Annotated in this window: 49 protein-coding genes (1 of these 49 running past the window's edge); 18 read left to right on the plus strand and 31 right to left on the minus strand. The window is 70.2% G+C overall.

Translation table 11 applies throughout. The annotated features are described in order from the left end of the window. Positions 1-646: 646 nt before the first annotated feature. On the minus strand, positions 647-3,469 hold the full coding sequence (locus NRB56_RS35765; RefSeq protein WP_227838622.1) for a helix-turn-helix transcriptional regulator: 2,823 nt from the start codon (positions 3,467-3,469) through the stop codon (positions 647-649). A gap of 311 nt (positions 3,470-3,780) precedes the next feature. Between NRB56_RS35765 and NRB56_RS35770 the strand changes: the two genes are divergently transcribed. The 4 genes from NRB56_RS35770 (at position 3,781) to NRB56_RS35785 (ending at position 8,251) form a co-directional block, all read left to right on the plus strand. After that, a complete protein-coding gene (locus NRB56_RS35770; protein ID WP_227838618.1) occupies positions 3,781-4,353 on the plus strand; it encodes a hypothetical protein in 573 nt (190 codons plus the stop codon). Positions 4,354-4,567: 214 nt separating this feature from the next. Further along, on the plus strand, positions 4,568-5,716 hold the full coding sequence (locus NRB56_RS35775) for a sugar ABC transporter substrate-binding protein (protein ID WP_153348808.1): 1,149 nt from the start codon (positions 4,568-4,570) through the stop codon (positions 5,714-5,716). A gap of 1 nt (position 5,717) precedes the next feature. After that, positions 5,718-7,244, plus strand: coding sequence for a sugar ABC transporter ATP-binding protein (locus NRB56_RS35780; RefSeq protein ID WP_153348809.1), 1,527 nt, complete (start codon positions 5,718-5,720; stop codon positions 7,242-7,244). Continuing rightward, positions 7,241-8,251: an ABC transporter permease gene (locus NRB56_RS35785; RefSeq protein WP_153348810.1), complete on the plus strand. Its 1,011-nt coding sequence runs from the start codon at positions 7,241-7,243 to the stop codon at positions 8,249-8,251. The genes NRB56_RS35780 and NRB56_RS35785 overlap by 4 nt, the downstream gene beginning before the upstream one ends. Positions 8,252-8,333: 82 nt before the next feature. Here NRB56_RS35785 and NRB56_RS35790 read toward each other — a convergent pair whose 3' ends face one another. From NRB56_RS35790 to NRB56_RS35855, 14 genes are all read right to left on the minus strand, one after another. Beyond that, positions 8,334-9,323, minus strand: coding sequence for a phytanoyl-CoA dioxygenase family protein (locus NRB56_RS35790; RefSeq protein ID WP_153348811.1), 990 nt, complete (start codon positions 9,321-9,323; stop codon positions 8,334-8,336). Between the two features lie 48 nt (positions 9,324-9,371). Continuing rightward, on the minus strand, positions 9,372-10,619 hold the full coding sequence (locus NRB56_RS35795; protein WP_319944018.1) for an acyl-CoA dehydrogenase family protein: 1,248 nt from the start codon (positions 10,617-10,619) through the stop codon (positions 9,372-9,374). Further along, complete coding sequence (locus NRB56_RS35800; RefSeq protein WP_153348812.1) at positions 10,616-11,728, minus strand: acyl-CoA dehydrogenase family protein; 1,113 nt, start codon at positions 11,726-11,728, stop codon at positions 10,616-10,618. The genes NRB56_RS35795 and NRB56_RS35800 overlap by 4 nt, the downstream gene beginning before the upstream one ends. Beyond that, positions 11,725-12,642, minus strand: coding sequence for an enoyl-CoA hydratase (locus NRB56_RS35805; RefSeq protein ID WP_153348813.1), 918 nt, complete (start codon positions 12,640-12,642; stop codon positions 11,725-11,727). Before NRB56_RS35805 ends, NRB56_RS35800 begins: the two co-directional genes overlap by 4 nt. Positions 12,643-12,664: 22 nt before the next feature. Continuing rightward, on the minus strand, positions 12,665-13,894 hold the full coding sequence (locus NRB56_RS35810) for a CaiB/BaiF CoA transferase family protein (protein ID WP_153348814.1): 1,230 nt from the start codon (positions 13,892-13,894) through the stop codon (positions 12,665-12,667). Continuing rightward, entirely contained in the window at positions 13,894-15,447 is a 1,554-nt protein-coding gene (locus NRB56_RS35815; protein ID WP_153348815.1) for an AMP-binding protein, read from the minus strand. The genes NRB56_RS35810 and NRB56_RS35815 overlap by 1 nt, the downstream gene beginning before the upstream one ends. Before the next feature lie 39 nt (positions 15,448-15,486). Continuing rightward, positions 15,487-16,680 carry a CaiB/BaiF CoA transferase family protein gene (locus NRB56_RS35820; protein ID WP_153348816.1) on the minus strand — a complete coding sequence of 398 codons (1,194 nt, stop codon included), beginning with the start codon at positions 16,678-16,680 and terminating at the stop codon, positions 15,487-15,489. Further along, the gene (locus tag NRB56_RS35825) at positions 16,677-17,150 is read right to left on the minus strand and encodes a Zn-ribbon domain-containing OB-fold protein (protein ID WP_319944019.1); all 474 of its coding nucleotides are present in this window, start codon (positions 17,148-17,150) and stop codon (positions 16,677-16,679) included. Before NRB56_RS35825 ends, NRB56_RS35820 begins: the two co-directional genes overlap by 4 nt. Further along, positions 17,147-18,355 carry a thiolase C-terminal domain-containing protein gene (locus NRB56_RS35830; protein ID WP_153348817.1) on the minus strand — a complete coding sequence of 403 codons (1,209 nt, stop codon included), beginning with the start codon at positions 18,353-18,355 and terminating at the stop codon, positions 17,147-17,149. Before NRB56_RS35830 ends, NRB56_RS35825 begins: the two co-directional genes overlap by 4 nt. 12 nt (positions 18,356-18,367) lie before the next feature. Further along, positions 18,368-19,552, minus strand: coding sequence for an acyl-CoA dehydrogenase family protein (locus tag NRB56_RS35835; protein ID WP_153348818.1), 1,185 nt, complete (start codon positions 19,550-19,552; stop codon positions 18,368-18,370). Positions 19,553-19,625: 73 nt separating this feature from the next. Next, positions 19,626-20,384, minus strand: coding sequence for an SDR family NAD(P)-dependent oxidoreductase (locus tag NRB56_RS35840; protein ID WP_319944020.1), 759 nt, complete (start codon positions 20,382-20,384; stop codon positions 19,626-19,628). A 28-nt stretch (positions 20,385-20,412) separates the two neighbouring features. After that, the gene (locus tag NRB56_RS35845) at positions 20,413-20,736 is read right to left on the minus strand and encodes a hypothetical protein (protein ID WP_153348819.1); all 324 of its coding nucleotides are present in this window, start codon (positions 20,734-20,736) and stop codon (positions 20,413-20,415) included. Further along, positions 20,733-22,262: a class I adenylate-forming enzyme family protein gene (locus tag NRB56_RS35850; protein ID WP_153348820.1), complete on the minus strand. Its 1,530-nt coding sequence runs from the start codon at positions 22,260-22,262 to the stop codon at positions 20,733-20,735. The genes NRB56_RS35845 and NRB56_RS35850 overlap by 4 nt, the downstream gene beginning before the upstream one ends. Next, on the minus strand, positions 22,259-22,471 hold the full coding sequence (locus NRB56_RS35855; RefSeq protein ID WP_319944021.1) for a ferredoxin: 213 nt from the start codon (positions 22,469-22,471) through the stop codon (positions 22,259-22,261). Before NRB56_RS35855 ends, NRB56_RS35850 begins: the two co-directional genes overlap by 4 nt. Before the next feature lie 230 nt (positions 22,472-22,701). On the opposite strand from NRB56_RS35855, the gene NRB56_RS35860 reads away from it, so the two are divergent. From NRB56_RS35860 to NRB56_RS35870, 3 genes are read left to right on the plus strand one after another with little or no spacing between them, the layout of a single operon-like run. Next, positions 22,702-23,847 (plus strand): alcohol dehydrogenase catalytic domain-containing protein, encoded by a 1,146-nt coding sequence (locus NRB56_RS35860; RefSeq protein WP_319944022.1) that lies wholly within the window; start codon positions 22,702-22,704, stop codon positions 23,845-23,847. Beyond that, the gene (locus tag NRB56_RS35865) at positions 23,844-25,031 is read left to right on the plus strand and encodes a beta/alpha barrel domain-containing protein (protein ID WP_153348821.1); all 1,188 of its coding nucleotides are present in this window, start codon (positions 23,844-23,846) and stop codon (positions 25,029-25,031) included. Before NRB56_RS35860 ends, NRB56_RS35865 begins: the two co-directional genes overlap by 4 nt. A gap of 37 nt (positions 25,032-25,068) precedes the next feature. Further along, on the plus strand, positions 25,069-25,866 hold the full coding sequence (locus tag NRB56_RS35870; RefSeq protein WP_153348822.1) for an enoyl-CoA hydratase/isomerase family protein: 798 nt from the start codon (positions 25,069-25,071) through the stop codon (positions 25,864-25,866). Here NRB56_RS35870 and NRB56_RS35875 read toward each other — a convergent pair. Beyond that, the gene (locus tag NRB56_RS35875) at positions 25,829-28,825 is read right to left on the minus strand and encodes a bacterial transcriptional activator domain-containing protein (protein ID WP_153348823.1); all 2,997 of its coding nucleotides are present in this window, start codon (positions 28,823-28,825) and stop codon (positions 25,829-25,831) included. The two genes, NRB56_RS35870 and NRB56_RS35875, sit on opposite strands and share 38 nt — an antisense overlap. 82 nt (positions 28,826-28,907) lie before the next feature. Here NRB56_RS35875 and NRB56_RS35880 point away from each other — a divergent pair, with 82 nt between their 5' ends. Next, on the plus strand, positions 28,908-29,531 hold the full coding sequence (locus NRB56_RS35880; RefSeq protein ID WP_194291118.1) for a TetR/AcrR family transcriptional regulator: 624 nt from the start codon (positions 28,908-28,910) through the stop codon (positions 29,529-29,531). 8 nt (positions 29,532-29,539) lie between these two features. Here the strand turns inward: NRB56_RS35880 and NRB56_RS35885 are convergent, their stop codons facing one another. Further along, the gene (locus tag NRB56_RS35885; RefSeq protein WP_153348825.1) at positions 29,540-30,040 is read right to left on the minus strand and encodes a flavin reductase family protein; all 501 of its coding nucleotides are present in this window, start codon (positions 30,038-30,040) and stop codon (positions 29,540-29,542) included. Between the two features lie 216 nt (positions 30,041-30,256). Between NRB56_RS35885 and NRB56_RS35890 the strand changes: the two genes are divergently transcribed. The 5 genes from NRB56_RS35890 (at position 30,257) to NRB56_RS35910 (ending at position 36,473) form a co-directional block, all read left to right on the plus strand. Continuing rightward, complete coding sequence (locus tag NRB56_RS35890; RefSeq protein WP_153348826.1) at positions 30,257-31,444, plus strand: cytochrome P450; 1,188 nt, start codon at positions 30,257-30,259, stop codon at positions 31,442-31,444. A gap of 27 nt (positions 31,445-31,471) precedes the next feature. Continuing rightward, the gene (locus NRB56_RS35895; RefSeq protein ID WP_153348827.1) at positions 31,472-32,935 is read left to right on the plus strand and encodes an aldehyde dehydrogenase family protein; all 1,464 of its coding nucleotides are present in this window, start codon (positions 31,472-31,474) and stop codon (positions 32,933-32,935) included. Positions 32,936-33,085: 150 nt separating this feature from the next. Beyond that, positions 33,086-34,531, plus strand: coding sequence for an aldehyde dehydrogenase (locus tag NRB56_RS35900; RefSeq protein ID WP_153348828.1), 1,446 nt, complete (start codon positions 33,086-33,088; stop codon positions 34,529-34,531). Continuing rightward, complete coding sequence (locus NRB56_RS35905) at positions 34,528-35,361, plus strand: mycofactocin-coupled SDR family oxidoreductase (RefSeq protein WP_319944035.1); 834 nt, start codon at positions 34,528-34,530, stop codon at positions 35,359-35,361. The genes NRB56_RS35900 and NRB56_RS35905 overlap by 4 nt, the downstream gene beginning before the upstream one ends. Before the next feature lie 23 nt (positions 35,362-35,384). Continuing rightward, on the plus strand, positions 35,385-36,473 hold the full coding sequence (locus NRB56_RS35910) for a zinc-binding dehydrogenase (RefSeq protein WP_319944023.1): 1,089 nt from the start codon (positions 35,385-35,387) through the stop codon (positions 36,471-36,473). Positions 36,474-36,550: 77 nt separating this feature from the next. On the opposite strand, the gene NRB56_RS35915 is transcribed toward NRB56_RS35910, so the two are convergent. From NRB56_RS35915 to NRB56_RS35965, 11 genes are all read right to left on the minus strand, one after another. Beyond that, on the minus strand, positions 36,551-37,780 hold the full coding sequence (locus NRB56_RS35915) for a hypothetical protein (RefSeq protein ID WP_153348830.1): 1,230 nt from the start codon (positions 37,778-37,780) through the stop codon (positions 36,551-36,553). A gap of 238 nt (positions 37,781-38,018) precedes the next feature. Further along, positions 38,019-39,293, minus strand: a complete 1,275-nt coding sequence (locus NRB56_RS35920; protein ID WP_153348831.1) for a sensor domain-containing diguanylate cyclase — start codon at positions 39,291-39,293, stop codon at positions 38,019-38,021. 69 nt (positions 39,294-39,362) lie between these two features. Next, on the minus strand, positions 39,363-39,998 hold the full coding sequence (locus NRB56_RS35925; RefSeq protein ID WP_153348832.1) for a LysE family translocator: 636 nt from the start codon (positions 39,996-39,998) through the stop codon (positions 39,363-39,365). 124 nt (positions 39,999-40,122) lie between these two features. After that, positions 40,123-41,181, minus strand: coding sequence for a ferrochelatase (locus NRB56_RS35930; RefSeq protein ID WP_153348833.1), 1,059 nt, complete (start codon positions 41,179-41,181; stop codon positions 40,123-40,125). Between the two features lie 113 nt (positions 41,182-41,294). Continuing rightward, positions 41,295-42,134, minus strand: a complete 840-nt coding sequence (inhA, locus tag NRB56_RS35935) for an NADH-dependent enoyl-ACP reductase InhA (RefSeq protein ID WP_153348834.1) — start codon at positions 42,132-42,134, stop codon at positions 41,295-41,297. Between the two features lie 79 nt (positions 42,135-42,213). Further along, positions 42,214-42,936 carry a 3-oxoacyl-ACP reductase FabG1 gene (fabG1, locus tag NRB56_RS35940; protein WP_153348835.1) on the minus strand — a complete coding sequence of 241 codons (723 nt, stop codon included), beginning with the start codon at positions 42,934-42,936 and terminating at the stop codon, positions 42,214-42,216. Positions 42,937-43,011: 75 nt separating this feature from the next. After that, positions 43,012-44,022 carry a VWA domain-containing protein gene (locus tag NRB56_RS35945; protein WP_319944024.1) on the minus strand — a complete coding sequence of 337 codons (1,011 nt, stop codon included), beginning with the start codon at positions 44,020-44,022 and terminating at the stop codon, positions 43,012-43,014. Further along, entirely contained in the window at positions 44,019-44,987 is a 969-nt protein-coding gene (locus NRB56_RS35950; protein WP_319944025.1) for a DUF58 domain-containing protein, read from the minus strand. Before NRB56_RS35950 ends, NRB56_RS35945 begins: the two co-directional genes overlap by 4 nt. A gap of 26 nt (positions 44,988-45,013) precedes the next feature. Continuing rightward, positions 45,014-46,123: an AAA family ATPase gene (locus NRB56_RS35955; RefSeq protein ID WP_406603576.1), complete on the minus strand. Its 1,110-nt coding sequence runs from the start codon at positions 46,121-46,123 to the stop codon at positions 45,014-45,016. A gap of 165 nt (positions 46,124-46,288) precedes the next feature. Then, on the minus strand, positions 46,289-47,713 hold the full coding sequence (locus NRB56_RS35960) for an NlpC/P60 family protein (protein WP_319944026.1): 1,425 nt from the start codon (positions 47,711-47,713) through the stop codon (positions 46,289-46,291). Positions 47,714-48,119: 406 nt separating this feature from the next. Continuing rightward, entirely contained in the window at positions 48,120-48,641 is a 522-nt protein-coding gene (locus tag NRB56_RS35965; RefSeq protein WP_153348836.1) for an Rv1476 family membrane protein, read from the minus strand. 304 nt (positions 48,642-48,945) lie between these two features. Between NRB56_RS35965 and NRB56_RS35970 the strand changes: the two genes are divergently transcribed. The 4 genes from NRB56_RS35970 (at position 48,946) to NRB56_RS35985 (ending at position 54,001) form a co-directional block, all read left to right on the plus strand. Next, positions 48,946-51,759 carry an aconitate hydratase gene (locus NRB56_RS35970; protein ID WP_153348837.1) on the plus strand — a complete coding sequence of 938 codons (2,814 nt, stop codon included), beginning with the start codon at positions 48,946-48,948 and terminating at the stop codon, positions 51,757-51,759. A 67-nt stretch (positions 51,760-51,826) separates the two neighbouring features. Continuing rightward, positions 51,827-52,393 carry a TetR/AcrR family transcriptional regulator gene (locus NRB56_RS35975; RefSeq protein WP_153348838.1) on the plus strand — a complete coding sequence of 189 codons (567 nt, stop codon included), beginning with the start codon at positions 51,827-51,829 and terminating at the stop codon, positions 52,391-52,393. 167 nt (positions 52,394-52,560) lie between these two features. Beyond that, entirely contained in the window at positions 52,561-53,031 is a 471-nt protein-coding gene (locus NRB56_RS35980; RefSeq protein ID WP_227838619.1) for a hypothetical protein, read from the plus strand. Between the two features lie 7 nt (positions 53,032-53,038). After that, positions 53,039-54,001 carry an MvdC/MvdD family ATP grasp protein gene (locus NRB56_RS35985; RefSeq protein ID WP_319944027.1) on the plus strand — a complete coding sequence of 321 codons (963 nt, stop codon included), beginning with the start codon at positions 53,039-53,041 and terminating at the stop codon, positions 53,999-54,001. A gap of 30 nt (positions 54,002-54,031) precedes the next feature. Here NRB56_RS35985 and NRB56_RS39535 read toward each other — a convergent pair whose 3' ends face one another. Both NRB56_RS39535 and NRB56_RS35990 read right to left on the minus strand, forming a co-directional pair. After that, complete coding sequence (locus tag NRB56_RS39535) at positions 54,032-54,271, minus strand: helix-turn-helix domain-containing protein (protein ID WP_026342841.1); 240 nt, start codon at positions 54,269-54,271, stop codon at positions 54,032-54,034. A 128-nt stretch (positions 54,272-54,399) separates the two neighbouring features. Beyond that, positions 54,400-56,031, minus strand: coding sequence for an ABC-F family ATP-binding cassette domain-containing protein (locus NRB56_RS35990; protein ID WP_319944028.1), 1,632 nt, complete (start codon positions 56,029-56,031; stop codon positions 54,400-54,402). A gap of 172 nt (positions 56,032-56,203) precedes the next feature. Here NRB56_RS35990 and NRB56_RS35995 point away from each other — a divergent pair, with 172 nt between their 5' ends. After that, the gene (locus tag NRB56_RS35995) at positions 56,204-56,968 is read left to right on the plus strand and encodes an SDR family oxidoreductase (RefSeq protein ID WP_153348840.1); all 765 of its coding nucleotides are present in this window, start codon (positions 56,204-56,206) and stop codon (positions 56,966-56,968) included. A 7-nt stretch (positions 56,969-56,975) separates the two neighbouring features. On the opposite strand, the gene NRB56_RS36000 is transcribed toward NRB56_RS35995, so the two are convergent. Then, a protein-coding gene (locus tag NRB56_RS36000) for a hypothetical protein (RefSeq protein WP_153348841.1) crosses the window boundary here: on the minus strand, positions 56,976-57,671 show its 3' portion. It continues 237 nt past the right edge of the window; 696 of the gene's 933 nt are visible here — the last part of the coding sequence; its start codon lies off the right edge, out of view; the stop codon is at positions 56,976-56,978.

The raw sequence follows: 57,671 nt of genomic DNA on the forward strand, positions 1-57,671 counted from the left end.
CGAGAAGTTCAATACTGTGAGGCGGCACTCCGCCCTCGGGATGTTCAGTCCGATACGCTACGAACAGTCCCTGACAGTCGCAGCAGAAGCTGCTTGAACCACTGTCCGCCGTTCGGGGTGAACCTCAGCCGTCGTTTACATTGACAAAAAGCACGGCACCCATCGTTGTCTTCCCGTTGTAGTGTGCATGGATTGCATGTGATGCATCCGGGCCTCGGCCCGCCCCCGGCACGTCCAACGCTAGAGAGCGAAGGTCGCGCAGAAATCAGGGGTTTCCCCATGGTCGACCGCTTCCGAAATGGGCGTCGGCGGGGGTGACCCGCTGCGCGGGGGCCCCGGCCCGTCGGCATGTCTGCACGACGACGTCCGCCGATCGGGCGGTGAGGATGCCCAGAGCGAACTCGTCTTCGGGTACGCAGAGCGTCAGGAGCAGCTCTACCGGTGAGCCTTCGGCGGACATCGACGCGGCACATTCCGCCAATTCGACTGTCATCCTGTTGAAAGTCTCGGCGCTGAGGCCGTCTCGGTACCACTCGACGAGGTAGCACGGCAGAGGCGGCGGCGCAGGTGTACCCACCCACTGCACGGTAGGCGGCCCGGGCACCGTACGAATCCGGTGTTTCCCCAATGATCACGCGGTATGGTCCTACAGCCCGGTCGTCGCAACATACTGGGCGAGCTCGACCTTGTTGCGAAGGCCCAATTTCCGGTAGATACGGGTGAGGTTGACCTCCACCGTTTTCGGGCTGATGAACAGTGCCGCGGCGATGTCCTTGTTGGTCATTCCCGAGGCGGCCAGATCGGCGACACGCTGCTCGGAGGCCGTGAGGATGGTGTCGGCGCTGCGGCCGTCCGAAATTCGCGCCAATTCGGCGTTCACCCGATCCACCCAGAGCGGTGTTTTCAATGCCTCGAACGACTCGAGCGCCGCACGCAGCACGGTGGCCGCCCGCTCCTTCTGTCGTGCTCGGCGGTGCAGTTGACCGCGCAGCAATCGGGTGCGTGCCAGTTCGAACGGCATCGGCAACCGGGAATGAAACTCTATCGCCGCGTCGGCCGCGGCGACCGCACCGGAAAGATCACCTCGGGCGGCGGCCAGCATCGCGCGACAACGCGCACCCGTGGCGAGCATCCACGGCCGGTCGAGCCGGGCGCCGTTACTTTCCAATCGGCTGACGATCGATTCGGCCTCCGCGAGGCGACCCAGCTGAATGAGCGCCTCGGCCGCGTCCGGCAAGAACGTGGCGGTCAGGATTTCCGAGCTGCGCGGCTGCATCGCCGACACTGTCAGCAACGGCTCCAGAGTGTCCACGGCCGCTCGGTGGTTCCCGACCGACAATTCGAGAAATCCGAGGGTGGCGATTGCCAACGGAAGCAAGGTGGCCGACCCGGATCGCCGGCCCGCGTCCAGCGCCTCGGCCATATCGCGGCGCGCGTCCTCGACACCACCCGCATAGGCGGCGACCGTCGCGCGGATCGACAGCCCCACGAACAACGAAGTATCTCCGCCGAGCTGTGCGGCCCGCTGCACACCTTCCTCGCCGGCTTTCGCGGCACGCGAATAGTCGCCCGACCAGATATCGATGAGCGCGCTGTAGAACAGGGCAAAGGTGATCTCGTTCTCGTCGCCGCGGTCGATGCACTGTTGCTGGGTGACGGCTATGCGGCCGCGGGCGCCGTCGAGATCGCCGGCACACGCGATCAGCAGGGGGTATTGCAGGGTGGGTCGCAGTGCGATCTGCATCGGGGCATTGCCCTCCAGATCGACCGCGCGCCGCAGGCCTGCCTCGTCGATTCCATCGCCACGGGTGAGCGTGATCAGGGCGCGAATGCCCAGCGCCTGGCTCAGAACCGGCCCGGACCGCGCACTTTCGGCGGTCGCTACGGCTTGCTCGATTCGGTCGGCGGCGCCCTCGAGGTAGCCCAGGCTCAACAGCGTGAAGGCCAGGCTCAGTAGAATCCGCGCGCGCAGCGTCGGGTCCTGCCCCGAATGGTCCAATGCCTGCTCCAACAGCGGTTTCGCTTCGGAGTAGCCCTGGCTCAGGACGGCGGCCATTGCGCGCAGTGCGAGCGCTTCGGCGCGGAACTGTCCCGGGGGCAAACCGGTGATCGCGGTGTCGAGCAGGCGTTCGGCGCGGGTGATGTCACCGGCGTCGAAGTGGTGCCGCGCTGATCGGAGGTGACGCTGCGGGGTGTCACCACCCAGGCCGATCGCGTAGTCCAGGAGTTCCGCGGCGGCGGCGGGCGCGCCGCGTGTGCGGGCCAGCTCCGCGGCGTCATCGAGAGCGGCCAGCGTTTCCGGCGATCCGGTGACCGATGCCAACGCGAGGTGACGAGCCGTGGACTCGGGATTGTCCGCCACCTGAGCGAGACGTCGGTGCATTCGTCGCCGATCCGCCGGTAACGCTCTGTCGTGCACCCCGCGGGCCAGCAGGGGGTGCGTGAAGCGCACAGAGCGTCCGTCGAGTTCGACGATCGATTCCTTCTCGGCCTCTTCGAGCAGCGCGACGACCTCCGGCACATCCGACTCGACCGATCGCGCGACCAACCGAACCGTCGGCGCCGCGGCACAAGCCACGGCCAGCAGCACTGCCTGCACCCTGGCAGACAGCCGGCTGAGACGCGCGTCGACGAGTTCCGCCAGAGTCGACGTGAGCGGGATCCCGCCCGGCGCGCCATCCTGCAAGGCGCGACCGAGCTCGATCGCGTAGAACGGATTTCCCCCGGACACCTCGTGGATCCGAACCATCACCGGCCGCGGAAACGTCCGGTGCAGATGGTCGGACAGTACGGCGTGCAGAGCGCCGAGACTCATCGGTCGCAACGATATTCGCTGGGCCGGCCGACCGGCTCGCTGTAGCCAGGAGAAGAATTCCGGGCCACGGCCGCGCGTTGCACCGAGCACACCCACACGCCCGGTCAACCGGCGAGCAACATAGGAAACCACGCGAAGGCTCGACGCGTCGAGCCAATGCATGTCGTCGATCGCCAGGAGAACAGGCCGCTCATCCGCCAGGCGCTCGATCGCTCCCAGACAGCCGACCGCGACCGCCCTCTCATCGGTGGGCGTGCCGCTGTCGCCGCTCCCCCGCAGAAACATGCGATCCACCGCATGTCGCTGCAATTCCGGTAGCCCATCCCAGATCGCGGAATCGATCGGACGAACCAGATCGACCAATGCCGAATAGGCGTAGTCCAATTCGGCAGTATTGGGTTGCGCGGACAGCACCTGGAAGCCGAGGTCCCGCGCGCGGGCGACAGCCGACTGGATCAGGGCGGTCTTCCCGAGACCCGCCTCGCCCTCCACCAGAACGGCCGCGCCGTCGACACCTGCGGAGGAAAGGAATTCGTCGATCACCGAAGATTTGTCATCAGCAGGCGCACGCACGTTCGGCACCACCGGCCCCCGCCCTAGCTCACCGGCCGCGCCGATGTCCCCCATAACCACACCCCGAGTATCGGCCTTCATCACCCGGACGTCACGACAATCCGGCCCGCAGCCGACATCACATCGAAACCTGTTTCATCACAAGGATTTTCACGGATACGCGCACAACCGGGCAGGACCGGTCGCGCCGGGCGACAGTGTTGCGGCGCAACGCTGTCGATGCCGCAGGTACCGGATCGGCCGCAGCTCGGCAGGTAACTTATCTTATAAGTATTGCAATCATAGCTCCGATGGCGTTGAGTGGGTTCGGACGGGCGGACGATCACCGCCGGCCGCACGACCGGTCCACAGCCGCCGGGACCGTGAAACACTGTGAGCGCAGGAGGGTTTCGATGTCGGTGACCTCGATTGCCGTCGTACGGGCCCGAGCCCGCGAGCATATGCTGCGGTACCGGCTACTGGTGATGACACCGACTGCGGCACAAGCGGTGTGCGAGGCCGGTGGCTGGCTCTTCGATCGGGTCATGGCCGGCTGGGACGTCACGGTCCTGACGGCCACGGCCGCGGACCCCGGCGCGATTCCGATCCGGATCCTGGGCGCGGATGTGATCCGGCTGGCCGACTTCGTCCGGGGACAGCAACCAGGACCCCCGCCGCAGGGCATCGCGGTGATCGGCGATGTGTGCCGGTCCAGCGAGCCCGCGCGGCGGATGGTGGCCGATCGGCTCGATGCCGGAGACTGCGAGATCACCGTCGGCGGCCGAGGCGACGTCTGGCCGGATCGCGTGGCGGACACGATCGATTATCGGCCGAGCGCGGCCGCGCAAGTGTTCAAGCGGCACGCCCTGGCCCAGAGCACGCACATGTGCGAAGCCCCCCTCGATCGGGAGTCGCTGCGCCACACGGGAACCGCCGTTCCGACCGTCCTGCCGCCCCAGCGGATACGGCGCGCGCGGATGCGATGACGATCGTCACCGACCGGGCCCGGACGGCGTAATCCGCGGCCTGCGAGCGCCCGGACACAGGCGCCGATCGACGGGATCCGCCCGCTCATCGATCCCGCCGCCGGACCGACTTCGGCGGTCCCCCGTTCCCAGGACGTAACGCGTTCGATAACGAAGGTCCGCGCAGGATGACGCCCGTCTGCGTGAACCCTGCGCCTACTGGAGAACGAAGAACATGAGATCAAAGACGATCGCCCTGTCCAGAATCCTCGAGACCGTGACCGTCGCCGGCGTGGTGTGCGCCCTGGGCGGGCTCCTCACGGGCTGCGACAGCGGCTCCGGCGGAGGCGGGGCCGCGGCCCCCGACAGCGGGTCATCGAGCACTGTTCCGGCCGAGGTCAGCGGCACGGTCAGCCGGTACAGCGGGCAGGCTCCGCTCGATCTGCCCGCGCTGCAAGCGAAACCGGCCACCGGGAAGCATCTCGTCTACCTCGTCGACACCGCGGCACCGCTGACGGCGACGATCGGCCAGCACGCGGCGGCCGCGGCGAAGGAACTCGGCTGGACCGTCACGACGGAGAACTACGCGGGCGACCCCGCCTCGCTGGCCACCGCGATCGCGCAGGCCGACTCGGAGAAGCCGGACGCCATCCTGCTGTCCGGGGAGGACCAGTCGCATTTCGCGGGCGCGCTGAAGGCGTCCGACGCGGCCGGGATCCCGGTGTTCGTCGGTGGTGTGCCCAACACCCCCACCACCCTCGCCGAGGGCGGGCTCGCGGGCGTCTCGCTCGGTACCGAATTCCTCACCACCGAGGGCCGGATCGCGGCCGACTACATCATCCAAGCGTCCGGCGGCAAGGCGCACATCGCGATCGTCACGGTCCCGGATCAGAAGACACTTGCCACCGAAAATGCCGGATTTACAAAGGAATTGACGGCGCAGTGCCCGGCCTGCAAGGTCACGACGATCAACGCGCAGTTACAGCAGATCGGCAACGGCCTTCCGCAGCAAGTGGTTTCGGCGCTGCAATCCGATCCGAGCGTCAACTACGTCTTCTACCCCTACGGCGACCTGTCCATCGGGGTGCCGGCCGCGCTGAAGGCCGCGGGTATCACCGTGAACAGTGTCGCCGCGACCGCGTCGGCGGGCACCTACGCGGACCTGAAGGCCGGTCGCATGGTCGCGAACCTGGCGACCTCCACCGAGGTGCAGGGCTGGCTGGAGGTCGACCTGGTCGCCCGGTACTTCGACACCGGCAAGCCCGCGCTGGACGACATCGTGCCGGTCCAGATCCTCACCGAGGCCAACGACAGCTCCCCGACGCTGCCGGTCAGCCCGGCCGACTACGCGGCCCGGTTCCGGAAGTTGTGGCAGGTCGGGTGAGATGACCGACTCCACCGACGACGTCGTCCTGTCCCTGCGGGACGTGTCGAAGACCTTCCCCGGGACGGTGGCGCTGGATCGGGTCGACCTCGCCATCCGGCCGGGAGAGGTGCACGCCCTGGTCGGGCAGAACGGCTCGGGCAAGTCGACGCTGATCAAGATCCTCGCGGGCTTCCACGAGCCCGACGCCGGTGGCACGATCCGCGTCGGGGACACGGTCCTCGCGCACGGTGACCCGGCGGCGGCCCACGCCGCCGGTCTCCGGTTCGTCCACCAGGACCTCGGTCTCGTGATGACCGAGTCCGCCGCCGACAATCTGGCGCTCGGCGCCGGATACCCGACCGGGCGCACCGGCGGCATCCGGTGGCGCGAGCAGTACCGCTACGCACGGCAGGTGATGCGCGAACTCGGGCACGACATCGATCTGCGGAGCCCGGTACGGCAACTGTCGGCGGTGGAGCGTACGGCGGTGGCGATCGCCCGCGCCATGCGGCCCGCCGCGGCGCCGATCGCCCTGCTGGTCCTGGACGAGCCGACCGCCACCATGCCCGCCCACGACGTCGAGACCCTGTACGACCTCGTCCGTCGGGTGCGGGCGAACGGCGCTGCGGTGCTGTATGTCTCGCATCATCTGGACGAGGTGTTCGCGCTGGCCGACCGGGTGACCGTGCTGCGCGACGGGCACCTGATCACGACGATCGGCGTCGCGGACACCGGCCCGCGCGAACTCGCCGACCTGATGGCGGGCGGTCACGTCGACATCGGCGAGCGCGCGATCCGGGAACTCGGCGACCCCGCGCTGGAATTGCGCGACGTGTCCGGGCGCGTGTTGCGCGACCTGAATCTGGTTGTGCGGCAAGGCGAGATCGTCGGCCTGGCCGGGATCGACGGATCCGGCCGCGACGAGATCACCATGGTCACCTTCGGCGGCAGCCCGCGCACCGGGACCGTCCGCGTCGGCGGCGCCGAGATCCCGGCGGACCGCCCCGATCTCGCCGCCGCCCACGGCATCGGGTTCGTCCCGGCCGACCGCGCGGCGCACGGGCTGGTCATGGACATGACCGTCCGCGAGAACATGACCCTCACCCGGCTCGGCGACTATCTGTCCGGATTGGCGCTGCGCCATCGGCGGGAACGTTCGGACGTGGTGGAATGGGGCCGCCGCCTCGGGCTCGCCGCCCCCGGCACCGAGGTCGCCATGACCGCCCTGTCCGGCGGTAATCAGCAGAAGGTCGTGCTGGGCAAGTGGCTTCGCACGAATCCGAAGGTCCTGCTGCTCGACGAGCCGACCCAGGGCGTGGACGTCGCCGCCAAGGCGGAGGTCCACCGGCTCGTCGACCGGGCCGCCGACGGGGGAACGGCGGTCCTCGTGGCCTCGTCCGACGAGACCGAACTCGTCCGGCTGTGCACCCGCGTCGTCGTGCTCAGCCGGGGCCGCGTGAGCGCCGAACTCGTCGGCGACGACATAACCCGCGCCGCCATCACCCGGGCCGGCCTCGGAGTGGCCGAGGAAGGAGTATCGGCATGACCGAAACGAAAACACTGTCCGCACAGCCGGATTCGCCGCGGACGCCGCGTCGCCGGCTGCTGCCCGCCGTCGGCCTGGACCGGTTCAGCGGCCTGTACCTGCTGGTGGTCCTGGTGATCGCCTACTCACTGATCGAGCCGAGCACCTTCTTCACGTCGCAGAACTTCCGGCTGGTGCTGTCCAGCCAGGCGATCACCGGCATCATCACCCTCGGGCTGATGGTCTCGCTGATCTGCGGCGTGTTCGACCTGTCGATCGCGGCGAACATGACCTGGGCGGTGCTGTTCGTCGGCTACCTCCAGGAACACGGATACCCTTGGGGCGCAGCCGTCGTCCTCGCCGTGCTGAGCGGGGCGGTCATCGGCGTCCTCAACGCGATCGTGGTGACCAGGCTGCACGTCGACTCGGTCATCGGGACGCTGGGCATGTCCTCGATCCTCGCCGCCGTGTCCTACCGGCTCACCGGCGGCCAGGCCGTCACGACCGGAATCCGGCCGGGGTTCAGCGATTTCGGCAACGCCGAGTTCGCCTCGATCCCGCTGCCGGTCTACTTCTTCGCCGTCATCGCCGTCGCGTTGTGGTACTTCCTCAACTACCGGCCCTCCGGCCGGTACCTGTACGCGGTGGGCTCGAACCTCGCCGCGGCGCGCCTGGCCGGCCTGAAGGTGCTGCGCCTGCAGTGGACCGGCCTGATCGTCTCGGCCACGGTCGCCAGTTTCGCCGGGGTGGTCTTCGCCGCCCAGCTCGGCAACTCGCCCTACAACGCGGGGACGTCCTATCTGCTGCCCGCCTTCTCGGCCGCCTTCCTGGGCGCCACCCAGGTCCGGCCGGGCCGATTCAACGTGTGGGGCACCGTGATCGCGATCTACCTGCTGGCGGTCGGCGTCAAGGGACTGAAGCTGAAATGGCCCTCCGAGGCCTGGATCAGCGACCTGTTCGAGGGCGTGGTGCTGATCGTCGCCGTGGCCCTGGCCGTCCGGTCGTCGCGCCGCACCCGAACGGCCTGACGACCGGATGTGACGCTCCGGCACACGACGAGAAAGCCGGCCCGGAATTCCGGGCCGGCTTTCTCGTGTTCGTCGGCCGCGGTCAGCCCTTCTGCGGGCGGACGACCAGGGCGCGGTCGCCGTTGCGGCCCGCCATCATCTTCTCGCCGAGCTCGAGGTACTCGCGCATCCGTTCGCGGGGCAGTTGCGCGCCGTCCTTCAGGCGGAGGTACGACCGGTCGTCGACGATCAGGGTGACCGGTCCCTCGGCGGTGTCCAGCGTGATCGAATCGCTTGTGACAGCGGACAATACGCCGACGACGGGCTGAGGGGCGGACTTCGGGGACATCCGGATGTCCATGGACAGGCGGAAGCGGTCCGAGCGGTTGCGCAGGCCGGAATGCGGGGTGGCCTCGCTGAAGATCAACGCGTCGCCGGGGTGGTAGACGCTCGGGCGGGCCCAGGCGGAGTCGGGGACGGCGCCGGCGGGGATGGCGTATTTCGGGGGCGAGTTCCAGTCGTGCAGATAGCCGTGTTTGCTGATGCCGGGGGCGATCGCGACTCCGCCGCAGGCGAAGTCGATATCGGTGAACGGCAGCCAGCAGGTCCGGAAGGGGATGCCCTCGTTGAAGAAGCCGTCCTGGTGGCGACCGGCGACGAAATCCTCGGGCTCCTCGGCGACCGGCGGGTTGAGCCGGTACTCGGTGCTCGGGACCCACGAGATCGGTTCGCCGACAACCTCTTCGAAGAAGGCGTGGATCCTCGGGTTCGCCGTGAACTCCTCCCAGCAACCGGAGCCGTAGATTTCGGGCACCTTCACCGGAAAGTCGCTGACATCCTTGCCGTTCCAGATCGGCTCGGTGTGACCGGGATCGACCACACCGTAATCGTCGACGAGGATCGACAGGTATCGGGCCCGGACCGCCTCCACCGCATCGTGATCGAGCACATCTCGGAAGAACAGGTACCCCTCCTCCCGATAGACGCGCTCGAGCTCGTCGTGGTTGCCGAGCAACTCGTTGTGTACGTCGAGCTCCTTCATCGCAAAGGCCACTTCACACCACCTTGAAATATTGTCGGCGGCTCCGGTCACACCGGGAGCCGATGGGTTCGATTTCCGCCGCCGGCGTTACCGCCGTCATCACGGTTGCCGCCATTCGCGGGCGCGGCGGAGTACTTCCGAGAACGGCAGATTCGTGTCGACCGCGGGTTCCCTGGGCAGGCCGAGTACGCGCTCGGCGACCCCGTTGCGCTGCATCTGCTCGGTGCCGCCGGCGACGGCCGGTTTCTTGCTCTCCAGGAACGCGTGGGCGGCCGCGCCGGAGCCCGGCGAGGCCGGATCCCACGCCACCGCGTCCACGCCGCCGAGGTCGAGCGCGGCCCGCGCGCGGGCCGCGCTCGCGGCGGCCTTCGCCAGCTTCCCGTACGCGGCCACACCGGAATCGGCTCTGCCGTGTCGCGCGGCGGTCGCGATGCGCGCCTCGAGCTGGGCGACCGCGTAGGTCTCGAGGTGGGCGGCGGTGATCGTGCGCAGCACGGCCGGGTCGTCGAGACGTCCGGCGCGGCGGGCGAGTTCGACGAGATCCGGGCACAGCCGGCCCGGATCGTCCGGTGTTTCCACCGCGCCGGGGCGGCCCGCGCCGCGCTCGAACACCAGCAGGGTCGCCGTCACCGACCAGCCCCGGTCGACCTCGCCGATCCGGTCGGTGTCGGGCACGATCACGTCGTCGAGGAATTCCTCGCAGAATTCGCTGCCGCCGCCGATCTGGCGGATGGGCCGGACGGTGAGTCCGGCCGCGTCGCACGGCACGCCGAACCAGGTCAGCCCCTGATGTTTCGGGGCTTCCCAATCGGTCCGGGCCAGGCACATACCCCAGTCCGCCAGGTGCGCCAGCGAGCTCCAGATCTTGGCGCCGTCCAGCGACCAGCTTCCGTCGTCGCGGCGGGTGGCGCGGGTCCGGATGCCGGCCAGGTCGGATCCGGCGGCGGGCTCGGAGAAGAACTGGCACCAGAGTTCTTCCCCGCGAAGCACTTTCGGCACGTGCCGGGCCAGGTATGCCGGTGTCGCGTGCCGCAGCATGGTCGGGACGCAGGAACCGAAGGTCGTCACGCTGAGGATGCCGAAATTCGGGGTGACGAAATCCGTTGCCTCCTCGGCGAAGGCGCGTTCGTAGGCGGCGGGCAGTCCGCCGCCGCCGTATTCGGCCGGCCAGGTCAGGCCCGCGAACCCGCCGTCGGACAGCCGGCGCTGGATGGCCCGGTGCTCGCGCACGTGCGTTTCGGCATGCGGATCCGGTGTCGCGGTGGTGGTCCGGCGGTCCAGGTTCCCGGGCAGCCAGGCCCGGACCCGGGCCCGGAATTCCTCGATGCTCTCGGCGGGCGACGTCACCGGGCCTCCTGCAATTCGTCGGCGTGCGCGGCCAGGATCCGGCCGCGATGGAACTCGGTGGTGCCGTACAGCGCGACGTTCGTGACGGCACGGCGCAGATACAGGTGCAGATCGTGTTCCCACGCGAAACCGATTCCGCCGTAGACCTGTTGGCAGTCCTGGACCAGCCGGGCGGCGCGCTCGCCGACGTAGGCGGCGAGGATCGCCACGGTCTCCGCGGCGTAGGACCGGTCCGCCGCGACCGCGCGGGTCGCGCCCGCGAGCACGGCCTTCATGGCCTCGACGGCGACGCTCATATCGGCCATCAGGTGTTTGAGGGCCTGGAAGGATCCGATCGGGCGGCCGAAGGCGATTCGGTCCAGCGAGTACTGCCGGGTCAGGTCGAACAGCCGGTCCAGGGCCCCGATCGTCTCGGCGGCCGACAACAGCGCCGCCACCGTGCGCAGCCGCTCGGCCGCGCCGGGGAGGGTCGCGGTGTGCGGCACGCGCACGCCGTCGAGGGTCATCCGCACGAGCCGGCGGGTGAGATCCAGGCAGGCCAGGGGCCGCCCGGCGGTCAGGTGATCCGTCTCGATCAGGACGGGCAGGGTTCCGCCGGCCGTCGACGCCGTCAGCAGGATCCAGTCCGCGGACGCGTCGTCGACGATCACGCTTCCGGTCAGCGACAGGTCCGCGCCCGCGGTCTCGGCGAGCAGGGCGGTCCCGCCCCACAGCGCGTCGCCGGCGACCGCGAGGGTGGCGCGGGCCTTGCCGGTCACCAACTCCGGCAGCACCGCGCGCTGCCGCGCCTCGTCGCCGACGGCGGACACGGCCGCGGCGACGGCGTTGGCGGCGACGAACGGTTCGGGCAGCAGCCGCTCACCACGCAGCCGCGCGAGCAGCACCGCGTCGGCCACCGGATCACCGGAAACGCTTCCGCCGCCGAATGTCTCGTCGGCGAACATGGCGAACCAGCCGAGCTCGGCGGCCGCCCCGACGTGGCCGGCGCCGGCGGACCCACCGTCGGCGAGCGCGCGAATCGCGGTGAGCGGCAGCACCTCATCGATGAACCGCGCCGAGGTGTCCAGCAGCAGTCGCTGGTCCTCGGTCGGTTCGGGATCCAGCCTCATGCCGTCTCCGCGTCGGCGACCACCCGGTCCCGGACCGCCGGCCGGACCGGACCGGCGTTCTTCCAGTTCGGCACGCCGTCGGATTCGTGGGCACGGGCCACCTTGTCGTCGTGCAACTCGGCCCAGTGCGAGTGGTTGAGCTGATGCAGCCCGAAACAGGCCTGCAGGGCGTTGTAGAAGCCCATGTTGTCCTGGGTCTGGTTCACCGACTCCTTGATCAGCAGGGCCGCCATGGTCGGGGTCTTCGCGATCCGCTTCGCGAATTCCTCGGTGTTGGAAGCGAGTTCGGCGCGCGGCCACAGCTTGGAGACCATGCCGAGCCGGTAGGCCTCCTCGGCGTCGATCGAATCACCGGTGAGCATCAGCTCCTTGGTCTTCCGGAGACCGAATTCCCAAGGGTGCGCGAAGTATTCGACGCCGCACATGCCGAGCCGGGCGCCGACCACGTCGGCGAACACGGTGCCCTCGGCGGCCACGATCAGATCGCAGCTCCACATCAGCATCAGCGCGGCGGCGTAGACGTTGCCGTGCACCTCGGCGATCGTGATCTTGCGCAGATTGCGCCAGCGGCGGGTGTTCTCGAAGAAGTAGTGCCACTCCTGCAACATCCGGTGCTCGGCCCCGACCCGGGTGCCGCCGTTGGTGCGGTGCGTGACGTGCTGGTTCGGGCCCGGCTCACGCTCCTCGATGCGCAGCGCGGAGCCGAGATCGTGACCGGAGGAGAACATGGCGCCCGTGCCGCCGAGAATGACGACCCGGACCTCGTCGTCGGCCTCCGCGCGCAGGAACGCCTCGTTCAGTTCGACCAGCATCTGCCGGTTCTGCGCGTTGCGAACCTCGGGGCGGTCCAGCATGATTCGCACCACCCGTCCCTCGTCGAGGGTGGTGTAGCCGATGAATCGGTAGTCACTCATATTCTTCTCTCTCGTCGGGTGGTCACAGCAGGCCCTGCTCGCGCATCCGCGCGATCCGCTCGGGTGGGTAGCCGAGCAGTCCGCCGTAGACGCGGTCGTTGTGCTGACCGAGATGCGGTGCGGGACCGTCGAATCCGGCCGGGGTATCGGAGAAGACGATCGGCAGGCCGCTGCCGTGCAACTGCTCCGCGACGCCGTGGTCCGGATGGGCCAGCGGCACCGTCTCGCCGCGAGCCCGCACCCGCGGATCCCGCACCGCCTCCTCGGGGGTCCGCACCTCGGACACCGGGATGTCAGCGGCCGCAAGCCTTTCGCAGATCTCCGCGACCGTCAGACCGGCGGTCCACGAGGCGACGATCGCGTGGATCTCGTCGGCGTGCGCGGCCCGGGGTGCGCGAGTGGCGAAGCGCGGATCGGCCAGCAGTTCCGGCATGCCCATCGCCGCGGGCAGCCGCGTGAAGAACCGGTCGTTGGCGGCGCAGATCGTCACCTGCCCGTCGGCGGCCGCGAAGATGCCGAACGGCGCGAGGCGGTTGAGGAAATTGCCGGTGCGCGGCGACATTCCGGTCGCGGCGTAGCCACCCCACGGTTCCACGGCGACCATCGAGGTGAGCGCGCCGAGCATCGAGACGTCGACGTGCTGCCCCAGCCCCGTCTCGCGCGCCTTCACCACCGCGGCGACCGTGCCCATCACCGCGAACAGCGGGGCGACCATGTCGCCGAGCGGCAGCCCGACCCGGACCGGGTCGTCGCCCTCGGAACCCGAGGCCAGCGTCAGACCCGACAGCGCCTGGATCGTCACGTCGTACGCCTTGCCCGAATCGCCGGGTGCGTCGCCACCGAAACCACTGATCGAGGTGTAGACCAGGCGCGGATTGACCTCGCGCGCATGCCGATACCCGATCCCGAGCCGATCCGCGGTGCCGGCGCTGAAGTTCTCGACGACGATGTCGGCATCGCGGATCAGGTCGTCGAACACCGAGATCGCCTCGGGGTGTTTGAGATTCAGGGTGATGCCGAGTTTGCCGCGGCAGCGTTCCAGGAACGGGATCGACAGGTCGTCGTCGTGCTGTGGCAGCCGGTGCACGCCGTCGCGGCCGAGGTAGGGGACGTTGCCGCGGGCCACGTCGCCGGACCCCGGCTCCTCGATCTTGATCACGGTCGCGCCGAGGCCGCCGAGCAGCAGCGTGGCGTACGGGCCGGACAGCGCGCGGGTGAGGTCGACGACGGTCAGACCGGACAGCGGGCCCATCAGCGGCCTCCCGCCGTGGCGTACCGCCGGCGCAGTTCGCGCCGATTCAATTTGCCCATCGGGGTGCGCTCGATCGCGTCGACGAACCGGATCACCCGCGGGGTCTTCACCGCCGACAGGTGCGTGCGGCAGAAGCCGACCAGCTCCTCCGCGGTCGGGGTGGCACCCGCCGCCGGAACCACAAGGGCCAGAGCCTGTTCGCCCATCTCCGGATCGTCCACGCCGATCACGGCGACGTCCGCGACCGCCGGATGTTCGGCGAGCACCCGCTCCGATTCGGCGGGGTAGATGTTCACGCCGCCGGAGACGATCTTGTCGCTGTCCCGATCGGTGAGATACACGAAACCGTCGGCGTCGACCCGGCCGATCTCGCCCAGGGTGAACACGCCCGGCCGCAGGTTGGCGGCGGCGGTGAGCTCCGGCGCGTCCTCGTACTCGATACCCCAGCCGGCCGCGTTCTCGAAGTACAGCCGGCCCTCGCTGCCCGCGGGCAGTTCCCGGCCCGCGTCGTCGACCACGAGCGCGCGGTAGCCGGGCACGGTCCGGCCGACCGAGGTCGGGTGCGCCAGCCATTCGGCGGTCGTGATCGCGCACACGCCACCGGATTCCGTGCCGCCGTAGGTCTCGAGGAACACCGGGCCCCACCAGTCGATCATGGCCCGCTTGACGTCCTCCGGGCAGCCGGCGCCGGTCTGGGTGATCAGCCGGATCGAGCCGACGTCGTGCTCCGTGCGGCTCTCGTCGCGGGCGCGCAGCAGCCGGATGAAGTGGGTCGGCACCATCAGGCTGGTCGCGATCCGTTCCCGCGCGATGGTTTCCAGGATCTCGATCGCGTCGAAGCGGCGCGGCACGTGCACCGGCACGCCGGCGGTCAGCAGTGCCGTCGCCTGGATCGGGCCGGAGTGGTACAGCGGCCCGGACACCAGATGCGGTCCCTGCCCGGCGAATCGGTTGGTCGCGGCCCACCGCCGGTATGCGGCCGGGGTGGCGCCGCGCGGGAAGATCGAGCGCGGCATCAGGGTGCGCTTCGGTCGTCCGGTGGTACCCGAGCTGAACAGGATCGGTGCGGCGACCGGATATTCCGGCCCCTCCGCCAGCACCGGGCCCGCCGACCACTGCCGCATCGTGGTGTATCCCGCGCCGGATTCGGCCGACCAGGTGAGGACCCGCACCTCGGGCAGTGCCGCGGTGGCGGCGAGCGCCGTGCCCAGCAGATCGGGCCCCGCGAACAGGGTGCCCGCACCGGATTCGGCGAGCATGTGGGCGATCTCGGCGGGCCGCAGGTGCACGTTCAGCGGCACCAGCGGCGCACCGGACAGGATCGTGGCGGCACAGATGAGCAGGGAGCGGCCGGAATTGCGGGCCAGCACCGCGACCGGCCGTGGCCGCGTGGCGTATTCGGCGCGCAACCGGCCCGCGACCCGATCCAGCTCGGCGGCGACCGCGGCGGGCGGCAACCGCAGATCCCAGGCGTTCAGCCCGAATTCGGTGGTGCCGCTGTCGTCCGCACCGGCGGCACCGGGCTCCGGGCCCGGTGGCTTCGACATGTTCATGACCGACTCTCCTGTGTGTTCGGATCGGGGGCGAGGGCGCTAGGTGATGACACCGGCCGCTTTGAGCCGGGCGATCTCGTCCCAGTCGTGACCGGCCTCCAGCAGCAGCAGTTCCGTGTGCTCGCCCAGTTCGGGCCCGCGCGGCAGGGTGGCCGCCGGGGTGCCCACGGTGAACGGCGCCCGCACCAGCCGCATCTCGGAATCCGGTACCGAGCAGACGAATCCGTTCGCCACCACCTGCGGATCGGAGACGAGTTCCGAGACCGCCCGGACCGGCGCCCAGGGGCCCGCGAATCCGGCGAAGACGGCACACCATTCGTCGCGGGTCCGGTGCGCGAAGGCCGCCTCCAGCGCGGTGCGCAGCTCCGGGGTGTGGGCCGCGCGGGCGGCGGCGTCGGCGAAGCGCGGCTCGCCCGCCAGTTCCGGAACGCCCAGGTGGCTACAGAATTCGTGCCAGTAGCGATCGGACTGCATGAGGTTGATCATGATCCAGCCGCCGTCGGCGCAGCGGTACGAACCGGTCAGCGCGGGCATCGGCAGCCGGTCACCGGAAGTGGCCGCACCGGAGACGATTTCGCTGGCGGTGACCCAGGCCGCGGCGCCCATCAGCGAGGCGCCGACCGGCTGCGGGTCCGCGCCGCGCTCGCGGCCCAGCAGGGCCGCCAGCACACCGGCGGCCAGCCCGACCGAGGCGATCCGGTCGCCGAACGACGGTGGCTGCCGGGCCACCTGCGGCGCACCGGGTTCGGTCACCAGCTCACCGACCCCGCCGCGCGCCCAGAAGGCGGTGATGTCGTAACCGGGCTTGTCGCTGTCGAGCCCCGACGGCCCGAACGCGTCGCCGCGGGCATAGATCAGCCGCGGGTTGATCTCGGCCAGATCCTCTTGCGACAGACCGTGTTTCACCAGTGCCGTCTGCCGGAAGCTGGTCATGAACACGTCCGCGCCGCGGATCAGCGAGCAGGCCAGGTCCCGGCCACCGGGCGCGGACAGGTCGATGCCGATGCTGCGCTTGCCCCGATTCGCCTGTGCCGAACGGGCCGATAGCGCCCCGGCGGTGTTGGCGGCGCCGGCGGTGGTCAGCGCGTGGTAGGGATCCCCGTGCCGCGGGTGCTCGATGCGCACCACGTCCGCGCCGAGATCGGCCAGGATCGCCGCCGCGCTCGGCACGAACACCCACTGCGCGAGTTCCACGACCCGGATTCCGGCCAGGGGGCCGTTCGGTGTGCTCATCGGTCCTCTCCTTCCACCGGCCGCCACTGCAGCAGGGTGTAGTCACGTCCGCTCACATGCCGATCGACGAATTCGCCGCGCACCGGGGTGCCGACGGTGATCGGGTCGCGGCCCGGATCGCCGAGCAGCAGATTGCCGACCAGCCGAATCCCGCCCGCGGCAGGCAGTTCCACCACCGCGACCACGTAGGGCACGGCGGTCACCAGTTCCTCGCGGGCCGCATGCCACACCCGCGTCCAGCTGAACAGCACGCCCTCCGGCGCCGTCGCCCGCCAGCCCGGATCGAACCGGTGGCAGCGGTGACAGATCACCTCCGGCGGCCACTGCCAGGTGCCGCACTCGCAGTGCTGCACGTACAGTTCGCTCGCCGCGAGCCCGTCGTGGTACGGCCGGTCGAGGCCGGTCGGCAACGGCACCGGAACCCCGAAAACCTGTGGTAGCGCGATGTTCTCGCGAGCCGTGGCGGTCACAGCGCGGCCTCCGTTCCGTACAGCACCCCACTGGTCAGCGAGGTCATCGGGCCGCCCATGGCGGCGGAGATCACGGCGCCGGGCACCTGATTCGGTGCGGTGCCGCGCAATTGGCGCACCGCCTCGAGGTGGTGGCCCATGCCGAGGATGTACGCCTCGGCGAAGTTGCCGCCGGCGGTGTTCAGAGGCGCCGCGCCACCGGGTGCGGTCAGGTTCTCGACGGTGAGGAACTCGTCGGCCTCGGCGTAGTCGCACACACCCATCTCCACCAGGCCCATCACCACACCGGCGGTGAAGTTGTCGTAGATCTGGAACGTATCGATGTCCGCGACACCGACTCCCGCGTCGCGGTACAGTCGCCGGGCCAGAGCGCGATAGCCCGCGGTGGCGTAGTCCGGATTGTTCTCCGCGCCGGCTCCCGAGCGGTATCCGCCGCTCTGCCCGGCGGCGAGCACGTAGACCGGGGTCTGCCGCAGCGAGCGGGCCCGGTCCGCGGACACGAGCAGTACCGCGGCGGCGGCGTCGCTCTCCTGGCAGCAGTCGTAGAGGTGGTAAGGCTCCGCGATCCAGCGACTTTCGTCGTACTGCTCGGCGGTGAGGCCCCGATGTCGCATGACCGCGGCCGGATTGGTCCGGGCGTGCCGGTAGGCGGCCATCGCGACCGCGCGCATGGTGGACTGCCCGATGCCGTACTCGGCCATCATGCGGGTCGCGCGCAACGCGTACTTGTGCGGTGCGGCGAACGCCCCGTAGGGGCCCATCGCCGCGCCGCCGAGGTCGTAGCCGGACACCTCCGGCCCGCCGCCGCTGCCGCCGTAGCCGACACCGCGACCGAACCGGCCCACCTCACCCTGCCGGCAACCCCGGTAGGCGATCACGCAATCGGCCAGGCCGGCGGCGATCGCGGCGGCGCCGATCGCGACGTGCCCGGCCGAACCGCCACCACCGCCACCGAACTGCATTGCCCCGAGCCGTAATTCGGGGATGCCCAGGGCGGTCGCGAGCCGGACCGGATTGCTCCCGTCGTTGGAATAGGCGACGAAGCCGTCGATCTCGCCGACCTCGACACCCGCGTCCTCGGCCGCCGCGAGCACCGCCCGCAGCACCATCGCGAACTCGGATTCGGCCGAGCCACCGTGCCGGAAGTACTCGCTCGCGCCGATGCCGGCCACCGCGACCCGCCCGCGCAGCGAATTCGTTGTCATACCGGAAGCCGCTCAGCGTCCGGAATACGAGGCGAGCACCGACGGCGCGGCGTTGACCATCGTCGTCGGATCGACGTACACGTGCTGGGTGGCGCCGTGGATGTCGCGGACGCAGCGGGCCAGCGCGTTCGGGCCGCGCAGGCCCTTGCTGCCGGACCACGCGTACGCGAATTCCACTGCCTCCCTGCCGACTTCGGTGACGAAGGTGGAGGCCTGCCGGATCCGCTGGTATTGCAGTTCGGAGACCTCGTCACCGGCCTCAGCGGTCTGCTGCGCGGCGTCGAACACCTCGAAACAGAATGCCCGCGCGGCCGCGAGTCTGCCCTCCATGACCGCGAAGTCGTGCCGGAACAACTGCTGCTCGATGATCGGCTGCACACCCGGGCGGGTCTTGCCGGCCGACAGGATCGCGTGCAACTCGCCGAACGCGCGGCGCGCGATGCCGAGCGCGACGCCCGCATGTCCGGCGGAACCCATGATCTGCAACCCCAGATGCTGGGTCGCCTGCCCGCGCAGCGGTTTCGCGCCGATCCGGCGGACCGTGAACTCCTCCGGAACGAACTGCTCCGGGATCTCGTAGTCGTAGCTGCCGGTGCCGACGAGCCCGAGAACGTCCCAGTTGCCGAGGAATTCGACCCGGTCCCGCGGAACCATGAAGATCAGTTCGATCTCGTTGTCCGCACCGGTCCGCGCGCCGCCGCCGATCCAGTCGGCGTGGCCGGTGCCGCTGCCGAACTGGTAACGGCCGGCCGCCCGGTAGCCGCCCGCGGCCGGGGTGACCTTCCCCATCGGCGCGAACATGCCGGCGATGATCGCCTTCTCCGGGCCGCGGAACAGGGTGTCCACGGCGGCGTCGGCGCAGTGGCCGCCGCTGAAACCGGTGACGGACATGTTGGCCATCAGGCTCCAGCCGACGGAACCGTCGGCGGCGCTGATCTCCTCGGTGACCGCCAGCGCCTGCGTGATCCGGCCGTTGCCGCCACCGAGTTCACCGGGCACCAGCAGCCAGAACAGCCCGGCTTCCTTCAGCAGAGCGACCACGTCGGGGGTCATGGTGCCGTGGGCCTCCACGGCCGCCGCGGCCTCGCGCACGGCCGGGGCCACGGCGCGGGCGCGCTCGACGGGGTCCGCGATGCCCAGGGGGGCACCGGAAGTCGGGGCCGGTGTGGTCACCGTCCCGTTGGTGGTGGTTCGCATCGTTTTCCTTTCGTCGGGCGACACGTGTTCGAAGACTTGCGGTTCCGGCGTCACCGGGCGGTGGCCGGGACGGTCACATGAAGCGGGCGCCGGACACCTCGAGTGCGGCCCCGGTCACGAAACCGGCCATGTCGGAGGCGAGAAAGACGGCCGCGTCGGCGATCTCGTGCGGTTCGCCGATCCGGCCCAGCGGCACGTCGGTGAGCCGGGCGGCGAGATCCGCCGGGTCCAGCTGTTCGGTCATCGCGGTGCGGATGATGCCGGGCAGTATCGTGTTGACGCGAATGTTCTTGGGCGCCAGCTCTTTCGCCGCCGCTTTGGTGAGACCGAGAAGGGCCGACTTCGCGGTGCTGTAGACGGTCTGGCCGGGCAGCCCGGCCTTGCCGCCGATGCTCGAGATGTTGACGATGGAGCCGCCGGGCCGCCCCGATCGGTCACCCATGCACATCCCGGCGTACTTGCAGCCCAGCCAGGATCCCTGCACGTGGACGTCGAGCAACAGCCGGAAGTCGTCGAGCGGCACCTCGGCCATCGTCCCGTTGCGCAGCACCCCGGCGTTGTTCACCCAGATGTCCAGCCCACCGGGCAGCGCCGCGGCGCGCTGCGCGAGCGCGGCGACCTCGGCCTCCGCGGTGACGTCACACGCCGTCGCCTGGGCGCGGGTCAGGCCGTCGGCGGCCAATCGCTCCACGGCAGCGACGGTTTCGTCACCGTCGAGGTCGGCCAGGATCACGGTCGCGCCCTGGGCCAGGAATCCCCGCGCCATCGCGAGCCCCAGCCCGCGCGCCGCGCCGGTGACGACGGCGGTGCGGCCGTTCAGCAGATCGTTCACGGGTTCTCCACCTCGGTGTTCGGACCGGTCAGTCACTGGCCGGCAGGGTTTTCGCGGTCTGGACGACCATCGGTGCGGAACCGTCGCCGAGCGTGCCGCGCCCGGCCTTGGTCACCAGCACCTCGAGCGCCGGATCGGCGACGGCGGTGTAGCGCTTGCCGATCGCGGTGCCACCGGCCAGGTGCTCCGCCGGTTCGGCCGGGGACGGGACAGGCGTGTCCAGCCCGACCATCGGCGCACCACCGCAGGTGAGGCTGACCGTGCCGGACCCGGCCCGGACGACGATCACCTCCGTCGTGCAGGTCTGGCTGCGCAGTCGGGCACCGGGCACGAGCGGGTTCGGGGCGGTCATCGGCTACTCCTGGGGGACGTTTCGGAATCGGCGAGCGCGGTCAGCAGATCGGCCGCGACCTCCCGGCGCAGCAGTTTGCCGAGCGGCGTGTACGGCAACTCGGATCGGATCGCCACGAGCGCAGGGGTTTTCGAGCCACGCAACCGGGCGCGGACCCACTCGCGCAGCTCCTCCGGAACGGGCTGGGCGCCCGCGACCGGGACGACGACGGCGGCGATGCGCTCGCCCCACTCCTCGTCCGGCAGGCCGACCACGGCCGCCTCCCGGACCTGTTCGTGGCGCAGCAGGACGTCCTCGATCTCGGCGGGGGCGATGTTCTCGCCGCCGCGGATGATCGTGTCGTCGCTGCGGCCCTCGACGAACAGATAGCCGCCCGCGTCGAGCCACACCCGGTCGCGGGTGGCGAACCAGCCGTCCGCGTCGAGCGCGCTGCCGGTGCCGACGTAGCCGCCCGACACCTGCGGGCCGCGCACGAACAGCTCACCGGCCACGCCGGCCGGGGCGCGCGCACCGTCGGGCAGGCGGATCTCGATCTCCACGCCGGGCACCGGGATTCCCACCGAGCCCAGCCGGGCCCGGACCGCCGGATCCGAGGAGGCGATCGCCGCCCGATGGTCCTCGGGGCCGAGAACCGCGATGGTGGAGGAGGTTTCGGTCAGTCCGTAGGCATGGGTGAGGCCGGTGTCCGGGAATACGGCCAGTGCCCGTTCGAGCACGGTGGCGGGCATCCGCGCGCCGCCGTAGGACAGCGCGCGCAGCGTCGGGGTCCGCGCCGGGGCGCCCGCGAGGTGCTCGGTGATCCGCGCCAGCATGGTCGGCACCAGCATCGCGTTCGTGACCCGTTGCGCCCGAACGGTTTCCAGCCAGTCCTCGGGCGTGAACCGCGGCAGGTGCACCGTGCGCCGGGCGGCGTAGGTATTGGTCAGCACGGCCGCGATCCCGGCGACGTGATACGGCGGAACACCCACCAGCGCACAGTCTTCCGGCGCCGCCGAGCCCAGCTCGACAGTCTGCAGCACGTAGGCCGACAGGTTCGCGTGGGTGAGCACCACACCTTTCGGCGCGCTGGTGGTGCCACTGGTGAACAGCACCACCGCGGTGTCGTCCGGTCCCACCGGCGCCTCGCCGGCCGGCGCGCCGCTCGCCGCGGCGGCGGCACGGACGAATTCCGTTCCCGTCACGATGTTCTCGCTCAGCCCGGCCAGTGCCGCATGCGATTCCGCGTCCGCGACGATGTACGGTCCGGGCAGTTGCCCGGCCAGCCGCCGCAACTCCGGCGCCGCGAGGCGATAATTCAGCGGTGTGAGCGGCACACCCGCGCGGGCCGCGGCGAACAGGGCGACGGTGAAGGCCGGTCCGTTGGCGCCCGCGAAGATCACGTGCCGGGCGCCGGCGGCGGTGATCAGCGCCGCGCCGCCGCCGGCCAGGTCGTTGAGGCCGGCGAAGGTCAGCGGGTCGGGCAGGCTCAGTGCGACCCGGTCGCCGTGCACCGCGGCGGCCATGTCGAGCAGCAGCGGGACGCTCATCGGTCCGCGCTCGCTTCGTCGCGCAGCGTGATGGCCCGTTCGGGGCAGTTGCCGGCGGCGTGCACCGCCCCATCGCGGAACGGGCCGGCGTCCTCGGCGAGGACGATCGGCAGGCCGTCGTCGTCGACGTCGAACAACTCCGGTTCCAGCATGTAGCACCGGCCGTGGCCGGTGCAGCGGCCGCGATCGATCTCGATCCGCAGGGACACCGTTCGCCTCCCGAATGGATTGCGCCCTCGACGGGCGGTCGGCCCGGCGGCGGGATGCCGGCCGGTGCGAACGAGGATGGCCCGCACTTCGTTACCCGCTGCATTACCGCCGCGTAGCGCTCGGGAGGAGCCCCGCGGTAACGGACGCCATAATGCCCGCGCCCGTGTAATGACCCGCGAGTCGTTCGCCGCGCGGTGGACGGCCGCAGCGGAGGAAGCGGAGGTCAGCAGTGGGTTCGAGGAAGTCCCTTGCGGCGGTCGTCGTCGGCCGGGAACAGCCGTGGCAGGTCGTGGAGATCGACGTCTCCCCGCCGGCGGCGGGCGAGGTGCTGGTGGAATGGGCGGCCGCGGGGCTGTGCCACTCCGACGAGCACTTCCGCAGCGGCGACCGGGTCGGACCGGGCACGGACGCCGCCGTCTACCCGATGCTCGGCGGGCACGAGGCGGCCGGCGTGGTGGCCGAGGTCGGCCCGGGGGTCACCCGCTTCGCCGTCGGCGACCGGGTCTGCGCCAGCTTCTCCCCCACCTGCGGGCACTGCCGCTACTGCGTGAGCGGACGCGGCTCGCTGTGCAACGGCAACAAGGACTTCATGTCCCGGGGACAGCTCGCCGACGGCGAGTACCGGCACCATCTCGACGGTGAACCGCTGTATCTGATGGCGAAACTCGGCACCTTCGCCGAACGCACCGTCGTCTCCGACCGCTCGCTGCTGCCGATTCCCGACGATCTCCCGTTCCCGGCCGCCTGCCTGATCTCCTGCGGGGTCGCCACCGGCTGGGGTTCGGCGGTGGAGACCGCGGGCACCAGGCCCGGCGACATCGTCGTGGTGGTGGGCTGCGGTGGCCTGGGCGCGGCGGCGGTGCAGGGCGCCCGCAACGCCGGGGCCGCGGCGATCGTCGCGGTCGAGCCGTTCGCCACCCGGCGCGACCGCGCGAAGACCTTCGGCGCGACCCACACCGCCGCCGCCGTCGCCGACGCCCGCTCGATCGTCGACGAGCTGACCTGGGGGCAGGGCGCGGACCGGGTGATCCTCACGCCCAGCGTGGTCACCCCCGCCATCCTGCACGACGGCCTGGCGATCACCGGTAAGGACGGCGTCCTGGTGGTGACCGGGATGGGTCCGTTCGGTGAGACCCCGGTGCCGTTGGATATCGGCGCGTTCGCGTTGTTCAGCAAGCAGATTCGCGGTTCGCTGTTCGGCGGCCTGGACCCGCGGGCCGCGGTGCCCCGGCTGGCCGAACTGTACCGGCGGGGGCTGCTCGACATCGACTCGATGATCACCACCTACCCGCTCGCCGACATCAACGCGGCCCTGGCGGATCAGCTCGAGGGGCGCAACGTGCGCGGTGTGCTGACCATGAACGGCCCTCGATGACCGTGGAATTTCCCGCCGTGCGCATCGTCGACGAGACGATGCGCGAGGGAATGCAGATCGAGGACGCGCGAATCCCGGTGGCGCGCAAGGTGGAACTCCTGGACGCGCTGTCCGGCACCGGATTGCGGCACCTGGTCGTCGGCTCGTTCGTCAGCCCGCGCTGGGTGCCGCAGATGGCCGATGTCGAGCGGCTGCTGGAACGGTTCACCCCGGTCCCCGGTGTCGAGTACACCGCGCTGGTCCTCAACGACAAAGGCGCGCAACGCCGATCGCGGTTCGTGCCACCGCTGACGGTCGACGAGCGGCCCCGGCTCACCGTGCACGCGTGCGATGTGTTCGTGCGGCGCAACACCAATCGCAGTCAGGCGCAGGAGATCGCCGCCTGGCCCGGGATCGTCGAGGCCGCCCGCGCACGCGGCGCGCGCACGGCGGCCGTCCGGCTCGGCGCGGGCTTCGGCTCGAACTGGGTCGGCGACATCCCCTTCCGGTACGGCATGGACCTGCTGGCACGGATGATCGGCGCCTGGACGGCCGCGGGGATCACCGTCGACACCGTGTGGCTCGGCGACCCGATGGGCTGGAACACGCCGCTGCGCACCGAACGCTTCGTCACCGAGATCCTGCGGCGCTGGCCGTCGGTGCGGACGATCCACCTGCACCTGCACGACCAGCGCGGCGCGGCAATGGTTTCCGCGTACGCCGCGCTGCGCGCGATGCCGCCGGACACCACCCTGGTGATCGACGCGGCCGTCGGCGGTATCGGCGGCTGCCCGTACTGCGGCAACGGCCGGGTCACCGGAATGATCGCCACCGAGGATCTGGTGGACCTGCTGGAGGAGTCCGGCATCCCGACCGGCGTCGACCGGAACCGCCTGATCGACACCGCCCTGCTCGCCGCCGAGATCCTCGGCCGGGAACTGCACGGCCGCACCCCGCTCGCCGGGCCCCGCCCGCGCGGGGATCGGCTGTATCCGATGGATCTGCCGTTCATCGAAACCGCCGAGCAGGCAAGCCATTTCCGGTGCGGTCCGAGTGCGCACGCCGGCGCCGCGGCCCCGTGGGCCGAGCCGATCGCCAGCTCGCAACGCGATCTGGCGGAACGATACGGGTCGCTGGCCGCTGCCGCCGACGCCGCTGACCGCGATCGGGCGGCCACGCCGGTCTCCGCCGAATTCCGTCGGTGAACGCTGTGTTCGTACCCGCATCGAGGAGAGTGCCGCGATGAGCAGTGCCGCACGCAGGGACGACGTGCTGCTGGAGGAACGCCGCGGCCACGCCGTCTGGCTGACGCTGAATCGCCCGGACCGGCTCAACGCCCTCGACACCACGCTGAAACAACGCCTGGTGCAAGCCGCCGTCGCGGCCGCCGCCGACCCCGAGATCTGGGTCGTGGTACTGCGCGGCGCGGGCGGCCGCGCGTTCAGCGTCGGCGGCGATCTGAAGGACATGCGGGCCCGCGATCGCGACGGCGGCCGACCGAGCACCCCGATGCTCGAGGAGGCCCGCAACGTCTACGAGGCCGTGCTCGAGATCCCGAAACCGACCATCGCGGTGATCGACGGGTTCGCCCTCGGTGGCGGCTGCGAGCTCGCGATGGCCTGCGATTTGCGGGTCGCCTCCGACGACGCGCTCTTCGGCATGCCGGAGTCCACCCGCGGCATGGGCGCGAACTTCGGTTCGGTGCTGCTGCCCCGGCTGATCCCGCGCGCGCTGGCGATGGAGATGCTGTACTTCGGCGACCGGATCACCGCAGAGCACGCCCTGCGGATCGGCTTGATCAACCGAGTCTGGCCGAAGGCGGAACTGGCCGATCGGGTCGACGCGTGGGTCGCCGACCTGCTCACCCGCGCCCCGCTGTCGCTGCGCCGCTACAAGGAGATGGCCGGAAAGGGCTGGGAGATGCCGGTTTCCGCGAATCTCCGGTTGAACGCCGGCCCCAATCCCTATCTGTCCGAGGATCGGATCGAGGGGGCGCGGGCATTCAGCGAGAAGCGGGCCCCCGTGTGGCGCGGGCGTTGACCGCGCCGGGTGGCAGCTGCACCAACCGGCGCAGCTCCGCCCCCGGCTCCAGGCCCAACTCGCCGAGCGCCGAATGCGCCCGCTGGAATATCGCCATCGCCGCCGCGCGGTTCCCCGCGAGATGTTCGGCCCGGATCAGCAGCCCGTAGATCTCCTCGCTGAACGGGTTGAACTCCAGCACCCGGGCGCCGTAACCACGCACCAGTTCGACATCGCCGGCCTCCACGGCCCACCACAGCAGCGTGGTCACGGCCTCCTCGAACAACACCGACAGATACGTCCGCCGCTCCTCCACCCAGGCCAGGTCGCTGCCCGGCAGGTAGATCCCCGGGGCCAGGTCCAGGGCGTCGCGTAGTTGCCGCATGTGCGCCTCGCCCGGCTCGGCGACCGCGCGGGCCCGCAGCACCTCGTCCTCGAATTGCCGGTCCAGGGCAACGAGTTTCACCGATTCCGGCCAGGCCACCACGGCCGGGTTGTGCCGCTCCAGCCGCACACCGGTCAGCTCGCGCAGCCGGAACACGATCTGCCGGAAGTGGTTTCCGCCCTTGCTGCGCTCCACCTCGGGAAACAGCCGCTCCTGCAACCTCGATCGCTCCACACCGTCGGGATGCTGGGCCAGATCGGCGATCAGCTCGACCACCTTCATCCGCCGGCCGGAGGTCTCCACCCCGTCGACCACGATCAGCGGCGGTTCGTGGAAGGGCAGGAATTCGACGACCGCGGGCTGCCGGTTCGCCACCGCGATCACCGCCGGCATCGGGTCCGGCAGGTTGTCGGCCGGTTCCGCTTGCGGCGCAGCCGTTTCCGGGTCGAGCAGCCGGGTGGCGCGCAGATGGTGACATCGCGCCAGGCACTCGGTGGTCCAGTAACCCCGGCCGCGGATGCCGGAGCGACGCAGATCGGCCAGTACCGCCGCGGCGGTGGATTCGGCCCCGAGCCGCACATGTGCCTCCGCCAGTGCGTAACTCGCCGCGGGCAGCATCAGCCGCCGCCTGGCCCGGCGCATGGATTCCACCGCGGGAGCGAGGATCACGGCGGCGTCGCCGGGCTGATCCAGGTCGAGCAGCGCGAGACCGAGTACCAGCCGGGCCCATTCGCTGATCGCCCGGCGCTCACCGCCGTTCATCTCGAGGGAGCCGTACCGCAGCGCGGTCGCCTCCTCGGGGGCGCCGGCCTGCAGCGTGGCCCAGGCGGCCAGGATCTCGTAGGTGGACTCCGCCCCGGTCCGGCGCGCCTCCAGCGCGTGTGCCCGCAGCTGCCGCCGGGCCTCGTCCGTCCGGCCCCGCGCGATATCCATCGCGGCGCGGACGAAAACGACGTGCGGCCGGTCGCGGCCGGTGGGCACGATGCGCTCGAAAGCCCGCTCCGCCAGGTCGATCCGGCCGTTCCAGGCGGCGGCCAGCGCCACATTGGGATTGTCCTCGGCGTCCGGGCCGTCCAGCGCGGCCACGATGTCGTCGCAGCGGCCCTGCCACAGCATGCCCCAGTGCACGACCTTCGCCAGATTGCCCCAGCTGGTCGCCAGTGGCGGCAGCGCGGGTTCGGTGCCGCTGGTGGCGGCCAGCATGAATCGCACCGCGTCCGCGCCGTGATCGTCGCGATGATCGCGAACGTAGTGTTCGGCCTCGACCGGCCGGCTGTGCAGGGTCCACAGCACCACGCCGACGATGCCCGGATCGGCGGCGACCACATCGTCCATCCGGCCGTCGGCCTCGAGCTGGTGGATCAGCGGGACCGCGCGATCGAAGCCGCGGCGCGCGTGCAGCGCGCGCAGCACGCATGCCGTGAGCAGATCGCTGGTGAGCAACCGGGATTCGCCGATCGAGGCCGACCAGCGCTCCACCCGGTCGGCGACCGCACCGGGATCCCCGAGGGATCGGACGCCGTATTCCAGGGCCTCGACCGCCAGCGACGGTTCCTCGGCGGCGGCACACCAGTCCACCACCTCGTCGAACCGGCTCGCCACCGCCAGATGGAAGGCGAACCGGCGGCGGATGTCGGCCATCCGCTGGGATCGCCTGCGCGGCACTATCTCTCGCAGGCAGCGCCGCAACAGCGGACTGTAGACCAGCGCGTCGTCCGCGGCCGCGATCATCGGCAGGCCACGGCCGCGCAGCCCGAAGAACACCGATTCGCCGTGCGCCCCGAGCAGGCCCGCGCTGTCGTGCCGGGTGACCCGGTCCAGCAGCGCGCCGGCGAGCAGCAGGTCCTGTTCGTCCAGCGGCAGCGCGTCCACGATCTGCGATTCGACGTACGCGACGAGGACCGGCGACTGCGCCGATCCGGCCGCGCCGCCGAACCGGATCAGCAGCACCGCCCCGGCGATCCAGCCGCCGGACTGCGCCACGACGGCGTCCGCGCCGATCGGCTCGGCGGGCCGCAGCCGCTCGATCAGCGCCGCGGCGTCGTCACCGGTCAGGCGCAGCTGCTCGGCCATGACGACCTCGCACAGCCCGCGCAGGACCAGGTCCGCGGTGGCGCCGCCGAGATGGCGGGTGGTCAGGATCAGCACGTCGACCACGGCCCCGGCCCGGCGCAGGAAGTCCGCCAGCACCGCGGTCGCGGCCGGATCGCCGTCGACGGCCTCGGCGTTGTCGATCACCACCAGACCTGTGGCACAGGCGTTTTCGGGTTCCGACAGGCAACCGTCCAGGACCCGGCCGAGGTCGGCGGCGCTGAGCACGGGCGGCAGGGTCAGCCAGGTGACCGGGCCGCGGCGGCCCTCGGCGTGCAGGACGGCGGCCGTGGTCTTGCCGCAGCCGCTGCCCGCGACGATCTCCACCACCCCGGCCCGCGCGAAGGCCTCGGTAATAGCGTGCTCGACCCGGGGACGCGCGACGACGACGGTCGCGAGCGCGGGAAGTTCGCCGAGTACGGTGGCGCCCGCGTTGGCGAGCCGGATCTGATTGGCGCGCTGTCGAGTCCGTAAGGATCCCGGCGCTCGATCTTCGATGATCATCGTCGCTGGTGGTACCTATCGTGTGGCCTGCATCACCGTCAGACTACACTCTGATAGACAGATGTCTATCAATCGAGGAGAAATGACGGATTCGGCTCAGGAGTCCCGGCGCAACGCCCTGTCGGCGACCGACGACGCGCGGGCCGCCCGCACCCGCCGGCGGCTGTCCGACGCGCTGCACGACGAGATCGCCGAGAGCGGTGCGCGCAATGTGTCCGTCGCGACGATCACCCGCCGGGCCGGGGTGGCGCGCAGCACCTTCTACACCCATTTCGCCACCGTCGACGCGCTGGCGCTGTTCGCGGTCGAGGAGCTGTTCGAGCAACTCGGCTCGGTCGACGTGGTGCGGCGCAGCACCTCCGGGCCGGACCGGGAGCAGATCACCCGCACCGGCCTCACCGATGTGCTCGAAGGGTTGCTGGCCAATCGCAACCTGCTGTTGCTCGCCCGGGACGGCGCCGGTGGCGCGGAACTGCGCGAGCGTTTCGTCGGCGAGATGGCCCGCAACATCGTGCCGACGATCGCGATCGAACGGCCGGACGCCACCCCCGAATTCCTCGATTTCGCCAGCCAGTTCCTGGCCGCCGGCACGCTGCGCGTCATGTTCGAATGGCTGTCCGGACAGCAGCGGACCAGCCGGGCGGAACTGGTGGAACTGATCCTCGGCATGCTGCCCGCCTACCTGACCGGCCGCGGCGCGGGCTGACCGCCGGCTCAGCCGATCGACAGCGGCCGGAACCGGCTGCCGTGGAACACCAGCGGCTCGATCCCGGCGTCCGCCACGGCTCCGGCGATCCGGAACACGACGATCGTGTGGTCGCCCGCCGTCACCTCGTCGTGCACGACGCAGTCCAGCCACGCGGCCGCGCCGTGCACGAACACCGCGCCGTCCGCGGTCGCGTCCCAGCCGATTCCGGCGAAGCGGTCACCGTGCTTGCGGGACAACGCGATACACGCGTCACCGTGCCCCTCGGCGAGAATGCTGACCCCGATCCGATCGCGGGCGCGCAGCCGCGGCCAGGTACTGGACACGTCCTGCACGCAGGCCGAGACCAGCGGCGGGGCCAGCGACACCGAGGTGAACGAACTCACCGCCATGCCGATCGGCACGCCGTCGCCGCCGAGGGCGCACAACGCGGCGACCCCGCTGGGAAAACACCCGTAGGCGCGGCGCAGCTCGGCCGGATCCGTGACCGGCGGCGGGGTTGTCAACATCGGAACTCCTCTGGAAGGTCGCGCGATTCGGCGCGCTCATGCTCGCGCGGCCGCGTTACCGGCCGCGTTGCCGCTCGTTGTAACGGAAGTGATAACGGTCACGTGCCAGGCTGCAGATCCGACGACATCCGGTGACAGTGCCTCCGGGCCCCACGGCCGGTGTCCTCCCCTTCCTGCCGCCTCGGCGACCGACGCCGTCCTGTCCAAGGAGCCCGGATGAAACCTGAGCTCATCGAGCATTTCGTAGCCCACTTCGACCACCACGACGCCCGGCTGGGCGCCGACCCGCTGGAGGTCTCCCGGGAGATGCGGGAACGCTGCCCGGTGACCCACACCGATGCCCACGGCGGCTTCTGGGTGGTCTCCGATTACGACGACGCCCGCCGGATCCTCCAGGATCCAGCGACGTTCACGAACTCCAAGTCCGTGCGCGTCCCGGCCGGACCGGAAACCCGGCCGCTGCCCCCGCTCGAGTACGACCCGCCCGAGCATATGAAGTACCGCAACATCATCTCGAAGGCGTTCTCGCCGAAGAACATCGCGGCCCTGGAGCCGGCCATCCGGGCGCTGACCGTGCAGCTGATCGAGCAGTTCCGGGCGAAGGGCTCCTGCGAACTGGTCGCCGACCTCGCCGCCCCGCTGCCCACCACGATCTTCACCGAGCTGATGGGCCTGCCGAACGCCGACGCCGAGAAGTTCCACTACTGGGCGACCATGATCAACCATCAGGCCCACGAGGGCGAGGGCGCGATCTCCGCCGGCGAGGCCACCGCGCAGACAATGGACTACCTGCGGGTCATCCTGGACGAGCGCCGCGCCGACCCGCGCGACGACATCGCCACCGCGCTGGTGCAGGGCGAGATCGACGGTGCGCCGATCACCGACGACGACCTGAACCACATGGCGCTGCTGCTGTTCCTCGGCGGCCTGGACACCGTCACCTCGGCGATGTCGTTCATGTTCGCCAATCTGGCGCAGCGGCCGGACCTGCGGCAGCAGATCCTCGACAATCCGGAGATCATCCCGGCCGCGGTCGAGGAGTTCCTGCGGTTCGATCCGGTCATCATGATCGGCCGGGCGGTCGGCGCCGACACCGAGATCGGCGGCTGCCCGGTCCGGGCCGACGAGCGGGTGCTGATCAACCCGATCGCCGTGAACCGGGATCCCAGCCAGTTCGAGGATCCCGACGTGCTCGACTTCTCCCGGGATGCCAACCGGCACTTGACCTTCGGCATCGGCCCGCACCGCTGCGTGGGCTCGCACCTGGCCCGGCTGGAGCTGAAGATCGTGCTGGAGGAGTTCCACGCGCGGATCCCGAATTACCGTGTGGCCGAAGGACATACGCTGCACCGCCACATGAACCAGGTCAACGGGCTGGACGCGCTGCCGCTGGTCTGGGACTGACCGCCCCTCCCGCTCACGAAGGAAGTCATGTTCGATTCGACCAGCTACGACGGTCTCTTCGTCGACGGTGACTGGGTCGCCACCCGCGCCGGCCGCACCACCACGGTGACGAATCCGGCCACCGCGACCGTGATCGGCACTGTGCCCGAGGGCGATCCGGCCGATCTGGACGCCGCGGTCGCCGCCGCCCGGCGCGCCTACGACGAGGGGCCGTGGCCACGGCTGAGTTCCCGGGAGCGGGCCACCCTGTTGCATCGGTTCGTCGACGTGCTCGACGCGCACCGGCGCGAACTCGCGGCGGTGATCACCGCCGAATCCGGTGCGCTGCCCGCGCTCGTCGAGGGCACGCACTTCGGCATCGGTTTCGGCCGGTTCCGGCACGCGGTGGATCTCGCTGCCACCCAACTGGATTCGGTGACGCCGCTGCGGACCGGACCGGGATCGGTGCTCGGCGCCACCGCGCTGGTGTACCGGCCGCGCGGCGTGGTCGGCCTGATCACCCCCTTCAACTTCCCGCTCTACCTGAACCTGTGCAAACTCGGTCCGGCACTGGCCATGGGAAATACGGTGGTGCTCAAGCCTTCTCCGCTGACCCCGCTGGAGGGGCTGGTGCTCGGCGCGGCGGCCGCCGAGGCCGGGCTGCCGCCGGGGGCGGTCAACGTGGTCACCGGCGGCGTCGCGGTCGGCGAGGCGCTGGTGGCCGATCCGCGGGTGGACATGATCAGTTTCACGGGCTCCAGCCGGACCGGTAGCGACATCATGGGGCTGGCGGCCCGTTCGCTCAAGCCGGTGGTGCTGGAACTCGGCGGGAAATCCGCCCTGGTGGTGCGCGAGGACGCGGCGGTGGCCGACGCCGCGGACCTCGCGTACCACAGTTTCACCCTGCACGCGGGCCAGGGCTGTGTGCTGCTCACCCGGCACGTGGTGCACCGGCGGCTGGTCGGCGACTTCCTCGACGCGCTCGCCGAGCGGGCCGCGCGCACGGTGGTCGGCGATCCCGCCGACGCCACGACGACCATGGGACCGTTGATCTCCGCGGCGCAGCGCGACCGGGTCGCCGAATACGTCGCGATCGGCGCGGCCGAGGGCGGCGAGATCGTGATCGGCGGCAAACCCGTCGAGCGGCCCGGATACTTCCACGCGCCCACCGTGATCCGCGGCGTCTCGCCGAAAGCGCGAGTGGCGCAGGAGGAGATCTTCGGCCCGGTCGCGGTCGTGCTGCCCTTCGACACCGACGACGAGGCCGTCGCCATCGCCAACGACTCCCGTTTCGGCCTGTCCGGCGGCGTCGTCGGCGCCGACGCCGGGAAGGCGTGGGAGATCGCCCGGCGGCTGAACACCGGATCGGTCCGGATCAACGGCGGCGGAACCGCTCTCGACGCCGACGCGCCGATCACCGGCTGGGGAGCCTCCGGCATCGGCGCCGAGCACGGCCTGCCCGGCCTGCTCGAATTCGGCCGGCCCCAGTCCATCGCCTTCCGGGTGCGCTGATCGTGCGCGAAAACACCCGGCCGTCCGCGACATCCGGCGCCCGCCGCCCGAATTCGCGGGCGGCTCGGCGCTGGTCCCTATCGAACATCGAATCCCGTCCTCCCCGTGCCCGATTCGGAGCATCGACGCTCCGAGAAAGTGTGTGCTCCGATGCCCGAGCCGACCTACGTACGTGACGACTTCTTCATCGACGGTCGCTGGGCGGCGCCGTCGACCGGCGCCCGGATCGAGGTGATCTCCCCCTCGACCGAGCAGGTGATCGGGTCGGTGCCCGAGGCCGGCCCGGCCGACATCGACGCCGCCGTGGCCGCCGCGCGCCGCGCCTTCGACCACTCGGACTGGCCCTGGCTGACCCTCGCCGAACGCGCCGCGAAGCTGCGCGCGCTCGCCGACGCCCTGTCCGACCGTGTCGACGCGCTCGCCACCACGATCACCGGCGAGATGGGCTCGGTCATCTCCTACACCCGCACCGGCCAGGCGCCGGCGCCGATCATGATGCTGCGGTACTACGCCGATCTGGCGGACTCCGTCGCGCTGCGCGAATCCCGCACCGGCCTGATGGGCGACTGGACCATCCACAAGCAGCCGGTCGGGGTCGTCGGCGCGATCGTGCCGTGGAACGGGCCGATCTTCCTCGCCATGTACAAGCTGGCGCCGGCGCTGCTGGCCGGCTGCACCGTCGTGCTCAAGCCGGCCCCGGAATCACCGCTGTCCGCGTATCTGCTCGCCGAATCCCTTGCGGCGGCGGATATTCCGCCGGGCGTCGTCAACATCGTGCCCGGCGGCCGCGAGACCGGCCGCTACCTGGTACGGCATCCGGGCGTGGACAAGATCGCCTTCACCGGCAGCACCGCCGCCGGCCGCGCGATCATGGCCGACGCCGCCACCGACCTGAAACGCCTGAGCCTCGAACTCGGCGGCAAGTCCGCGGCCATCCTGCTCGACGACGTCGACCTCGACGCGGCCCTGCCCGGCATCGTGTTCGGGGTGTGCCAGAACAACGGCCAGATCTGTGTCTCCAATTCGCGGCTGCTGGTCCCCCGCAGCCGCGAGAAGGAGATCGTGGAGGCGGTCTCGGCGGCCATGTCCGGCCAGATCGTCGGTGACCCCTTCGACGAGAAATCGGAGATCGGGCCCCTGGTCGCCGAACGACAGCGCGACCGGGTGCTCGGCTTCGTCGAGGGCGCCCGCGCGGACGGCGCCACGGTCACCGTCGGCGGCGGCCGGCCCGACGGCCTCGATCGGGGCTGGTACGTGCAGCCGACCGTGGTCGCGGGAGTGCGGCGTGACCAGGCCATCGCCCGCGACGAGGTGTTCGGCCCGGTGCTGTCGGTGCTCGCCTACGACGGCGACGACGAGGCGATCGACATCGCCAACGACACCGTCTACGGACTCGGTTCGGCGGTGTTCACCCCCGACCTGGACCGGGCCGAGAGGATGGCGTTGCGGGTGCGCGCCGGCACCGTCAACATCAACACCCACATCACCGACTTCCACCTGCCGTTCGGCGGCTGGCGCCAATCCGGATTCGGCCACGAGGGCGGCCCCGAGGCGGTCGAGAGTTACCTGCAGGCCAAGGTCGTGGGGCCGTACTGATGGGCGCGCTCGACGGCCGGGTCGCCCTGATCACCGGCGCCGCCCGCGGCCAGGGCCGCAGCCACGCGGTCCATCTGGCCCGCGCCGGCGCCGACCTGATCCTGATCGACATCGCCCGGCAGATCGACACCGTGTCCTACCCCATGCCCGATGCCGGCGATCTGGCCGAAACCGCGCGGCTGGTAAGCGATCTCGGCCGCCGCGCGCACACCGCCGTCGCCGACGTCGGCGACGGCCCCGCCCTGCGCGCCGCGGTCGACGCCGCCGCCGGCGACCTGGGCCGGCTCGACATCGTCGTCGCCAACGCGGGCATCTCCGGTTACGGCAGTGCGACACAAGGTCTTTCCGACGCCGCCTGGCAGAACCTGGTGAACACCAACCTGACCGGGGCCTGGCACACCTGCGCGGCCGCGTTGCCGCACCTCGTCGCCGGCGGCCGCGGGTCGATCGTGCTGGTCAGTTCCGTCGGCGGCGTGCGCGGTATCCGCAACATGGTCCACTACACCGCCGCAAAACACGGCGTGATCGGCATGACCCGCACCCTGGCACTCGAATACGCCGACCGATGGATCCGCGTCAACGCCGTCCTGCCGACCTCGGTCGACACCCCGATGATCATGAACCCGACCACGTTCGCGCTGTTCCGGCCCGACCTCGACGAACCGACCGTCGACGACGTCCGCGAAGCCTTCCGCGCGAACAATGCCCTCCCGGTCCCCTGGATCGAGCCCGCGGACGTCAGCAAGGCGGTGCTGTTCCTGGTGTCCGACGACGCCCGATACATCACCGGCACAACACTTCCCGTCGACGCCGGCGCCCTTCTCAAATAACCCACCGCACGCGAGGACCCACCGTGAAAGCAGCCATCGTCACCGCCCTCGGACAGGGCTTCACCGCCGCCGACGTCCACCTCGCCGACCCGATCGGCCGGGAGGTGCTCGTCGGCGTCCGCGCCTCGGGCCTGTGCCACACCGATCTCACCTTCTCCCACAACGACATGGGCGTCCCCACCCCGATGCTGCTCGGCCACGAGATCAGCGGCGTCGTCGAGCGCGTCGGCCCCGACGTCACGGATGTCGCGGTCGGCGACCACGTGGTCGGCTGCCTCGTGCAGTACTGCGGCAAATGCCCGGAATGCCTGTCCGGCCACATCTACCGTTGCCGCCACCCCGAGGCCACCCTCCGCACCGCGGACCAGGGACCGCGCCTCGCGATCGACGGCACACCGGTCACCCAGGTGTTCGGCCTCGGCGGCTTCGCCCAGCAAGCGCTCGTCCACGAGGCGCAACTGGTGCGGATCCCCGACGAGATCCCGTTTCCCCAGGCCGCGCTGCTCGGCTGCGGCGTCGTCACCGGCGCCGGCTCGGTGATCAACACCGCCGCAACGAAACCCGGCGACGCGATCGTCGTCGTGGGCGCCGGTGGGGTCGGGCTGAACGCGATCAGCGGCGGCATCGTCGCCGGCGCGGCCACCGTCATCGCCGTGGACATCAACCCCGGGAAGCTGGAGCTCGCGAAGCGATGCGGCGCGACCCACACCGTCGACTCCACGAAAGTCGATCCGGTGCAAGCGGTCCTGGCGATCACCGGCCGCGGCGCCGACGCCGTCTTCGACTTCGTCGGCATCCCCGCGGTCACCGAACAGGCCCTGGCCATGACCGCCGACGGCGGCGGCCTCTACCTCATCGGCCTGGTCGACCCCACCGTTCAGTTCCCGCTGTCTCCGCTGGCACTGATCATGTCGCAGAAGCGAATTCAGGGGGTGAACATGGGCTCCACCACCCCGCGCCACGACATCCCGATGTACGCGAACCTGTATCTCGAAGGCCGGTTCAACCTCGACGACCTCGTGTCGAAGACGATCTCACTGGACGAGGTCGACCAGGGCTACGCGGCGCTCGCCGAACCGGACATCGCCCGGGTCGTCATCACCTCGTTCTGACCCGGCGGCTCGAGCCCGGACGGCAACCCGGCGGCCTCGACGGGATGCGGCGGGTCGACGATCGGATACCCGGTCGCTCACGACCTGCCGCGGCGTGCGAACAAACGCCCCCGCCATTGCACCAGCCGTTGCCACCCACGCCGACCATCCGGTTCCGCGCCGCCGGTCACCACCGCTTCCGACGGCGCTGACGCGTCCTCCGGATCGGCCACCACAGCCCCCGACGGCGCGGACACGTCCTCCGGATCGGCCACCACGGCGTCCGACAGCGCGGACACGTCCTCCGAGTCGGCCACCACAGCCTCCGCCGGCGCGGACACGTCCTCCGGATCGGCGGCGGTCTCCGGAGCGGGGACGGCGCTCGGCGACGGTTCGACGACAGCTCCGGCGTCATCGTCCTGCGCGCCGAGCAACTCCCAGACCGCCGCGCGTTCCGCCGCGAGGTCGACCGGTTCACCGGCGAGAGTGTCCAGCAACTGTTGCAGCGGCCAGCGATGCAGCGTCGCGTACCGAGCGGAGTACACGGCGACCTCGGTCAGCCGATACTCGTCCGGCCGATCGAACAGCACATAGCCGAGTAGTTGGTAGATGTCGTTGCGCGGCAACGAATCCGATCGCACACCGGATTTCTTGTTCCGATTCCCCATGCGGGTCTTCACATCGATCAGGGTGCCGTCGACGATGACGTCCGCATCCGCGGCACACCACCGGGATCCGGCGAACGCGGGCCCCAGCGCCACCGCGTCGTGCGGGCCGGCGAGAACGTCGGCCAGCGCGGTGACCGCCCGCGTGTACAACGCCCCCAACAGCTCCACGACGTCGTCCGGCGCCAGCGCCAGCAGCGCCTCGGTGGTGAACTCACCGTCCCGGATGAGCGCGGCCGGCGGCGAACCGAGCACGAGCAGCGGATTGCGGTACAGCTCGGTCGTGAGAGCCAGCGCCCAGCAGGCCCGCACCGCCACCGCCGATTCGATGTCGCCGTCCGACGACGGCCGTACCGCCGCCCCGGCGACCGCGGCCACGTCGGACACGGTGGCGACATGCTCGGGAACCGCCGAGATCGCCTCCGCCGCAGCGGCAACGCGGGGACGGTACCCGGCATCCAGCCGGAACCGCAGCAGCAGATCGAACGCGGCCGCGACGGTCCCCGGACTCGCGGTGACACCCTCCACCACGATCGGCCCCGACGCCTGCCGGTAGCCGTCCTGCACCGGCCGCACGTTCGGGAACCGCCGATGGAAGTACTCGCGCAACGGACTTGCGGGGTCGTCGATGGCGTGGGACAAATTCCGATACCGATACGTCACATACATGACTTTCGCAGAGCATCGTTGCCCGCGCTCAGCAATCTCCGACACACCTGCCCGTACCCGGGCCGAACCGGCACCGGGGACCGGCGGCCCGGTGCCACCGAACCACCTGCGGCAGTGCCATTCCCGGCTCCCGGTCGTTGCCGGGACGCACTCGATGGTGGTTCATTCGTGTACGCCCAGCCGCGGACGCAATCCACGATCCGCCGTCCCGGCACGTAGCGGCGACCCGCACTCACGAACGCGGGCGCTCGCTGGCCGCCGGGTGGTCGGGGGCGTCGAGGACGTGCAGCACCCATTGGTCGCGGCCGGCGATCTTCGCGCGGTAGAGGCCGCGGTCGGCGGCGTCCAGCAGTTCCTCCGGCTGGGCGCCGGCGCACGGCTCGATCACCGCGCCGATGCTGACCGACACCTGCACCCGATGCTCGTCCACCACGATCGCCTCGGACAGCGCCGCCAGCATCCGCTCGGCGACGTCGGTCACCCTGGTCTCCGCGTCCGGGGGCGGCACCAGTGCCACGAATTCGTCGCCGCCGAGACGGGCCAGCAGGCAGTCCAGGTCGGCGAGGGCCTCGCTCAGGCGGGTCGCTACCGTGGTCAGCACCCGATCACCGAAACCGTGGCCGTACCGGTCGTTGATCTCCTTGAACCGGTCCAGGTCGGCGAAGCACAGGCCGACGCGGTCGTCGGCGGGCGCGGCCGCGATCACCGAGCCGATGGCGTCGAGCAGTTGCCAGCGGTTGGGCAGGCCGGTCAGCGCGTCCTGCCGCGCCTGCCGCTGCAACTCCTCCTCGAGCAGGTGCCGCTCGGTGACGTCCTTGCCGAAGGCGATGAGGTAGTCCCGGTGGTCCTCGGCACCGGGCACGTAGGTGACCGAGAAGGTGGCCCAGCCGGATGTGCCGTCACTGCGGATCGTTCGTCGTTCCATCCGGATCGTGCCGTGCCGATTGTTCAGCAACTCGAAGATCTGGTCCGCGATCTCCTCGCGCTCGTCCGGATGCGAGAAGTGCAGCGTCTCGACGGTGGGGATCCGGTATACGTCCTCGAGCGGAACACCCAGCAGGTCGGCGAAGGCCTGGTTGGCGTCGAGCAGATTTCCCGCCTCGTCGCTGATCGCGATCGCCACCGTCGCGTTGTCGAAGACGACCCGGAACCGGTCCTGCTGCCCCGGTCCCGCGCCGGATCTGTCCAGTTCGGCCTGATGGCCCTGACCGATCCCGACCGCCAGCGCGGCCACCCGGCGGTCGACCTCGGCCCGGTCGTCGCCCTCCGCGGCCCGGCACAGCACCTGCGCGGACACCACCGCCACCGCCGGATCGTCCAGCCCGGCCCGGGCCAGCGCCTCCCCGACCCGGATCCCGACCGCGGAGTCGCCCAACCGCAGCCCGGCGGTGAACTCACTGGCCAGCGACTCGAGCAGACCGCGCGGTTCCGGCATGGTCACCCGGCAGGCGTCGCGCAACGCCTGCCACCACTGTGTGACGAGCTCGGAACGATCCCCGACAGCCATCGCTCACCACGATAACCGCTGGCCGGGCGGCCGCCGTGGGCCGGCGGCCACCGGCCCGAGTGTCGGCGCTCAGTTCGTCCCGCCCAGCGCGACGCCCGCGCCCACGCCGATGATCATCAGCCCGCCCGCGCTGCCGACCGCCTCCAGCCGCCGCGGTGACCGCGCGAACCAGGAACGTGCCGTGCCCGCCAGCAGCGCCCAGGCGCTGTCGGACACCAGTTGGATCGTCAGGCACATCGACCCCAGCAGCAACATCTGCACCTGCAGATCACCCGCCTCCGGCACCGTGAACTGCGGCAGCACCGCGCCGAACAACACCAGCGTCTTCGGATTGGTCGCCCCGACCACGAATCCCTGCCGCAGCGCCCGCCGGACCGCCCCGACCGGCACGTCGGCGTTCAGCGCCGTGACCAGGCCCTTCCGCTGCCGGATCGCGGATATCCCGAGATAGACCAGGTACGCCGCGCCCACGACCTTCACGACCGCGAACGCCACCGCCGACGCGGTCAGCAGCGCCCCGAGCCCGAACGCGACCGCCAGCAACGGCACCACCGACCCCGCGGTCGTCCCGAGCACCGACAACACCGCCGGTCGCCGGCCCAGCACCAGCGCCCGCCCGATCGCGAACAACACGTTCGGCCCGGGGATCACGATGATGACGAAGGCCGCCAGCGCGAACGTCAGGACATGGGAGAGAGGCACCATGGACGAAAGCCTATTCCGCCGTCGGGGCCGGCGGTCCCGGCGAGCGCGATTCGGTTGCGGCCGAACCGAAGAACGAGATCAGCCAATCACAACCCAGCCCAATCACGGCCCAGCCGAGCGCGACTCAGCCGAGTTTACGGCCGGGCCGCCGGGGCGGCTCGCAGCAGCCGGGTGCGCACAGGTCACCGTTGCGCGTGCAGCCGTAACCGGGCACCGAACCCAGGCGGCGCGCCGGCGAACCCGCGCTCTGCTCGGCGACGAGTTCTGCGACCAAGGCGGCGAAGCGCGGATCGGTGCCGGGAGTGGCGGCGCGGGCGAACGCGATACCGAGTCCGGCGGCCCGCTCCGCCGCCTCGTTGTCGAGGTCCCACACCACCTCGAGGTGGTCGGAGACGAAGCCGATCGGGCAGACCACCACGGCCTCGAACCCCTTCGCGGACAACGCTTCCAGGTGATCGACGACGTCCGGCTCCAGCCACGGCACCTGCGGCGGCCCGGAACGTGACTGCCACACGACATCGTGATCGTCGAAACCGGTTGCGGCGGCGCACAATCGGGCCGCCTCCGCCACCTGCCGGCTGTACAGCCGGCCACCGTCGGCCGGCGGCCCCGCGACCGCGTCGGCGGCGACCGGAATCGAGTGCGCGGTGAACACCAGTCGCGCCGAGTCCCGCCGATCGGCCGGAAGTTGTTGCCGCGCAGCGCGAACAGCGTCGGCGAAGGCGTCGATCAGCAGCGGATGATCGAAGTACTGCCGCAGTTTCACCAGCTCCGGGGCATCGGGCCCGGCGGCGGCCCGCGCCCGCGCGATGTCCTCGTCGTACTGACGGCACCCGGAGTACCCACCCCACGCCGAGGTAGGGAAGACCAGTGCCGAGCGCACCCCGTCGTCGCGCATCCGGGCGACGGTGTCCTCCACCATCGGAGCCCAGTTGCGATTGCCGAAGTACACCGGCAGCGCGATTCCGCGCGCGGTGAATTCCGCCTCGACCGCGGCGATGATCGCCCGGTTGCAGGCGTTGATCGGTGAGACCCCGCCGAAATGCAGATAGTGCTGCGCCACCTCGGCCAGCCGCTCGGGTGGGACACCCCGGCCGCGGGTCACGTTCTCCAGGAACGGCATCACGTCCTCGGGCCGCTCCGGCCCGCCGAACGACAGCAACAGCAGTGCGTCGAATTGCATTGCCTACCTCCGTGAGCCGAGCCGATCGGGCACGCGGCCCGGAAAAGCGGGACAGGGCCGGAACACGCCGGGGCGGACCGGATTCCGGCCCGCCCCAGTGCGTGCGTACGCACTCAGCCCTCGGCCAGGTCCTTCTCCGGGAACCAGGTGTTGTGGCTGGCGCCACCGTCGACATAGATGATCGAGCCGGTCGTGCCCGGCAGCCAGTCCGACAGCAGGGTGACGATCGACCGCGCGACCACGGTCGGGTCGTCGACGTCCCAGCCGATCGGCGAGGCGCCGTCCCAGTACCGGTTCAGCATGGTCAGCTGCTTGGCGTCGTCGGTGGCGGTGCCCGCGATGGCCTTGGCGGCCAGCGTCTTGATCGGCCCCGCGGCCACCAGGTTGGAGCGAATCTTCTTGGCGTAGCCCACTTCTCGCGCCACGTACCGGTTGACCGACTCCAGCGCGGCCTTCGCCACACCCATCCAGTTGTAGTACGGCATCGCCGTGCGCGGATCGAAGTCCATGCCGACGAGGGAGCCGCCCGGGTTCATCACCGGCAGCACCGCCCGCGCCAGCGAGGCGTAGCTCCACGCGGAGATCTCGAACGCCTTGGCGGCGTCGGCGCCGGGGCCCTCGAGGAATCCGAACGCCTCCGGGCCCATCAGGGTCCGGGGCGCGAAGGCGATCGAGTGCAGCACGCCGTCGAGACCTTCCGGCGCCAGCACCTGCACCTTCTCCGCCAGCGCGGCGAGATCCGGTTCGCTGGTGACGTCGAGCCCGATGGCCGGCGGCACCTCCTGCGGCAGCCGCTTGGCGATCCGGTCGATGAGCCGCAGCCGTTCCGGAATCCCGGTGATGATCACCTTCGCACCCTGTTCCTGCGCGACCTTGGCCGCGTGGAAGGCGATCGAGGAGTCGGTGATGATGCCGGTGATGAGGACGGTCTTGCCTGCGAGCAATCCGCTCATTGTGGGTGGATTCTCCTTGCTGAGGTCGGGGTTCCGGCCTGCGCCGGAACGGCTGACAGCGGGCGGGGACGCGACGAGACTAGTGGCCCATGCCCATTCCGCCGTCGACGGGGAGGACCGCGCCGGTGATGTAGTCGGCGTCGTCGGAGGCGAGGAAGCTGATCGCCGCGGCGACCTCCTCCGGCTGGCCGGGCCGGCCCGCCGGGATGCCGTACTTCAGCACCACCTCGCGCATTTCGTCACTGACCTCGTCACGGGTCATGTCGGTGTCGATGAAACCGGGCGCGACCACGTTGGCGGTGATGTTGCGCGAACCGATCTCCCGGGTGATGGACCGCGCGATGCCGACCAGACCGGCCTTGGAGGCCGCGTAGTTGACCTGGCCCGGTCCGCCGCCGAGGCCGACCACGGAGCCCAGGAAGATCATCCGGCCCCACTTGGCCCGGATCATGGCCCGGGTGGCGCGCTTGGCACAGCGGAACGCACCGGTGAGGTTCGCGTCGAGGACCGACGAGAACTGCTCCTCGCTCATCCGCATGAGCAGCGTGTTGTCCACGATGCCGGCGTTGGCGACCAGCACCTGCACGGGCCCCTGCTTGGCTTCCACCTCGGCGAACGCCGAGTCCACCGAAGCCGTATCCGTCACATCGCATTTCACACCGAACAGGCCGTCCGGAACGCCCGAACCCCGATGCGTGACAGCAACCTTGTGTCCGTCGGCAACCAGGCGCTGGGCGACCGCGAGACCGATACCGCGGTTACCGCCCGTCACCAGCACCGATCGGGAAGTGATGTTCGACATACGTTCAAACCTATCTGTTCGGGTTGGCCGCCCGACGGCGGGACCCTGTCGCCATGCCTTCGGTGCCACGCGTTGTCATGGCAGACGTTGACGATAAACCAGACCGCTGACGACACCGGCCGCCGTGATGAGAAGTCCCAACAGCAGCCATGGCCGGCTGGCATCGCCCATCTGCATCTCGAAACCGATCTGCTTGTCGAGCGTTTTGTAGACCGAACTCAGCTCCTCGAGCGTGGAGGCGGTGAAGAAGTCGCCGCCGGAGATCTTGGCGATCTCGCGCAACGCGTCGTCGTCGACCGGGACCCGCACCCGCTGGGTGCCCTTGCCGTCCTGATCCGGGATCTCCACGGTGCCCCAGGTGGTGCCGAACGAGATCGTCGACACCGGAACGCCCTTCTGCTTGGCCACCCGCGCCGCGACGAAGCCGTGCCGCGGATTGTCCACGTCCTTGTCGTCCGGCACGGTCTGCTTGCCGTCGGACATCAGCACGATCCGCGCGGGCGGCGGGGTCTCCGCGCCGCCGAGCACCGAGGCCAGCGTGTCGATGGCCTGCAGCCCGCTGAAGATGCCCTCACCGGTGGCGGTGCGCTCGGCCAGCTTCATGTTCTGGATGGCCGCCTTCACCGCCTCGCGATTCGTGGTCGGCGACACCTGCACCGACGCGGTACCGGCGAAGGTGACCAGGCCCAGGTTGATGCCCGGGGTGAGGCCGTCGACGAATTCGCCGGCCGCCTTCTTCGCGACCTGGATCCGCGACGGCGGCACGTCGGTGGCCTCCATCGACAGCGAGACGTCGATGACCAGCATGACCGTGGCCCGGTTGCGCGGCACCCGCTTCGCCGCCTGCGGTCCGGCCGCCGCGATGGTCAGCAGCACCAGCCCGGCCAGCATCAGCGCCACCGGCGCGTGCCGCCACGCACTCGGGCGTTTCGGCGCGACCTGTTCCAGCACCTCCATATTGGAGAACCGGAGCATGTGCCGCTTGCGCCGCCGCTGCACGATCACGTACAGCAGGGCGATCGCCACGACCACCAGCAGGAACGCCAGCCAGACGGCGGCGGTGAAATTCGATATCGAGAAGTTCACTGTCGGGGCACCCGCCCGCTCGGGGCGCCGAAGGTGTGGCGCCGGGTGGAGACGAACCGGACCACGTCGGCGATCCAGTCCCGATCGGTCCGCAGCGTCATCACCGGTGCGCCGGCGCCGCGCAGCGCCTGCTCCACATCCTCCCGGTGCCGCTGCGCGGCCTTCGCGAAATCACTTCGCAGCGTGGAGGTCACGGTGAATTCGCGGGTGCGGCCGGTCTCCGGATCGTGCAGCACCACATCGCCGACGTCGGGTAGATCGAGATCCAGCGGATCGATCGCCTCCACCGCCAGCAGATCGTGCCGGCCCGCGATGGCACGCAGCGACCGCTGCCAGTCGATGGTGCCGAGGAAGTCCGAAAGCACAACGGCCAGACCGCGTTTGCGCTGCGGCCGGCGCAACGACTCGATCGCGCCGCGCAGATCGCCGCGGACGCCGTCGGCGGCGTGCGGGGTGGTGGCGATGCGGCGCAGCATGGACTGCGCGTGCACCCGGCCGCTGCGGGCCGGGATCCGGTACAGCCGTTCGCCGTTGGCGACGACCGCGCCGATCCGGTTGCCGCCGCCACTGGTCAGGTGGGTGACCGCGGCGGCGGCCGCCACGACCAGATCGCGCTTCTGGCACAGCGCCGTGCCGAAATCCAGGCTCGCGGACAGGTCGACCACCAGCCAGGTCTCGAGCTCCCGGTCGGCGATCATCTGCCGCACGTGCGGATGGGTGGTGCGGGCCGTGACCGACCAATCCATCTGGCGCACATCGTCACCGGGCTGATACAGCCGGGCGTCGCCGGGTTCGGAGCCGGGGCCCGGGATCAGGCCGAGGTGGTCGCCGTGCAGCACGCCGTCCAGGCGTCGGCGGACCGTCAGCTCCAGAGTCCGCAGGGCGGCGGTGAGTTTCGGGTCGGTGAGCTCGCCGGCCCGGAACGACGGCGGGGCATGGGTAGGGGAATTCGCTGGGTTCGTCACCGGCGCAACCGAATCCGACGCTCCGATCACTGCCGGGGCGGTTGCGGGACGGCCGGGGCGCCGTTCGACCGGTCCACCGGCGGCTGCGGGACCGCACCGGACCCGGGCGCACCGGCGGGCACGTTGGCCTGCGGCGACACCTGCGGCATACCGATGGTCTGCAGCACCCGGCGGATCACGTCGTCGGGGCTCACCTCGTCGGCGAGCGCGTCGTAGGACAGCACCAGACGGTGCCGCAGCACATCCGGGATCACCTCGACCACGTCCTGCGGCACCACGTAGTCGCGCCCGCGGATCAGCGCGACCGCGCGGGCGGCGGCGATGATGCCGAGGCTGGCGCGCGGCGAGGCGCCGTAGGCGATCCAGCCGGCCACATCGTCCATGCCCGATTCGGCGGGCTTACGGGTCGCGGCGATCACCCGGACCACGTAGTCGACCAGCGCGTGGTGCACGAAGGTGTTGGCGGCCACCCGCTGCAGGCGGATCAGCTCGGTGGGCTCGAGGATCCGCTTCGGTTCCGGTGGGGTGACACCCATCCGGTAGATGATCTCGCGCTCCTCCTCGATCGAGGGGTAGTCGACGACCACCTTGAACAGGAAGCGGTCGCGCTGCGCCTCGGGCAGCGGGTACACGCCCTCGCTCTCGATCGGGTTCTGCGTGGCCATGACCAGGAACGGATCGGGCATCGGGTAGGTCTTGCCGCCGATGGACACGTGCCGCTCGGCCATCACCTCGAGCAGCGCCGACTGCACCTTCGCGGGCGCGCGGTTGATCTCGTCGGCGAGCACGAAATTGGCCACCACCGGGCCGAGTTCGGTGTCGAACTGCTCGCGGCCCTGGCGGTAGATGCGAGTACCGACGAGGTCGGTGGGCACCAGGTCGGGAGTGAACTGCACGCGGGAGAAGCTGCCGCCGACCACCCGGGCGAAGGTCTCCACCGCGAGCGTCTTCGCGATGCCCGGAACACCTTCGAGCAGTACGTGACCGCGCGCGAGCACGCCGACGAGCAGCCGCTCGACGAGCCGGTCCTGTCCGACGATGACGCGTTTGACTTCGTAGATCGCCTTTTCCAGAATCTGGACATCGCGATCGAGAGAGCCGGGAGCCGGATCGGGCGCGTCCGTCACCGAACTCACCGCGCTCACACCGTCCGTCGAAGTCACAAACTCCCCGCTTTCGCTGTCGTTCTTGCCTACGCCGTGCTGTGTCCCCAACTATTCCAGGTCCGATGGAAAGATGCCGCAACCGGGATGGGTTTGTTCCGGCCGGGTTCTCGGCCGATTCTCAGACTTCGGCCGCCGTCACGGGATCAGGCGGACCGCGTACGGCATGATGCCGCCCTCGCGCACAGCCGACACCCGGACCACCTCACCGGACTCCGGCGCCTCGATCATCCGGCCGCCACCGAGGTACAACGCCACGTGCTGACTACCGCCGGGACCCCAGAACAGCATGTCGCCGCGCTCGCGCTCGGCGACCGGGACTCGGGCGCCCATATGGTACTGGTAGCCGCTGTAGTGCGGCAGCGAGATGCCGACCCCGGCGAACGCGTACAACATCAGCCCCGAGCAATCGAAGCCGACTTTGTCGAAATCGCCGAAGCTGTCGGCGACGCCGCCGTCGTGAATGCCCTTCGTGGGCCCGTTCTCGTCGCCCCCGCCCCAGGAATAGATGACGCCCAGTTGCGACATCGCGCGATCGATGACGGTCTCGATCAGTTCGCCGCGATCGCCGACCGGGCGGCCCGGCGGATTCATCGAGGAATGCGGGGTGGGCGAATTGTCCAATTGCGTGTGCGGGCGGCGGCCGGCGCCGAGTTGCGCGGCCCGGCCGAGGGCGTCACCGTCGGCGGCCGCCCGAGCCGCCGCCGCGGCCGCCGCGGCCTGCGCGGCCGCCTCCTCGGCACGGCGTTCCCGGTCCCAGGCCAGGTAGGCGTCGCGCTGGCCCTGCAATCCCGCGACCTGTTGCCGGGCGAAATCCAGCCGGTGCTGGGCGGTGTCGCGCTGGGTCACCAATCCCGCGCGGCGGGTGGCCTGCGCGTCCTGCGCCGCGCGCGCCGCCGACACCGCCGATTCCGCGTCGGCCCGCCGGGCGTCGGCCTCGGCCGCGGCCGCGTCGGCGGCCTGCTTCGCCTCCCGCGCCGCGGAATCCTTGTTGGCCCGGTCGATCTGGGCCCGGTGCAGACTTTCCAGCGCCGACCGCTGCGAGCTGGAGATCACGCTGAGCAGCTGCGACCGGCTCAGCGCCACATCCGGCGTGGCGCCGGAGAGGTAGGTGGTCATCGAGCCGGTGGCCGGGCTGGTGTAGGCCTCGACGGCGAAGCGGTCGAAATCGGCCCGCGCCCGGTCGACGTTCGCGCCGGCGTCGGCCAGGTCCCGCTGGGTGGCGGCGACCGCGTCGGCCGCGGCGTCGGCGGCCTCGCGCGCGGTCTGCAGGTCGACCAGCGCCTTGTTGACCGCCTCGCGTTTGATCGCGACGTCCGCATCCAGTTGCCGCAGTTGCTGTTCCGCGGTGGCGACCTCGTTGATCAGCCCGCCCACCTCGGCCACGCTGTTGTCCACCCGGTCGCCCGCGGCGGCGATATCGCCGTCGCTGGGATTGGGCGGCGGCGGGGGCACCGCGCCGGCGACCGTGGGGAGCGCGGCGACGATCGCGCACATCAGCAACCCTCCGGCGACCTCATGCATCCTTCTGCGGCGCGTCGGCGACGCTCCCGGCACTCGCATCAGACCTCCCTGGATCCCGCCTGCGGTTCCCGGGGATCGGCGTGATCACCAGGACTGCGCTGGGCGACCGGTACGGCATCGCCTCATGAGCACCAGCAACAACTCTGAGTGAAACGAGTCTCTTCGCACTCTCCGGACACTTCTACCTCGAGAGTGACGTCGGCAACCGTACGACACTTCTCCCCCACCGATAACGAAGTCGACGGAATGACGGCAGCGTAATTTAACGATTGCTCATCAATAGCCAGATACGGCATCGGAATTCATGGCCGGAAACAGACCACCCGACCGATCCTCGTCATTCCGGCAGGCTTCCGGTCGGTCGGCGACGGCCGCGCCGGAGAACGGTCCGGGTGCGCGCCCCGGCCCGAGTCCGGCCCGGGGCGAATCCGTGACGGAGCGGAGATCAGCTCCGCTCGCGCGCCGCGCGGCGCGCCTTGACCAGATACAGCCCGCCGATGGTCACGACGGCGCCCGCCAGCAGCACACCCGTGACGGCGGTCCAGGCGGCGTGATCGGGGGTCTCCAGCCTGGCGACCAGGATCTGCGCGGCGTCGGCGGAATGACCGCCGCGGTACTTCGCCGTGTCCTCGGCCCATTCCAGCCGGGAGCGGTTGATCGCGTCGCTGTAGGTGCCGACCCAGTCGTCGCTGAGCACCACGACCGTGCCGTGGGTCTCCTTGCCGACCGCGGTGGCAAGATCGCGCAGATCGGAATCACGCCCGGGATTGCCCGGCACCACCACGATGTTCAGCTGGATCCCGTGCGCCCGCGCGTCGGCGGCGATATCCGCCAGCCGGGTGTCGTCCTTGCCGGCCGGCACGGAGACGTGGTCGTCGGCCAGGTCCGCCACGATGGTGCCCAGATCCACGTTGGGCGGTAGTTCCACGGCCATGGGGATGAGAACCGAGGTGTGCGAGGCGGTCATTGTCCATCCGGTTGGTAGAGCCGCTCGGCCGAGCGGCGGGCATCCGACAGTGTCACAGGTGATCAGCACGCTGACGACGCCCTTCGGCACCGAACGCTCCGAAGGGCTTGCGTGCACAGTACGCGACCGGGGAGTGTGGGCTGCGGGTGTGGCCGACTCGGCGGCCCCCGCGCACTTCACAGGACAAGCGTACTGTTAGGGTTGGAAGCACGAGGCGCACAGCCGAGACTGCGCCCTCGACCGGGCCGCCGGCATCAGCCCCCGCAGGCGGCGGCCACCCTCACCGACGAGTGGAGCTGAACGTATGACGAGCATCGATACATTCGGCGCCAAGGGCACCCTCGAGGTCGGAGATCGGTCGTATGAGATCTTCCGACTCTCCGCCGTGCCCGGCACCGAGAAGCTGCCCTACGCACTGAAGGTACTCGCGGAGAACCTTCTCCGCACCGAAGACGGCGCGAACATCACCGCCGACCACATCCGCGCCATCGCGAACTGGGATCCGTCGGCCCAGCCCGACACCGAGATCCAGTTCACCCCGGCCCGCGTGATCATGCAGGACTTCACCGGCGTCCCCTGCATCGTCGACCTCGCCACCATGCGCGAGGCCGTCGCCACCCTCGGCGGCGACCCGAACAAGGTCAACCCGTTGTCCCCCGCCGAACTGGTCATCGACCACTCCGTCATCCTCGACGTCTTCGGCACCGCCGACGCCTTCGAGCGCAACGTGGAACTCGAGTACGAGCGCAACGGCGAGCGTTACCAGTTCCTGCGCTGGGGCCAGGGCGCCTTCGACGACTTCAAGGTCGTGCCCCCGGGCACCGGCATCGTGCACCAGGTCAACATCGAGTACCTGGCCCGCGTCGTCATGGTCCGCAACGGGCAGGCCTACCCCGACACCTGCGTCGGCACCGACTCGCACACCACCATGGTCAACGGCCTGGGCGTGCTGGGCTGGGGCGTCGGCGGTATCGAGGCCGAGGCGGCCATGCTGGGCCAGCCCGTCTCGATGCTGATCCCGCGGGTGGTCGGCTTCAAGCTGACCGGCGAGATCCAGGCCGGCGTGACCGCCACCGATGTGGTGCTGACCGTCACCGAGATGCTGCGCAAGCACGGCGTGGTCGGCAAGTTCGTCGAGTTCTACGGCGAGGGTGTGGCCGAGGTGCCGCTGGCCAACCGCGCCACCCTGGGCAACATGAGCCCCGAATTCGGTTCCACCGCAGCCATTTTCCCGATCGACGCGGAGACCGTCAACTACCTGCGCCTGACCGGCCGCACCGACGAGGAGCTCGCGCTCGTCGAGGCGTACGCGAAAGAGCAAGGCATGTGGCACGATTCGGCGCACGAGCCCGCCTACTCCGAGTACCTGGAGCTGGACCTCGGCACCGTGGTGCCGTCCATCGCCGGCCCGAAGCGCCCGCAGGACCGCATCCTGCTGTCGGAGTCGAAGGTGGCCTTCCGCAAGGACATCCACAACTACACCAGCGATCCCGAGGCCGCCCCGCACACCCAGCTGGACGAGGCGCTCGCGGAATCCTTCCCGGCCAGCGACCCGGCCGAGCTGACCTTCGCCGACGACGACGCGAAGGTGTACGACGCGTCCAACGGCAGCGCCGGCCGCCCGTCGAAGCCGATCCGGGTGCGCGACGAGGACCGCGGCGATTTCGTCATCGACCACGGCGCGGTCGTGGTCGCGGGCATCACCTCCTGCACCAACACCTCCAACCCGACGGTCATGATCGGCGCGGCGCTGCTGGCCCGCAACGCGGTCGAGCGTGGCCTGACCTCCAAGCCGTGGGTGAAGACCAACATGGCGCCGGGCTCGCAGGTCGTCTCCGACTACTACGAGAAGGCCGGTCTCTGGCCGTATCTGGAGAAGCTGGGCTTCTACCTGGGCGGCTACGGCTGCACCACCTGCATCGGCAACACCGGCCCGCTGCCGGACGCGATCTCCAAGGCGATCAACGACAACGACCTGTCGGTCGCCGCGGTGCTCTCGGGCAACCGCAACTTCGAGGGCCGCATCTCCCCCGACGTGAAGATGAACTACCTGGCCTCGCCGCCGCTGGTCATCGCCTACGCGCTCGCGGGCAGCATGGACTTCGACTTCGAGCACGACGCGCTGGGCCAGGACACCGACGGCAAGGACGTGTTCCTGAAGGACATCTGGCCGTCGTCCCAGGAGATCGACGACACCATCAAGGCCGCGATCAACCAGGACATGTTCCGCAAGTCCTACGCCGACGTCTTCAAGGGCGACGAGCGCTGGCGGAACCTGCCCACCCCGGCCGGCGACACCTTCGAGTGGGCCGCCGATTCCACCTACGTCCGTAAGCCCCCGTACTTCGAGGGTATGCAGGTGGAGCCGGCGCCCGTCGCCGACATCACCGGTGCGCGGGTGCTGGCGCTGCTCGGCGATTCGGTCACCACCGACCACATCTCCCCGGCCGGCACCATCAAGCCGGGCACCCCGGCCGCGCAGTACCTCGACGCCCACGGTGTCGACCGCAAGGACTACAACTCCCTGGGCTCGCGGCGCGGCAACCACGAGGTGATGATCCGCGGCACCTTCGCCAACATCCGGCTGCGGAACATGGTGCTGGACACCATCGGCAAGCAGGACGTCTCCGGTGGCTACACCCGCGACTTCACCCAGGACGGCGGCCCGCAGGCGTACATCTACGACGCCTCGCAGAACTACCAGGCCGCGGGCATCCCGCTGGTGGTCCTGGGCGGCAAGGAGTACGGTTCCGGTTCGTCGCGGGACTGGGCGGCCAAGGGCACCAGCCTGCTGGGGGTGCGCGCGGTGATCACCGAGTCCTTCGAACGGATCCACCGGTCCAATCTCATCGGCATGGGCGTCATCCCGTTGCAGTTCCCGGCGGGTGAGTCGGCCGCGTCGCTGAAGCTGGACGGCACCGAGACGTTCGACATCGCGGGCATCACCAAGCTGAACGAGGGGGTGACTCCGAAGACTCTGCGGGTGACCGCCACGAAGGAGAACGGCGAGCAGGTCGTGTTCGACGCGGTCGTCCGGATCGACACACCCGGTGAGGCCGACTACTACCGCAACGGTGGCATCCTGCAGTTCGTGCTGCGCAACATGATTCGCAGCTGACACTGCGGGTGTCACGGTCCGGGCCCCGAAATCCTCGGGGCCCGGGCCCTTCCCGTTTGGAGGAGCCATGCCCAAGGTCAGTGATGACCATCTCGCGGCCCGCCGCAGCCAGATTCTCGACGGAGCGCGAAGCTGTTTCGCCGAATACGGCTACGAGGGCGCCACGGTACGGCGTCTCGAGGAGGCGATCGGACTGTCCCGTGGTGCGATCTTCCACCACTTCCGGGACAAGGACGCGCTGTTCCTCGCGCTGGCGCAGGAGGACGCCGAGCGGATGGCCGACGTCGCCGCCAATCAGGGCCTGGTGCAGGTGATGCGGGACATGCTCGCCAATCCCGGGCAGTACAACTGGCTGGGCACCCGGCTGGAGATCGCGCGCCGGCTGCGCACCGACCCCGAGTTCGCCGCGGGCTGGACACAGCGCTCCGCCGAGCTCACCGCCGCCACGCTGGCCCGCCTGGAACGGCGCAAGGCCGCCGGCGCGCTGCGCGACGACGTACCCACGGATGTGCTGCTGGGCTACCTGGACCTGGTGCTCGACGGTCTCATCGCCCGGATCGCCTCCGGACATGCCGGCGACAACCTGGACGCCGTGCTCGACCTGGTCGAGGCGTCGGTGCGGCGCAAGCCCTGATATCGCATACGAAAAACTCACCGCGATAGGCCATTCCGGGACCGCACCGGAAGATTGCCGGACTGCTTCGGAATATGGCCGATGCCGGTCGATCGATGCCGCCGCCACGCTATGATCGGTCCCGTTCAGGTCCCGCAGCAAACAGCGAGCAGATCGGAGATCAGCTCATGACCGAGGCCGTTTCCTCGTCCGATCCCGGCCCGGCGGCACCGTCGCCGGCCGCCACCACCGGCACGGCAACCCTGTCCGGGCAACTGCTGTCCGTGTCCGAGCGCGCAGTTGTCCTCCGAGTTGCCGAGGGCACATGGGCATTCGATCCGGCCGATATCGTCCGGATCGAAAAGTTCGGCGCCGCAGCCGGTTCCGAAGCCGGTTCGGCGATGGTCCGGGTCCGGCCCGGCGCCACCGCCGATTTCACGCAACGGCGGCGCATCGCGCTGGCCGAACGTCCGATGACGTTGCCCGGCAACCAATCCCCCGCGCGCGGCGACGAGCAGTTGCAGCAGCTCACCGAGAAGTGGGCCGGCACCTTGCATCTCAGCACCCGTCCCGGTGTGGGTGGCGCCACCCTCACCTGCTGCCAGACCCGATCCTTCGCCCGTAGCGACGACGGCATCGCCTGCGACAGTCTCGATTAGGCGCACCGTGCCCGCTCGTACGGCGAGCGCGGTGCTGATCGTCACCGAATCCGACGACCTGCACGCCGACGCGCTGACCGCCACCCTGCTCCGCGACCACCGGATGTCGCCGCTGCGCCTGGACATGCGCGACTTCCCCAGGGAGAGCGGGAGTTTCCGGCTCGATCGGGTCGGCGTCGGCCGCAGCCTCGGACATCTGCCCGGCCTCGACGACGTCACCGCCGTCTGGTGGCGCCGCCCGCGCGGCGCCGAGGTGCCGCCCGGAATGCGCCGCGCCGACGACGAATACCGGCAGGCCGAGTGCGACGGATTCCTTCAGGGCCTGCTGTGGTCGCTGCCCGCGCTGTGGGTCAACGATCCCGGCGCCGAACGCACCGCCAGCCGCAAACTCGTCCAGCTGGAGACCGCGCGCCGGTCCGGTTTCACCCTGCCGGAGACACTGGTCACCACCGACCCGGACGAGGCGCGCAGCTTCGTCGAGTCCCGGCCCGGCCCGGTGGTGTACAAACGCACCGGCACCGGACGCGCCGAATTCTCCGAGACCCGGCTGGTCGCCGCGGCCGATCTGGCCCGCCTCGACAGCATCCGGTGGGCGCCCACCACATTCCAGGACTACGTCGACGCCGACTGCGATCTGCGCGTCGTCTGGATCGACGGGGTCGAGTGGACGGTGCGCATCGACTCGCAATCCGGTGTGGGACGGGTCGATTCGCGCCTGGACACCTCGGTCGACTTCCGGCCCGAGCGGTTGCCGGCCGCCGTCAGCAAGTCCCTGTCCACCCTGATGGGTACGCTGGGACTGGCTTTCGGCGTGCTCGACATCCGGCTCGGTCTCGACGGCGAGTACTACTTCCTGGAGGTCAACCCGCAGGGGCAGTTCGCCTATCTGGAGATCAAGACCGGGTTGCCGCTGTTCGCGAGCCTGGCCAACTATCTCGTCACCGGCGATGCCACCGTGCCCGGTCGCTGACCGGGCACGGCCGCCACCGCGGCGGTCGTGCTATTTACTCGTCGCTTTGCGGCGATTCGCGCCACCCCGGCTGCGGAGTTGCACATGCGACTCCACGAGCACGTTGTGAATGAAACCGTATGAGCGGCCGGTCTCCCGGGCCAGCGAACGGATGCTGGCACCCGCCTCGTACTGCTTCTTCAACTGGGTTTGCAGTCGGTCTCGCGACTTCCCGGTGACGCGCGTGCCCTTACCCAATGCAGATTTCCCCTGTGCGGGCCTGTCACTCATGGCTTCCTCCGGTCGCCCTGCAGCCTCATTCCAGGCTAGACACTCCGGCGTCCGTGATCAACGCTTTGATGTGATTCGGATCACGAAATCTCGACAAAAGGTATGCGAGGTCCGAGGAGCCAAGGGGTTCAAGCGAGTTGAATGAGCTCCAGGTAGTCCTGTGACCAGTGATCCTCGGTGCCGTCGGGCAGCATGATCACCCGTTCCGGGTTGAGTGCCTCGGCCGCACCGGGATCGTGCGTGACGAGCACGACGGCGCCGGCGTAGCTGCGCAGCGCGTCCAGCACCTGTTCGCGGGAGATGGGATCGAGGTTGTTGGTCGGCTCGTCGAGCAGCAGCACGTTGGCCGCCGAGGACACCAGGCCCGCCAGCGCGAGCCGGGTCTTCTCACCACCGGACAGCGTGCCCGCCGGCTGTTCCAGCTGCGGGCCGGAGAACATGAACGCGCCGAGCAGGCCGCGCAGATCCTGTTCTCCCGCATCGGGAGCCGCGTGCCGGATGTTCTCCCACACCGTGGCGGTGTCGTCGAGGGTGTCGTGCTCCTGCGCGAAATAGCCGATCTTCAGACCGTAGCCGGGCTCGAGCTGACCCGCCGACGGCTGCTCGACCCCGGCCAGCAGGCGCAGCAGCGTGGTCTTGCCGGCGCCGTTGAGACCGAGTACCACCACCCGGCTGCCGCGGTCGATCGCGAGATCGACGCCGGTGAAGATCTCCAGCGAGCCATACATTTTCGTGAGATTGCTCGCCATCAGCGGGGTCTTGCCGCAGGACGCGGGCTCCGGGAACTTGATCCGGGCCACCTTGTCGGCCACGCGAATCTCGTCCGCCTCGGCCAGCATTCGCTCGGCACGCTTGAGCATGTTCTGCGCCGCAACGGCTTTCGTCGCCTTCGCACCGAGCTTCGCGGCCTGCTGCTTCAGCGCCGACGCCTTCTTCTCCGCGTTGGCGCGCTCGCGGCGGCGGCGCTGCTCGTCGGTGGCGCGGGCGTCGAGGTACTTCTTCCAGCCCATGTTGTAGAGGTCGGCCTCGCCGCGCACCGCGTCCAGGAACCACACCTTGTTGACCACGGCCTCGAGCAGTTCCACGTCGTGGCTGATGACGATCAGGCCGCCGTCGTGGCTCTGCAGGAAGCCGCGCAGCCAGGTGATGGAGTCGGCGTCGAGGTGGTTGGTGGGCTCGTCCAGCAGCAGGGTGGTGCCGGATTTGCCGCCGCTGCCGTCGGAGGCGGCGAACAGGATGCGCGACAGCTCGATCCGGCGGCGCTGACCACCGGAGAGCGTGCGCAGCGACTGGCCGAGCACCCGGTCGGGCAGGCCGAGGCTGTTGCAGATGCGGGCCGCCTCGCTCTCGGCGACGTACCCGCCGAGGGCCGAGAACCGCTCCTCGAGCCGGCCGTACTTGCGGACGGCCTTCTCCCGCTCGGCGTCGTCGGCGACCTCGGCCATCAGCGCCTGCTGCTTCTCCATCTCCCGGATCAGCGCGTCCAGACCGCGCGCGGACAGCACCCGGTCGCGGGCGAGGACGTTCAGATCGCCCTCGCGCGGGTCCTGCGGGAGGTAGCCGACCTCGCCGGAACGGGTCAGCGTGCCGGCGTACGGCTCGCTCTCGCCGGCCAGGATGCGCAGCGTGGTGGTCTTGCCGGCGCCGTTGCGGCCCACCAGGCCGATCCGGTCGCCGGCCTGCACCCGCAGCGCCGAACCGGGCGCCGTCAGCAGGGTGCGGACGCCGGCCCGGACCTCCAGGTCGGTCGCGGTGATCACAAAGGTCTCCTCGAGCTGATGTGTACGGGGTTGGCGGCTCGTGCAGTGTGCTCCCGCTACCCGCACGCCGACCACCGAGTTTACCGGTCTCCCGCCCGACGACCTCATCGCGCCGGTAACGAGGCCGCGACGAGCCTCCCCGGGGTGGTCCGGCTCCGGTAGCGTCCGAGCCATGACCGACGACGTGGCGGGCAGGGGCGCACTGGTCACCGGCGCGAGCCGGGGCATCGGGAAGGCGATCGCGGCGGAACTGCTCGCCCGCGGGGCCCACGTGTTGATCACCGCGCGCAAACCCGAGTCGCTGGCGGTCGCGGCCGAGGAACTGCGGGCCCTCGGTCATCCGGGCCGGGTCCTGACCCAGGCGGGCAATTCCGGCGATGCCACCGCCCGCGGCGACGCCGTGATGACGGCCGTGGCCGAATTCGGCTCGCTGGACATCCTGGTCAACAACACCGGCATCAACCCGGTGTTCGGCGCGCTGATGGACGCCGACCTGGACGCGGTCCGCAAGATCTTCGACGTGAACGTCGTCGCCACCCTCGGCTACATCCAGGAGGCGTACCGGGCCTGGATGCGGACCCACGGCGGCGCGATCGTCAACATCGCCAGCGTGGCCGGGCTGCGGTCCACCGGAGTGATCGCCGCGTACGGCGCCTCCAAGGCGGCGCTGATCCGCCTCACCGAGGAACTGGCCTGGCAGCTGGGTCCGTCGATCCGGGTCAACGCGGTCGCGCCCGGCGTGGTGAAGACCGCGTTCGCCGGGGCGCTCTACTCCGCCGGTGAGGAGACCGCGGCGGCCGCGTACCCGATGAAGCGCCTGGGCACCCCCGAGGACGTGGCCGCGCTGGTCGGCTTTCTCGTCTCGGACCGCGCGGCGTGGATCACCGGCGAGGTGGTCCGGGTCGACGGCGGCCTGCTGGCCACCGGCGGCATCTGAGATCGGATCAGCGGAAGCTCAGCGCACCCGTCATGTCGGTCTGCCGGTAGTGGAGGTAGTCCTTCGCGCGGTCCTCGGTGACCGCCGGCGTGGTGGTCACGAAAGTGACGACCACGAAATCCTTCTCCGCGTCGGCGACCCACTTGCCCACGGCGAAGTTGCCGATGTAGCTACCGGGCCGCAGCTTGATGTCGCTGTCGCTGATCGTCTCGGCGGCGGTGTCGGCGTGGTCGGCGTCCTGCATGCCGAGCACGTACTCGGTCAGCATCAGCGCGCCGCCCTCGGACCGGTACACCATCTCCGCGGCGTATTTGCAGCCCATCCCGGTGAGCGCGCCGTCGACCTCGAAGTCGGCGCAGCTGGAGTGGTCACGGCCCTCGACCCAGTCCGCGTGGAAGGAGACGCTGCCCAGCTTGAAGTTCCAGTCCTTGGCGACCTCGTTGTAGCTGAAGTGCCGGGAGGCGGCGACGCTGCTCGTGGTCGGCCGGGCCACCGACGAACTCGCGGCGCTCGACGACGCCGCCGAGGAGGTGACGGTGGAGGTCGCCGACGCGTCGTTCTTCGAACTGCCGCCGCTGTTGGCGATCACCGCGACCACGCCGATCCCGATGATCAGCAGCACCACCACGGCGACCACGACCCCGATCACCGCACCGCTGCCACCGGACCTACGCGGCGGCGGAGTCGGATAACCGCCCTGATA

It is taken from the genome of Nocardia aurantia, from assembly GCF_009604425.1.
Taxonomy (GTDB): Bacteria; Actinomycetota; Actinomycetes; order Mycobacteriales; family Mycobacteriaceae; genus Nocardia; species Nocardia aurantia.

What these genes read in the sequence shown, in the direction of transcription:
- NRB56_RS35900 (WP_153348828.1), top strand. Translation starts at nt 33,086, where the DNA reads ATGCCCGAGCCGACCTACGTACGTGACGACTTCTTCATCGACGGTCGC.
- NRB56_RS35980 (WP_227838619.1), top strand. Translation starts at nt 52,561, where the DNA reads ATGACCGAGGCCGTTTCCTCGTCCGATCCCGGCCCGGCGGCACCGTCG.
- NRB56_RS35920 (WP_153348831.1), bottom strand. Translation starts at nt 39,293, where the DNA reads ATGGCTGTCGGGGATCGTTCCGAGCTCGTCACACAGTGGTGGCAGGCG.
- NRB56_RS35845 (WP_153348819.1), bottom strand. Translation starts at nt 20,736, where the DNA reads ATGACCGCCCCGAACCCGCTCGTGCCCGGTGCCCGACTGCGCAGCCAG.
- NRB56_RS35850 (WP_153348820.1), bottom strand. Translation starts at nt 22,262, where the DNA reads ATGAGCGTCCCGCTGCTGCTCGACATGGCCGCCGCGGTGCACGGCGAC.
- NRB56_RS35775 (WP_153348808.1), top strand. Translation starts at nt 4,568, where the DNA reads ATGAGATCAAAGACGATCGCCCTGTCCAGAATCCTCGAGACCGTGACC.
- NRB56_RS35870 (WP_153348822.1), top strand. Translation starts at nt 25,069, where the DNA reads ATGAGCAGTGCCGCACGCAGGGACGACGTGCTGCTGGAGGAACGCCGC.
- NRB56_RS35880 (WP_194291118.1), top strand. Translation starts at nt 28,908, where the DNA reads ATGACGGATTCGGCTCAGGAGTCCCGGCGCAACGCCCTGTCGGCGACC.
- NRB56_RS35765 (WP_227838622.1), bottom strand. Translation starts at nt 3,469, where the DNA reads ATGAAGGCCGATACTCGGGGTGTGGTTATGGGGGACATCGGCGCGGCC.
- NRB56_RS35820 (WP_153348816.1), bottom strand. Translation starts at nt 16,680, where the DNA reads ATGAGCACACCGAACGGCCCCCTGGCCGGAATCCGGGTCGTGGAACTC.
- NRB56_RS35770 (WP_227838618.1), top strand. Translation starts at nt 3,781, where the DNA reads ATGTCGGTGACCTCGATTGCCGTCGTACGGGCCCGAGCCCGCGAGCAT.
- NRB56_RS35975 (WP_153348838.1), top strand. Translation starts at nt 51,827, where the DNA reads ATGCCCAAGGTCAGTGATGACCATCTCGCGGCCCGCCGCAGCCAGATT.
- NRB56_RS35780 (WP_153348809.1), top strand. Translation starts at nt 5,718, where the DNA reads ATGACCGACTCCACCGACGACGTCGTCCTGTCCCTGCGGGACGTGTCG.
- NRB56_RS35835 (WP_153348818.1), bottom strand. Translation starts at nt 19,552, where the DNA reads ATGCGAACCACCACCAACGGGACGGTGACCACACCGGCCCCGACTTCC.
- NRB56_RS35925 (WP_153348832.1), bottom strand. Translation starts at nt 39,998, where the DNA reads ATGGTGCCTCTCTCCCATGTCCTGACGTTCGCGCTGGCGGCCTTCGTC.
- NRB56_RS35890 (WP_153348826.1), top strand. Translation starts at nt 30,257, where the DNA reads ATGAAACCTGAGCTCATCGAGCATTTCGTAGCCCACTTCGACCACCAC.
- NRB56_RS35895 (WP_153348827.1), top strand. Translation starts at nt 31,472, where the DNA reads ATGTTCGATTCGACCAGCTACGACGGTCTCTTCGTCGACGGTGACTGG.
- NRB56_RS39535 (WP_026342841.1), bottom strand. Translation starts at nt 54,271, where the DNA reads ATGAGTGACAGGCCCGCACAGGGGAAATCTGCATTGGGTAAGGGCACG.
- NRB56_RS35930 (WP_153348833.1), bottom strand. Translation starts at nt 41,181, where the DNA reads ATGCAATTCGACGCACTGCTGTTGCTGTCGTTCGGCGGGCCGGAGCGG.
- fabG1 (WP_153348835.1), bottom strand. Translation starts at nt 42,936, where the DNA reads ATGTCGAACATCACTTCCCGATCGGTGCTGGTGACGGGCGGTAACCGC.
- NRB56_RS35875 (WP_153348823.1), bottom strand. Translation starts at nt 28,825, where the DNA reads ATGATCATCGAAGATCGAGCGCCGGGATCCTTACGGACTCGACAGCGC.
- NRB56_RS35830 (WP_153348817.1), bottom strand. Translation starts at nt 18,355, where the DNA reads ATGACAACGAATTCGCTGCGCGGGCGGGTCGCGGTGGCCGGCATCGGC.
- NRB56_RS35805 (WP_153348813.1), bottom strand. Translation starts at nt 12,642, where the DNA reads ATGAGTGACTACCGATTCATCGGCTACACCACCCTCGACGAGGGACGG.
- NRB56_RS35970 (WP_153348837.1), top strand. Translation starts at nt 48,946, where the DNA reads ATGACGAGCATCGATACATTCGGCGCCAAGGGCACCCTCGAGGTCGGA.
- inhA (WP_153348834.1), bottom strand. Translation starts at nt 42,134, where the DNA reads ATGAGCGGATTGCTCGCAGGCAAGACCGTCCTCATCACCGGCATCATC.
- NRB56_RS35885 (WP_153348825.1), bottom strand. Translation starts at nt 30,040, where the DNA reads ATGTTGACAACCCCGCCGCCGGTCACGGATCCGGCCGAGCTGCGCCGC.
- NRB56_RS35810 (WP_153348814.1), bottom strand. Translation starts at nt 13,894, where the DNA reads ATGGGCCCGCTGTCCGGTCTGACCGTCGTCGACCTCACCCGCGCGCTG.
- NRB56_RS35865 (WP_153348821.1), top strand. Translation starts at nt 23,844, where the DNA reads ATGACCGTGGAATTTCCCGCCGTGCGCATCGTCGACGAGACGATGCGC.
- NRB56_RS35960 (WP_319944026.1), bottom strand. Translation starts at nt 47,713, where the DNA reads ATGCGAGTGCCGGGAGCGTCGCCGACGCGCCGCAGAAGGATGCATGAG.
- NRB56_RS35995 (WP_153348840.1), top strand. Translation starts at nt 56,204, where the DNA reads ATGACCGACGACGTGGCGGGCAGGGGCGCACTGGTCACCGGCGCGAGC.
- NRB56_RS35965 (WP_153348836.1), bottom strand. Translation starts at nt 48,641, where the DNA reads ATGACCGCCTCGCACACCTCGGTTCTCATCCCCATGGCCGTGGAACTA.
- NRB56_RS35785 (WP_153348810.1), top strand. Translation starts at nt 7,241, where the DNA reads ATGACCGAAACGAAAACACTGTCCGCACAGCCGGATTCGCCGCGGACG.
- NRB56_RS35800 (WP_153348812.1), bottom strand. Translation starts at nt 11,728, where the DNA reads ATGAGGCTGGATCCCGAACCGACCGAGGACCAGCGACTGCTGCTGGAC.
- NRB56_RS35815 (WP_153348815.1), bottom strand. Translation starts at nt 15,447, where the DNA reads ATGAACATGTCGAAGCCACCGGGCCCGGAGCCCGGTGCCGCCGGTGCG.